Raw genomic sequence first — 54,206 nt, forward strand, 5'->3', positions numbered from 1 at the left:
TCCTTGCCCACACGGGACACCACCATGGCCGCAGCCACCGAGATCAGCAGCGAGGGAATCTGCGCCACCAGCGCGTCGCCCACGGCCAGCAGGATGTAGCTGTCCGCCGCCTGGCTCAGGGAGAGCCCGTGCTGCAGCATGCCCACCGCAAAGCCGCCAATGATGTTGAGGATCAGGATCAGGATGCCGGCGATGGCGTCGCCGCGCACGAACTTGGCGGCACCGTCCATGGAGCCGAAGAAGTTGGCTTCCTCACCCACTTCGGCGCGGCGGCGCTTGGCTTCCTTCTCGTCGATCAGGCCGGCGTTCAGGTCGGCGTCGATGGCCATCTGCTTGCCGGGCATGGCGTCCAGCGTGAAGCGCGCCGACACCTCGGCAATGCGCTCGGAACCCTTGGTGATCACCACGAAGTTGATCACCACCAGGATCACGAAGACGATGAAGCCGACCGCGAAGTTGCCACCGATCAGGAAATGGCCGAAGGCCTCGATCACCGCACCGGCCGCGCCCGGGCCGGTGTGGCCTTCGAGAAGCACCACCCGGGTGGAGGCCACGTTGAGCGAGAGACGCAGCAGCGTGGTGAGCAGCAGCACGGTGGGGAACACCGAGAAGTCGAGCGGACGCCGCATGTAGGCCGCCACCATCATCACCACCAGAGCCAGGGCGATGTTGAGCGTGAAGAAGGTGTCCAGCAGCCAGGTGGGCAGCGGCAGCACCATCATCGAGAGGATGGTGATGACCAGCATCGGGGCGGCCAGGCCACCGGCCCAGCCGGCGTTGCGCCGGAGCCATTGCTGCAAGGGTTGCAGGGCGTTCATTCAGTGTCCTTCTGTGCAGAGGATTTCTTGAAGTGCGGATCGAGTTCGGGCGGCACCTGCGGGGTGGGCATGTCGCCAGGCATGGCGCCCACGCCTTTCATGGCGGCCTTGAGCTGGTAGACGTAGGCCAGCACCTGCGCCACCGCGGTGTAGAGGGCCGAGGGGATCTCGTCGTCGATCTCGGCATGCGCGTACAGCGCGCGCGCCAGCATGGGTGACTGCAGCACGGGAATCTTGTGCTCGCGCGCGACGTCGCGGATCTTCATGGCGATGAGGTCGGCGCCCTTGGCGATCACGCGCGGCGCGTTCATGCTGGCGTCGTCGTAGCGGATGGCCACCGCGTAGTGGGTCGGGTTCATCACCACGAGGTCGGCCTTGGGCACGGCACCCACGCTGTTGCGCTGGGCCATCTCGCGCTGGCGGGCGCGGCGTTGCGACTTCACATGCGGATCGCCTTCGGCTTCCTTGTGTTCGCGCTTGACTTCCTCGTGCGACATGCGCAGGCGGTGGCCGTGCAGGAACTTCTGCGCGGGCACGTCGATGATGGCAAAGAAGACCACCACCAGGAGCAGCAGGCTCACGCCGAGCGTCATCCAGCTGCCCAGCTGGCCCAGCGCGGATTCGAGCGGCTGCATGACCAGGGTGCCGAAGAGTTCGACGTGGGCCGCGATGAACTGCCAGGCGACAACGCCGACCACAGCGGTGATGCCGGCGAGCTTGGCGGTGTCGACGAGTTGCTGTTTGGAGAACAGGCGGCCGATGCCGGCCAGGGGGTTGAGGCGATTGAGATCGGGGGTGATGGGCTTGGTGCTGAGGGTCCAGCTGCCGGAGGCGACCACCGCCGCCATGGCGATGGCGAGCACGAGCAGGCCCAGGGGCAGGTAGAGCATGAGCCCTTGCGAGAAGCCGTCGACAAGCCGCTGCAGGGCCAGTTCGGGCTGCTGCAGGGCCTGGTGGTCAAAGGTGAGCTGGTTGCGCAGGCTGGTGCGAAGCTGCTCGAAGCCCATGGGGGCGAAGGCCAGCAGCACCAGGGCACCGCCGCCGAGCACGGCCAGGTTGGACAGGTCCTTGGAGCGCGCAACCTGGCCGTCGTCGCGGGCCTTTTTCAGGCGCTGCGCGGAGGCGGGTAGGTTCTTGTCCTGACTGGAAGATTCCATGGCTCGGTTTCATGCGATCGATGAAACCGATTCTGGAAGTTGGGCGGGAAAACTAAAGGGGAATAAGACAGGGTGCGGGGGCTCTTTTCTCGCCTGCACCTCGCGTTGCTTGAGCACGCCGGTCGCTCTGTTCCGCGAATGTCCTCCGGCGGCTGGAGGCCGCCTCCCCCTTTATTTCGCTCCACAGAGCGACCGACGCGCTCAAGCTTGGGGAGGGGGCTGGCGTTCTTCGGCTTTTCAGAAGCCCAGGCTGGCAAGCAGATCGTCGACCTGCTTCTGATCGTTCACCACATCGGTGCGACCTTCCGGGTTGACCACCGGGCCTGCCAGCTCGATGGCGTGGTCCTGGCCAGGCTGGCCAGAAGGTGCGGATTGCAGCAGCAGGCTGAGCAATTGTTCTTCGATGGTGCCGGCCAGTTGCACCACGCGGGCGATCACCTGGCCCGTGAGGTCGTGGAAGTCCTGCGCCATCATGATGTCGGTCAGGCGGGCGTCGGTCTTCTCGCTGGTGGCCACCATCTCCTCGGACCATTCCAGCAGTTCCGGCATGGCCCGTGCCAGACCTGGCACGCGGGTGATGGTGCTGGCCAGCTGGCGACCGCGTTCGGCAATGAGGTTCTGCTCGGCCTTGGCCAGCTCCACGTGGTTGAGCACCTTCTCGGCGGCTTCACCCGTGAGGCGGGCAATGTACGAGAGGCGGCTCTGCGCGTCGGGCAACTGGTCGACCGTGCCCTTGAGCTTGTCGGTGTAGCCCAGTTCCTTCAGGGCTTCGTGCAGTTGTCGGGTGATGGAGCCGAGCTGCTGGAACATGGCGGGGCTGCCTGAGGCAGCTTCTTCTTCGCGTTCAATCATGGTGAGGTGCTCCTTCAAAGGCCGAGCTTCTTGAAGATGTTGGCGAGCTTGTCTTCCAGCGTGGCCTTGGTGAAGGGCTTGACGATGTAGCCGGCGGCGCCGTTCTGCGCGGCCATCACGATGTCTTCCTTGCGGGCTTCGGCCGTGACCATCAGCACCGGCAGGTGCTTGAGCTTCTCGTCCTTCTTGATCTCGGCCAGCAGCTCGAACCCGTTCATGTTCGGCATGTTGATGTCGGAGACGACGAAGTTGAACGCGCCGTTGCGCAACTTGTTGAGCGCGGCGACACCGTCCTCGGCCTCGTCGGCATCGGCATGGCCGATTTCCTTGAGCAGGTTGCGCACGATGCGGCGCATGGTGGAGAAGTCGTCAACGATCAGGAATTTCATCGGGCTGGTCATGGAGGCCTCCGTGGGAGGAAAGAAGCGGGGGAATCGGGACGGGCGTTTCAGACACCAGGCCGTGTGGGGGTTTTCGTCAGTTCGGCGGGAATCTGAAGCGCGGTGGTGGCCGTGGCCTCAGGCGGGACCGCCACGGCGGCCACCGGCTGGGGAGCGGGCGCTGGCGTCGGAGCCAAGGCAGGCGCCGGTGCAGGCGCCACCGCTGGCGTGGCGGGCGAGGTGCCCTGCAGCATGCGCTCCTCGGCCTCGCGCGTCATCACCACGATGCTGATGCGTCGGTTGATCGGGTCGGTGGGGGTCTCGGGACGCAGCAGGCGGCTGGAGGCCAGGCCTTCGACGCGGCGCAGCTTGTCGTCCGGCAGGCCGCCGGCCATGAGTTCGCGGCGCGAGGCGTTGGCGCGGTCGGCCGAGAGTTCCCAGTTGCTGTAGCCGCGCTCGCCGCTGCCATAGGGCGTGGCATCGGTGTGGCCCGCGAGTGCGATGCGGTTCTCCACGTCGCCCAGTGCGGTGCCGATCTCGCGCAGGATGTCGCGCATGTAGGGTTTCACCAGCGCCGAACCCGTGTCGAACATCGGCCGGTTCTGCTGGTCGACGATCTGGATGTGCAGACCGTCGGCCGTCTTCTCCAGCTGGATCTGCGAGCCATATTCAGACAGCTTGGGGTTGTTCTGGATCAGCGTGGAGATCTTGCGCTCCAGCGTGTCGAGTCGTGCGGCGTCCTGGCGCATCTGTTCGTTGCGCGCCATCTGCGCGCCCATCAGCTTGGCCGCGCGCTCCGAATCGCCGCTGTCCATCTGGCCGAAGGCCTTGCTCAGGTCGCGCCCGCCGCCGGGCAGGATGCTGCTGCTGTTGCCGGTGCCGGGCCCGCCCATGAGCGACACCTTGACCGGGTTGGCGAAATAGCTGGCGATTCCCTGCAGTTCGCCCTTGGCCGTGGAGCCCAGCAGCCACATGAGCAGGAAGAACGCCATCATGGCCGTCACGAAGTCGGCATACGCAATCTTCCATGCTCCCCCATGCGCCGCATGCCCACCCTTCTTGATGCGCTTGACGATGATGGGTTGAAGTTTTTTGCCGTCGCCAGCCATGATGTTCGTTCCCTGGAGGCCTTACTTCTTTTTCACATGCGTCTCGAGCTCGCTGAAGGTCGGTCGCACGTCGGCGAACAGGACCTTGCGACCGAACTCGATGGCGGTGAGTGGCGCGTAGCCCTGCATGCTCGAGAGCAGCGTGGTCTTCACGCACAGCAGTTCCTTGGCGCTCTCTTCCACCTTCTGGTCCATGAGGCCGCCGAGCGGCTCGAAGACGCCGTAGGCCAGCAGGATCCCGAGGAAGGTACCCACCAGCGCAGAACCGATCATGGCGCCGAGCACGGCGGGCGGCTGGCCGACCGAACCCATGGTGTTCACCACCCCGAGCACGGCCGCCACGATGCCGAAGGCGGGCAGACCACCGGCCAGACGACCGATGGCGGCCACCGGCGCGTGCGCTTCCTGGTGGTGCGTTTCGATCTCGGCATCCATCAGCGACTCGATCTCGTGCGCATTCAGGTTGCCCGAGACCATCATGCGCAGGTAGTCCGTGATGAACTCGACCACATGGTGATCGGCGGCGATGGTGGGGTATTTCTTGAACAGCGCGGACTCGTGCGGGTTCTCCACATCCTGCTCGATGGCCATCAGGCCTTCCTTGCGGGCTTTCTGCAGGATGTCGAACTGCAGCGCGAGCAGTTCCATGTAGCGCGCCTTGGTGTAACGGCTGCCCTTGAAGCAGGTGGCCAGGCCCTTGAACGAGGCCTTGACCACTTTCATCTGGTTGTTGATCAGAAACGCACCGAGGGCCGCGCCCAGGATGGTCGTCATCTCGAAGGGCAAGGCCTTGAGCACGACGCCGATGTTGCCCCCGTGCATGATGAACACGCCGAAGATGCACAGCATCGAGACCACGAAACCAATGATGACGAACATGTTCTTGAGCCTGGAAGAGGACGCGAACCCATCGGGCGCGCGTGACTTGGAGGGTTTCCTTTTCTATCGACCAACTCTAGGGGCGATTGAGCCGGTCCATAAACGCGAAATGGACCCACATCGGGGTCCATTTCAAGATTTGAAGCAGCTTGCCGTTCAGTGCAGGCGGAGACCGCCGTTGGCGCTGCCCTTGCCGGCACGTGCGGGCGGCTGGCACAGGCCGCAGGTGAAATGGCGGTTCTCGTAGGGCTCGGTCACGAAGTGGCCGCCGCAGCAGGAGCACTTGGTCAGCGTGAGCATGCCGTTGTCGACGAACTTCACCAGGCGCCAGGCGCGGGTGACGGAGAGCAGTGGCTCGATGGCGCTGGCCTGCATCTGCTCGCTGTAGAGACGGAAGGCCTTGATGACCGTGTCGATCTCTTCCAGTTCGCTCGTCTTGGAGAGGTATTCGTGGATGTTGAGGAACAGCGAGGCGTGGATGTTGGGCTGCCACGTCAGGAACCAGTCGGTGGAGAAAGGCAGCTGGCCCTTGGAAGGCGACTTGCCGGCCACTTCCTTGTACAGGCGCAGCAGGCGCTCGTAGGACAGGCTGGTTTCGTACTCCAGAACCTGCAGGCGCGCGCCGAGCTGAATCAGGGAAACCGCGCGCTCGATGTCACGCGATTCGTTGAGGATGCTCTTGCCTGCGGCCATGGTCGGCTCCTGGAAATGAATGAGAAGAGGAAATCAGTTGGCCGTGACGGCCATCGACTCGGCAAACCGGCCGGCCATCAGGATGCTGGCGTGCAGTTGCGTGGTGGTGCTGTTGTCCACCTTCTTCACGTTGTGGCTGGTGAGCAGGTTCCACACCAGGTCGTCGTCGACGCGGAAGCGGCAGAGCAGCATGTTGCTCGATGCGATCTTCAGCAGTTGGGCGGTGGACAGCATGCCCAGCAGGTCGGCGGCTTCCTCGGTCAGGCCCAGGCGATACAGGGCTTCGGCGCGGTCCTTGCGGATCAGGTTCTGCGCCAGCATCAGGTAGGTCAGATTGGCTTCGCGGATTTCGGCCAAGAGTTGTTCGCTGTCCATGTGGGGCTCCTTCGGTGGAATCTGCTTGCTGGCGGTGTGCCTGCGGTGTGCGTTTCCGATGTGTGTAATTGTGTCGACCGGTAAAGATTCTTGAATCGGTGAAACGCTGTAAGCGCTGTCAGGAGCGCACTGTGGCGATGTCAGCGCAATGCCTACACCTTTGGTTCTCACTTCCGGCCTATTCGTGACGCGCTCCACGAACCAGGGGCCGAAAGAGGCGAACTGGGCGACTCCCCCCGGCCTGTTCGGCGCAATGAAAAACAGGCGGGGCTAAAGAATCCCTGCATGTCACCGAAATTGAAACCAACGAACTTCTAAAACAGGTTCGTCGTCCGGCAAGTGCAAGTGGCGAGACGGTGACAGACCCCAGGGGGGTGCGCCGATGAGATACGCCCAGCTCCGGTCATGGCGGCCAGCCCTCTGGCTGGCGTTGAGATTGGCAGCAATGCCGGATTACTTTTTATCCACCTTTAGGAGTTAGTCATGACGACCATCAACACGAACGTTCAGTCCCTGAATGCCCAACGCAACCTGGCCACCTCGTCCGGTTCGCTCTCCACCTCCATGCAGCGCCTGTCTTCCGGCCTTCGCGTGAACAGCTCGAAGGACGACGCCGCTGGCCTGTCCATCGCCACCCGCATGGACGCTCAGGTCCGTGGCATGAACGTGGCCATCCGCAACTCGAACGACGCGATCTCTTTCGCACAGACGGCCGACGGCTCGCTGGGCAAGATCGGCGACGCACTGCAGCGCATGCGTGAACTGGCTGTGCAGGGCGCCAACGGCGTGAACCAGACCGGTGACCTGGCCAACCTCGACGCGGAATACCAGCAGCTCGTGGCCGAAGTGACCCGCCTGGGCACCTCCACCCGCTTCAACGGCGCCGCTGTCTTCGGCACCGCCATCACGTTCCAGGTGGGTGCGAACTCCACCGACACCATCGCCGTCGCCGCCGTGGCTGCGCCCACCATCGCCGGTGCCGTGGCCACCACCGCAGGTGCCACCGCCGCCATCGGCCTGATCGACACCGCCCTGGACACGGTCAACACGAACCGCGCCACGCTGGGTGCCGTGCAGAACCGTTTTGAATCGGTGGTGAGCAACCTGCGCATCGCTTCGGAAAACCAGGCAGCTGCCCGCGGCCGCATCATGGACGCCGACTTCGCCACGGAAACGTCGAACCTGTCGCGCGGCCAGATCCTGCAACAGGCCGGCACCGCCATGGTGGCCCAGGCCAACCAGCTGCCCCAGGGCGTGCTGGCCCTGCTGCGCTGATCGGTCCTTCCGATCCGCAAAACCGCCGCGAGCCTGCTCGCGGCGTCCCGGGCGGCGAAGCACACCGTTGCTTTCGCCGCCTCGGCCTTTGCGGGATGCACAGACCGCATGCAACCGCGTGCGGTGCGTCCATCCTGAGGAAGCGAACATGGCCACCATCTCATCTCCCGGCATCGGCAGCGGCCTCGATGTGCAGAACATCGTCTCGCAACTGGTCGCCATCGAAAAGGCGCCGCTCAAGCAGCTGGAGACCCAGGCCACGTCGTTCAAGACCAAGCTCTCGGTCTACGGCACCATCAAATCGCAGGTGTCGGCACTCGGCGACGCTGCGGCCAAGCTCTCCACCTCTGCGGGCTGGAACGCCGTCACCAGCACCTCGTCCAATCCTTCGGCCGTGAGCGTCACGGCCGCTGCCGGCGCTGCCGCCACCGGCCTCACGCTGGAAGTGCAGCAACTGGCCCGCGCGCAGTCCACCGCCTCCACCGCGGTTCCCACCGACAGCGCCATGGGCGGGGGCACCATGACCATCTCGCTGGGCACCTGGTCGGGCGGGGCCTTCACGGCCGGCACGGGCACGCCGGTGAACATCACCATCAACCCCGGGCAGGACACGCTCACGGCCATCGCCGCCCGCATCAACGAAGCCGGCGCCGGCGTGAGCGCCACCGTGCTGCGCGACGCCTCGGGCGAACGCCTGCTGATGCGCTCGTCCACCACCGGCGAGGCCAACGGCTTCCGCATCGAAGTCGCCGAGAGCGGTGGCGCCGGCCTGTCGCGCCTGGCCTACGATGGTTCGGGCGCCGGCATGACCCAGACCCGGGCCGCGCAGAACGCGCTGGCCACCATCAACGGGGTGGCGGTGGTCTCCGCCACCAACCGCATGACGGACACGCTGCCCGGCCTGACCGTGCAGCTCTCGCAGGTGACGACCGCGCCGGTGGAGATCGACGTGAGCATCGACCCCGAGGGCGCGCGCAAGAACATCCAGACTTTCATCGACGCCTACAACGCCCTGACCAAGACCCTGGCCGATGCCACCCGCTACGACCCCACGTCGAAATCGGCCGGCGCGCTCCAGGGCGATGGCACGGCTGTGGGCCTGCAGAACGCGCTGCGCAGCATGATGCGCTCGGTCACCGCCAGCAGCCCCTTCGAACGCCTGGCCGACGTCGGCATCGAAGCCAAGAGCGGTGGCGAGCTGAGCCTCAACGCCACGAAGTTCGACGCCGCCCTGACCACCAACTACGAAGGCCTTCGGCAGCTGTTCACGGTGGCCAACGCCAACCCGACCTCACAGGGCTTCGGCCTGAAGATCCGGACCTTTGCCCAGGGATTGATCGACTCCGACGGCGTGGTCAGCGCCCGTTCGGAAGCGATCCAGAACGCGCTCACGCGCAACGGCAAGGAGCAGGACAAGGTCAACGACCGCGCCGCGCGCGCCGAGGTGCGTCTGCTGGCCCAGTACAACGCCATGGACGCCAACGTGGGCAGGCTCAGCGGGCTCAATGCGTTCGTGACCCAGCAGATCGCGCTCTGGAACAAGAGCACGGCTTAACGCGGAACACCCCCCTGCGCCGCTTCGCGGCTTCCCCCCTCTCTGGCGCGCCTTCGGCGCTGGGAGGGGAGGACGACAGCTTGGGCCGGCGGAGCCGGACCCTTGCTGTCCCTGGACAGGGACACCTCATGCTGACGGGAATGAAACATGAACTTTTCGCCTCCATTTCATCGTCCGGAACCTACAGTCGTGCGGTCGGTTGCCGATACTGAAAGGTATCAAGCACAAGGAACCGACGCCATGTTCACCTCAGTCAGCACACGCGCTTCATCTGCCTACAAACGGGTTGCCGCCGAGACCGGCGTGCAGGGTGCCGACGCGCACCACCTGGTGGGCTTGCTGTTCGATGCCCTCGTGCAGTCGCTCAACCAGGCGCGCGGCGCCCTGGAGCGCGGCGAGATCGACGTCAAGGGCGCTTCGCTCGTGAAGGCGGTGCGCATCCTGGAAGAGGGCCTCAAGCCGGGCCTGAACCTGCGCGAAGGCGGCGAACTGGCGGGCAACCTGCACCGGCTCTACGACTACGGGATCCAGCGCCTGACCCAGGCCAACCTGCGCAACGACGGCGCGGCCATTGCCGAGGTGGTGGGCCTGATCGAACCGATCGCCCAGTCCTGGCAACAGATCCGGGGCGCCGTCCCCGCACGGGGAGCCTGATCATGGAACACGGATTGCTCGACTACTACAAGGCGATCGAGAACACGAGTCGCCAGATGCTGGAAGCCGCCCAGACCGAGAACTGGGATCAGGTGGTGCGCCTGGAAGGCGCCTGCGCCGTGCTGATCGCCCAGTTGCGCCACAAGTCGCGCAGCGCCGACCTGGCACCCGACGAACGCCGGGAGAAGGTCAAGATCATGCAGCGCATCCTGCGCACCGACGCCGAGATCCGCTGCCTGGCCGAACCGTGGCTGAACGACCTCGCTCAGATCTTCGACAAATCCAGCCCGGCCCCGATGCACTGAACGATGCCGCATCCGGCGCGAAGTGACTTTTCGAGGATGCCGCGGAACCGGCTTTGCCGGGCCGCAGGCATCGCCCCCTGGGGGGTGACGGCCGCAGGCCGGCGCGGGGGGAGCCTACACACTCATGTTCATGATGTCGGAATAGGCTTGGACCATCCTGTTCCTGACATGCAACGTGGCCTGGAAACCCACCTGGGCCTTCTGCATGGCCAGCATGGTTTCTTCCAGGCTCACCTTGGGGTTGCCCAGCTGAACCTGGGTCTGGAGGCGGGAAGCGTCTTCCTGCGCCGCGCTCACGCCCTTGAGTGCGGCCTTGAAGTTGTCGGCAAAGCCGGATTCCACGCCGCCGGCGGCACCGGGGCGCTTGAGAGCAGGCTGGCCAATGCCGGTCAGGGCCTGGCTGGCTACAGAGGCAATGCGCATGTCCATGGCGGACTCCTTCGACTTTGAATCAACGCCTTGATGCTAGGCGCCGCACCGCCTGCACAGCACGGGAATAGGGGCACAAAGCACCGCCTTTTCACGGCAATGGCCGGGGCATCGGGACCGAATAATCGACTGCAACAGGGTGTATCCCGCCCTGGAGTCGACCCCATTTCACCCGAGCACCGACCCCCATGAGCACCACCGCCGTTGCCGAACTGGACCTCCAGCCCGCGAACAACCGCAGCGCCTTCGGCGAGGGATTCGCCCGCATGGACGCGTCTCAGAAGCTCAAGCTGGGCATCGGCGCCATGGCCTTGCTGGCGCTGGCACTGGCCTTCTTCTTCATGGGCCGCCAGCCCGAGTGGCGCGTGCTCTACGCCAACCTGGGCGACAAGGACGGCGGCGCGGTGGTGGCGCAACTCTCCCAGATGAACGTGCCGTACAAGCACGCCGAGGGCGGCCAGGCCATCATGGTGCCGGCCGACAAGGTGCACGACACACGCCTGCGCCTGGCTTCACAAGGCCTGCCCAAGGGTTCGGTCACCGGCTTCGAGCTGATGGAGTCCAACCGCTTCGGCATGACGCAGTTCCAGGAGCGCCTGACCTTCCAGCGCGGCCTGGAAGGCGAGCTCACGCGTTCGATCCAGTCGCTCTCTTCCGTGCAGAGCGCCCGCATCCACCTGGCGCTGCCCAACCAGAACGGCTTTTTCCGCGAGCAGCAGAAGCCCAGCGCCTCGGTGCTGCTCACGCTCCACCCTGGCCGCACGCTCGACCGCGCGCAGGTGGCCGGCATCGTGCACCTGGTGGCTGCGAGCGTGCCGGAGATGAACCCCAAGGCGGTCAGCGTGGTGGACGACGCGGGCAACCTGCTCTCGTCCCCGCCCGACGCGCAGGCCCAGGGCGCCGATACGCAGAAGCTGCAGTACGTGCAGCAGCTCGAACAGCTCTACACGCGCCGCATCACCGAGATGCTGGAACCTCTGGTCGGCCGCAACAACGTGAAGGCCCAGGTGAGCGCCGAGGTGGATTTCTCGATGGTCGAATCCACCAGCGAACTGCACAAGCCCAACCAGGGCGCCGAACCCAGCGCGGTGCGCAGCCAGCAGACCGTGGAAGACGGAAGCGCTGCGGCCGCCCGCCCCTCCGGCGTGCCGGGCGCGGTGAGCAACCAGCCACCGGCCACCGGCACTTCGCCCATCAATGGCGCGGCCGCGCCCACCGGCGTGACCGGCCAGGGCACCGCACAACCCGGCTCGATGCGCCGCGAATCGGTGGTGAACTACGAGGTGGACAAAACGGTGAAGGTGGTGCGCGAGGCCAGTGGCCAGATCAAGCGCCTGAGCGCGGCCGTGGTCATCAACCACCGCACCAGCACCGACAAGGCCGGCAAGGAAACCAGCACGCCGATCCCCGCCGCCCAGCTCGAACAGATGACCGCGCTGGTGCGCGAGACCATCGGGTTCAACAAGGACCGTGGCGACTCGGTGAACGTGGTGAACGCCGCTTTCAACGTGGAGCGCCCGAGCAGCGAGGTGAGTGAGCCGGCGTGGTGGCAGCAGTCGGACAACCAGGACCTGCTGCGCAGCCTGGCCTGGCCGCTGGGCATGGTGGGCATGGGCCTGCTGGTGCTCATGGGGCTGGTGCGCCCCAGCCTGAAGCTGATCAAGACGCCGGTGGCCGCCCGCGCCAACACGCCGCTGCAACCGCTCAACGCCATGCTCAATGAAGCCCCGGAACGCCCGGGCCTGCCGATGCCGGGCGCCAGCAACGAACCCACGCCCGAGACGCTGCGCCTGGCCGATGCCAAGCGCCTCGCGCTGGAAAATCCTGCGGCAGTCGCCAACATCGTCAAAGGCTGGGTCAATGGCGAAGCGCCAGCCTGACCGTCCAACGCAGCACACCAACGGAACACGATCATGGAAGACACGGGCATCCAGGACGCGGCGATTTTTCTCATGTCGCTGGGCGAAGAGGAAGCGGCCGAGGTGTTCAAGCACCTCTCGCCCAAGGAAGTGCAGAAGCTGGGCGAAACCATCGCCAAGACCCGTGCGGTGTCGCACGATCGCGTCGACCAGGTGATGCAGAAGTTCGCCAGCGAGGCGTCTTCACAGAGCCTGCTGGTGTCCGACACCGACAACTACGTGCGCGCCGTGCTCAAGCGGGCCCTGGGCGACGACAAGGCCTCGCTGCTGATCGACCGCATCCTCCAGGGCGGTGACGTCTCGGGCATCGAGAGCCTGAAGTGGATGGACCCGCTGTCGATCGCCGAACTGCTGCGCAACGAACACCCGCAGATCGTCGCGGCCATCCTGGTGCACCTGGAGTCCGACCAGACCGCCGGGGTGCTGAAGAACTTCACCGAGCGCACACGCAACGAGGTGATGCTGCGCATCGCCACGCTCGAAGGCATCCAGCCCACCGCCCTCAAGGACCTCAACGAGGTGCTCTACAAGGTGCTGGCCGGCGGCGACAAGATCCGCAAGACCTCCATGGGTGGCGTCAAGACCGCCGCCGAGATCATCAACATGATGGGCACGCAGATCGAGAACTCGGTGATCGATTCGATCCGCGAGTTCGACCCTGATCTGGCCCAGAAGATCATGGACAAGATGTTCACCTTCGAGGACCTGCTCAAGCTCGACGGCAAGTCGATGCAGATGGTGCTCAAGGAAGTGGCCTCCGACTCGCTGGTCATTGCCCTCAAGGGCGCCACCCCCGAGCTGCGCGACCTGGTGCTCTCCAACATGTCCACCCGCGCCGCCGAAGCGCTGCGCGAAGACCTCGAGTCGCGTGGACCGGTGCGCCTGTCCGAGGTGGAAGGTCAGCAGAAGGAGATCCTGAAAGTGGTTCGTCGTTTGTCCGACGAAGGTCAAATTGTCATCAGCGGCGGAGGCGAAGATGAAGCCTTCGTCTAAACCCAATCCCCATTCGCGCTTCATTCCGCGCGAGGAGATCGACGGTGTGGCCGCGTGGCATTTCTCGGCCGTGGACGGCAGCGAGGAAACGGGCGCGGGCTCCGATCAGGAGGGCGTGACCACCGAGGTGCTGCAGCAGGCCCGCCAGCAGGCGCACGCCGAGGGTTTTGCGCGCGGGCACGACGCGGGCGCCCAGGAAGTGCGCGACGCGCTCGAGGCCACGCTGCGCAAGACAGCCGAAGAGACCGCCGTGCGCATGGCGCAGCTGCTGCGCAACACGCGCGACAACCTGAAGAAGAATGAAGACCAGATCTCGCGCCAGATCCTCGAGATCGCCTGCGACCTGGCGCGCCAGGTGGTGCGCCGCGAACTGCAGAGCGACACCAACCCGCTCAAGCCGGTGATCAGCGAAGCGCTGGCCCAGATGGTGGAGGACGGCCTGCCCGCCACCGTGCGCATGAACCCGGGTGACCTCACCCTGATGAAGGGTGCATTGCAGGAGACCCTGTCCAGCCCGGTGCCCGAGTTCGTGGCCGATGCCAGCGTGAGCCCGGGTGGCTGCGTGATTGAGTCGTCCACCATGGCGGTGGACGCCACCATCGAGAAACGCTGGGCCCGCGCCGTGGGCAATCTCGGTATGGACACATCCTGGAACCCGGAGAACGCCGATGTCTGACAGCGTTTTTGGCGCCGAGAGCCGCTGGGGACATTTCATGGACGACGTGCGCGCCAACGCCAAGGTGGACACGCCGCTGGAGGTGCGTGGCACGCTCACGCGTCTGGCTGGCCTGGTGCTGGAGGCGGTGGGTCTGAAGGTGCCGGTGGGATCGCAGTGCCTCATCAGCAACGGCCGCAAGGAACCGGTGCTGGCCGAGGTGGTGGGGTTTTCCAACGACCGGGCCTTCCTCATGCCCGCCGGCGACACACACGGCCTGGCCAGTGGCGCCAGCGTGACGCCGCTGGCGCCCTACCGCACGGTGCCGCGCGTGGGCCACGCCAACAAGCCGCCTTCCCCGGATGACCGGGGCACGCTGCGCCTGCCGCTGGGCCGCGGCCTGCTGGGCCGCGTGGTGGATTCCCACGGCAACCCGCTGGACCACCAGGGCCCGATCCTCAACGTGGACATCGAGCCGATGGACCGCGCCCCGCTCAATGCGATGGACCGCGCTCCGGTGCGCGAACCGCTGGACACCGGCGTGCGCGCCATCAACGCCCTGCTGACCGTGGGCCGTGGCCAGCGCATCGGGCTGTTTGCCGGCTCCGGCGTGGGCAAGAGCGTGCTGCTGGGCATGATGGCCCGCTACACCAAGGCCGACGTGATCGTGGTCGGCCTGATCGGCGAGCGCGGTCGCGAGGTGAAGGAATTCATCGAGGACATCCTGGGGGCCGACGGGCGCAAGCGCTCGGTGGTGGTGGCCGCGCCGGCCGATGCGCCGCCGCTGGTGCGCATGCAGGGCGCCGCCTACGCCACGGCGATCGCCGAGCGCTTCCGCGACGACGGACTGGATGTGCTGCTGCTCATGGATTCGCTCACCCGCTACGCCATGGCGCAGCGCGAGATTGCGCTGGCCATTGGCGAGCCGCCGGCCACCAAGGGCTACCCGCCTTCGTGCTTTGCCAAGCTGCCGCAGCTGGTGGAGCGCAGCGGCAACGGTCCCAACGGCGTGGGCTCGATCACCGCTTTCTACACCGTGCTCTCCGAGGGCGACGACCAGCAGGACCCGATTGCGGACGCGGCACGCGCCATCCTGGACGGCCACATCGTGCTCTCGCGCTCGCTGGCCGAATCCGGTCATTTCCCGGCCATCGACGTCGAGGCCTCGGCCTCGCGCGTGATGCACAACGTGGCCGGCTCGGTGCACCTCGAACTGGCGCGCCGTTTCCGCGGCCTGTATTCGCGCTACCTCAAGAGCCGCGACCTGATCCAGCTGGGCGCCTATGTGCCGGGCAGCGACCCCGAGACCGACCGCGCCATCGTGCTCTACCCGGCGCTGCAGCGTTTCCTGATGCAGGACATGCATGAGGCCGCCACGCTGCCCGACAGCCTGCAGCAGCTGCAGTCCGCCCTGCAGGACGACAAGCCGACGCCACAGCGGCCATCACGTGCACACCACAACCCGTATGAAGGAAAACAGGGATGACGACGATCCAGACGCTGAACAAGGTCGTGGAGCTGGCCGAGAAGCGCCGCGACGAAGCGATGGGCAACCTGGGCCGCATGCAGCGCGAGCTGCAGATCGCGCAGGACCAGATGGACCAGCTCAGCGCCTATGCGCAGGAATCCCAGGCGCGCTGGCAGGCGCGCAGCAGCGTCGGCGTGGACACGGCCCTGCTCATGCACCACCGCCAGTTCATGCAGAAGATCGACCACGCCATGGAATTCCAGCGCGGTGTGCTGGGTGAGCGCCAGGCCATGATCGAGCGCGGCCAGGAACAGGTGCACGCCGCCGAGCGGGACCTGGCCGGCCTGCGCAAGTTCACCGAGCGCAAGCAGCAGGCCATCACCCACCGCGCACAGCGCCAGGAACAGAAGCACACCGACGAAATGGCGCTGGCGATCCACCTGCGCCAGAGCCTGGCGCTGGCCCAGTCGCGCAACGGAGGGCACGCCCCATGAGCGCCAACGCCGTTTCCCGACCCGCCGAGCCGCAACGCCCTGCGCAGGCGTCCCCGCCCGGCAAGGCAGCCGGCGACAAGCCGGTGGAGTCCGACCTGTTCGCCAGCCTCCTGGGCCTGGTGAGCGACACGCACCCGGCGCCCGACGCCTCCGCAGCCGCGCTGGATGACACGCCTGCCGAGACGCCAGCGCCCGACGGGCAGGAACAGAATCCCCTGGCCGCCCTGCTGGCCTGGGCAGCGCCCGCCGCCGCAGCCTCCGCGGCAGGAGCGGCCTCGGACAAAGCCACGGCCAACCCACCCGCCGTATCCACGACCACGACCGCGGCCGCGGCCGATCCAGGTTGGCCGGCACGCGGCAGACCCGAAGACGTCGGCGTGGACATTTCGGGCATGACGCCGGTGGCGCAAGACGCCGGCGTCCCTGCAGAAGTGCTCCCCACGCCCGCGAACCCGGCCACCACCGCGGCCCGCCCGGCCTTTGCCACGGCGGCATCGCGCCCCGCTTTTGCCAGCCGCGCCGACGCATCGCAGCCATCTGCCGTGCCGGCCATGGTCTGGCAGCGTGGCGCGGTCTCCGGCACCGATGCCCTGCAACAGCAGTTCGCCAGCCAGTCGGCCCAGCACACGCAGGGCTTGCCGGCCATGCACGTGCGCAGCACCGTGGCGATGGACGAGCGCTTCACGCCCGCCGCTTCAGGCGCCTGGCAGGCCAGCACGCCGGCCGACGCCGGCATTGAATGGACGCTGCCCGGCACCGGCGGCCTGCGCGCGACCCCGTCGGACGCCGGCCCCTCGATCGGCGGCGCGGCCCTGTCCGACGGCGCCTCCCTGGGCGACAGCACCGGCGGTTCCACCGGCGATGCCCTGCCCGGCGACCAGGGTGGGCAGGCGCACGACGGCACGCCCGCCGAACGAGAAGCCGACGGCCCCACGGTGAGCCACTGGGGCACGCAACACCTGCGCCACGCCAGCCTGCGCGTGGGCGAATCCGGCGCGGACGCCATCGACATCCAGCTCTCCATGAAGGGCCAGGAAGTGCAGGTGGCCTTCCAGAGCGACAACGCCGAAGCCCGCGCCAGCCTGCGCGAGGGCGCCAGCGACGCGCTGGCCGAACTGCTGCAACGCAGCGGCATCCAGCTCGGTCATGTGTCGGTGGGCTCGCAAGGTCAACAGGGCGGCGGCAGCTCGCCACACACGCCCACGGTCAGCCGGGGTGACCTGGTGGGACGGGCCGAAACACCGCCCCCAGCGCCCGCCACACCCACTCCACGCGCCGACGGCAGCCAGCCGCTGGACCTGTTCGTCTAGGCACCTGTGAATCCCGGGATGGGCTTGGACAAGCTCCTGCCAGCCCGGTTAAAGACCACCTTTTCCGGCCCTTTTCCAGTGAATGCCCCAAGGGGCTGGGTCCAATAATTCCTTCAACCCCACACGCATTCCGCGTGTTGCCTGAAGGAAGAACATGTCCGCCGCTGCCGCCACCGCCACCGCCGCCGCTCCTGAAGCCCCGAAGAAGAAGAGCAAGAAGCTGCTCTTCATCATCGTCGGCGTGCTGGTGCTGGCGCTGGCCGGCGCGGGGGGTGCCCTGTTCATCCTCAAGAAGAACACCGCCGACGAACACGGCGACGAAGAGGCCGTGGCCGAGGAAAACCACAAGCCCAAGAGCCCGCCCACCTTCCTGCCGCTGGAGAACATGGTGGTCAACCTCGCCGATGCCGGCGGCAATCGGTTCGTGCAGCTCGGGCTGACCCTGCAGCTTCAAGATGCGGCGACCGAAACCGCCGTCAAGGCATTCCTCCCCAGCATCCGCAGCCAGATCCTGGTGCTGCTCTCGCAGCGCACCGCCGAGGAAATGCTGCAGGTGCAAGGCAAGGAAAAGCTCTCGGCCGACATCATCGCGGCGATCTCCAAAGAAATGGGCTACGCCGAGACCAAGAAAGGCGGCAAGTCCACGCCGAATCCGGTGCAGGCCGTGCTCTTCTCCAGCTTCATCGTTCAGTAAACAGGACGACACGCCATGGCCGATTCGTTTCTGTCCCAGGAAGAGATCGACGCCCTCCTCGAAGGCGTCACCGGCGAGAGCCAGAAGCTCGCCAAGGAAGAGGCGCCCACCGACGGCGTGCGCAACTACAACCTCTCCAGCCAGGAACGCATCGTGCGTGGGCGCATGCCCACCATGGAGATCGTCAACGAGCGCTTCTCGCGCAACCTGCGCCTGGGCCTGTTCAACTTCATCCGCCGCAGCCCCGAGATTTCGGTGGGCGCGGTGCAGGTGCAGAAATACAGCGCCTTCCTGCGCGAACTGGTGGTGCCGACCAACTTCAACATCATGGCCATCCGCCCCCTGCGCGGCAACGGCCTGGTGGTGTGCGAGCCCACGCTGCTCTTTGGCGTGATCGACAGCCTGTACGGCGGCAACGGCAAGTTCCACACGCGCATCGAAGGGCGCGATTTCTCGCCCACCGAGCAGCGCGTGATCAACCGCCTGGTGGACGTGGTGGCCGAGGAATACAAGAAGGCCTGGCGCGGCGTGTACCCGATCGAGCTGTCCTACCAGCGCTCGGAAATGCAGCCGCAGTTCGCCACCATCGCCACACCGAGCGAGATCGTGGTCTCCACCAGCTTCACGCTGGAGATCGGCGACATCTCGGGTTCGCTGCACATCTGCATTCCCTACGCCACGCTGGAGCCCATCCGCGACGTGCTGTATTCCAGCGTGCAGGGCGACGCCATCGAGGTCGACCGCCGCTGGGTCAAGCTGCTCAGCCATGAGATTCAGGCCGCCGAGGTGAGCATGGTCGCCGAACTCGCACAGACCGAGGCCACGGTGGAGCAACTGCTGGCCATGCAGATCGGCGACTTCATCGAGCTCGACCGGCTGCCCACGATCAAGGCCCATGTGGACGGCGTGCCGGTTTTCGAATGCCAGTACGGCACCCACAAGGGCAAATACGCACTGCGCGTGGAACGCAACCTGCGCGGCATCGACGCGAACTGGCTGGGAGATTCGTATGTCAACTGAGACCACCAACACCATGAACGACGCCGTCACCGACGACTGGGCCCAGGCCCTGGAAGAACAGGCCGGCTCGGCCGCCCCGCACGCCGATGGCGCGCCCGAGTTCGAGGCCAACGCGGTGCCCGTGGCCCCGGCCGGCGCGAGCAACCCGATGCAGGACATCCAGATGGTGCTGGACATCCCGGTGCAGCTCTCGGTGGAACTGGGCCGCACCCGCGTTCCGATCAAGTACATCCTGCAACTGGCACAGGGCTCCATCGTCGAACTCGATGCACTGGCCGGCGAACCCATGGACGTGTTGATCAATGGCTACCTGATCGCGCAGGGCGAGGTGGTGGTGGTGAACGACAAGTTCGGTATCCGCCTGACCGACATCGTGACGCCGTCCGAGCGCATGCGCCGCGTCTCGCGCACCTGATCCATCCATCGAGCCCGACATGCTGCAAAACGCGATTCCCGCGCTGCTTCTGCTCGCCCTCATGGTGGGCATTGCCTTCGCCCTGAAGTGGGCGCGCGGGCGCATTCCCGGCGTGGCCGGCCAGGGCAACGGCCCGGCGCTGCGCGTGCTCTCCAGCCTGTCGCTGGGTCCGCAGCAGCGCGTGGTGACCGTGCAGGTGGGCCAGGGCGATGAGCGTGTGTGCCTGGTGCTGGGCGTGGCGCCGGGTGGCGTGAGTGCGTTGCACCAGATGCCGATGCCAGCAGAGCCTGAAGTCCTGACACCGGGCCAGATGCCGCAGGCCACGGGTTTTGCCGCGCGTCTCGCCCAACTCACCAAGAAACCCGATGCGCGCTGAAACCACATTCCGCCTGCTCGGCGCCCTCGCCCTGCTCACGCTCGGCGCCAGCGCCTTCGCTCAAGGCGCGCCCGCCGCACCCACGGGCCCGTCGCTGCCTCTCATGGTCGGCCAGGGCGCGGGTGGCAACACCTACTCGGTGCCGATCCAGACGCTGCTGTTCTTCACCGCGCTGTCTTTCCTGCCGGCCGTGCTGCTGCTCATGACCGGCTTCACCCGCATCGTCATCGTGCTCTCGCTGCTGCGCCAGGCGCTGGGCACGCAGTCCGCGCCACCCAACCAGGTGATCGTCGGCCTGTCGCTGTTCCTCACGCTGTTCGTGATGGGCCCGACGCTGGACAAGGTCTACCAGGATGCCTACGACCCGTATTCGAAGAACGCCATCACGTTCGAACAGGCGCTGGAACGCGGCCAGGCACCCATGCGCGCCTTCATGCTCAAGCAGACGCGCCAGTCCGACTTCGAACTCTTTGCCAAGCTCGCCAAGCTGCCCAACGACGTGACCGCAGAAACCGCGCCGTTCCGCGTGCTGGTGCCGGCCTTTGTCACGAGCGAGCTCAAGACCGCATTCCAGATCGGCTTCATGATCTTCATCCCCTTCCTGGTGATCGACATGGTGGTGGCCAGCGTGCTGATGTCGCTGGGCATGATGATGCTGTCGCCGGTGCTGGTGGCACTGCCGTTCAAGCTCATGCTGTTCGTGCTCGCGGACGGCTGGAATCTGTTGATCGGCTCATTGGCCGCAAGCTTCGCCACATGAACATGGCCCCCACGCTCCACCGCTACGCGGGTCGCTGCCCCCCGAGGGGGCTGGACCGCCTTGGGAGCGGCCCCGCGGCGTCCCGCCCTCTCTTCGAAAAGGTTGTCTGATGGATCCCCAAGCCGCTCTCACGATGGGGCAGAACGCCCTCTTCCTGCTGCTCATGGTCGCCGCGCCGGTGCTCGCCACGGTGCTCGGCATTGGCCTGGTGGTGAGCCTGTTCCAGGCCATCACGCAGATCCACGAGGCCACGCTGTCCTTCGTGCCCAAGCTCATCGGCGCCATCGCGGTGTTTGCCATCGCCGGCCCGTGGATGATGACCACCATGGTCGAGTTCATCCGCAACACCATTTTGTCCATCCCCAACTACGCGATCTGATCGCGCAGCGCCACCGCCATGCCGACCTTCACCGAAGCGCAGGTCATGGCGCTGGTCTCGCCGGTGTTCTGGCCGTTCCTGCGCATCCTGGCGGTGTTCTCCAGCGCGCCGATCTTCTCGGCGCGTTCGGTGCCCATGCGAACGCGCGTGGCGCTGGCCTTCATCGTGGCGGTGTGCGCGCAGGCCGGCATGCCCGACCAGCCCATGGTGGCCCTCACCGACCCGGGCGCGTTCGCGGTGGTGATGCAGCAGGTGGTGGTGGGCATTGCCATTGGTCTGGCGGTTCGCATCGTCTTCGCGTCGGTCGAGCTGGCCGGCGAACTCATCGGCCTGCAGATGGGCTTGAACTTCGCGGGCTTCTTCGATCCGTCCACGAACTCGCAATCGAGCACGGTGGGCCGCTTCTTCGGCAACACCACCATGCTGCTGTTCGTCGTGCTCAACGGCCACCTCATGCTGATCGGCGCGGTGATCTCCAGCTTCGAGCTGTTCCCGGTGGGCGCCAGCGCGTTCGAGTCCATCAACCGCATGCGCCTGCACGAACTGGGCGCGGTGGTGTTCCGCTACGGTCTGTGGATTGCGCTGCCCATGATCGGCATGCTGCTGTTCATCAACATCGTGCTCGGCTTCGTCTCGCGCATCGCACCGCAGATGAACGCCTTCGCCATCGGCTTTCCGCTCACCTTGTCGGCCGGCCTGCTCGGCATTGCGTTCACCCTGCCCATGCTCGACGCACCGGTGGTGGCGCTCATGAAACTCGCCACCGAGATCTTCACCGGCGGTTGAGGCGCGCCGCGCCACGCCGCGCTCGCCTTCATTTCCAGCGCTGAAAAAGACTTTTTCGACTGCGGTCTGGTCAGACCAGCAGGGCCTGCATACAGTAGCGCCACTTCGCAGACTGGCCGGTACCTATCCGGCCAGCCGCGTCACAACCATCAAATGGAGACAACGTCATGGATCTGGACCTCAGAGGAAAACTCGCGCTCGTTTCGGGCTCCACACGCGGTATTGGCCTGGCCACCGCCACCGGCCTGGCACGCATGGGCGCCGAGGTCATCGTCAATGGCCGCGCCGCGCCTGCCGTGGCCGAAGCCGCCGCCAAGATCGAGGCCGCGGTGCCGGGTGCCAAGGTGCACCAGGCCGTCTCCGACCTGGGCACCGCCGAAGGCTGTGCGTCGATCATTGCGGCGCATCCGTCGGTGGACATCCTGGTCAACAACATGGGCATCTATGAGCCCAAGGCTTTCTTCGACATCCCCGACGAGGACTGGACGCGCATGTTCGAAGTGAACGTGATGAGCGGCGTGCGCCTCACGCGCCACTACCTCAAGGGCATGCTGGACGACAAGGACTGGGGCCGCGTGGTGTTCGTCTCCAGCGAGTCGGCCATCTACGTGCCCAAGGAAATGGTGCACTACGGTTTCTCCAAGGCGGCGCAGATGTACATCGCTCGCGGCGCGGCCGAGTCCACCAAGGGCACCAACGTCACCGTGAACTCGGTGCTGCCTGGACCCACCTGGGTGGAAATGGCGCCGGTGCGACTGGCCGCACGCGCCGCCAACATGGGCACCACCGCCGACGACCTGGCCGCCCGCACCTTCACCGAGCGCCGCCCGGCCTCGCTGCTGCAGCGCTACGCCTCGCCCGAGGAAATCGCCAACCTGATCTGCTATGTGGCCTCCAAGGCGTCCAGTGCCACCAACGGCGCGGCGCTTCGGGTGGACGGCGGCATCGTCACCAACCCGTTCTGATCCTTCAGCCCACGCCAGGAGCCTTGCCATGACGATCCACATGAAAGCCCCACTGGAAATCGGCATCAGCGTGAAGGACGTGGACCGCGCCGCCGAGTTCTACGAGAAAGCGCTGGGCATGCAACGCATCTCCGAAGCCACGCTGGCGCCCGACCGCGCGGCACTGGCCGGGTTCGGCCCGGTGGCCTTTCGCATGGTGCGCATGCAGACCAACTACGGCGAGCGCATCAAGCTGCTGCAGTCCACCCCCGGTCCCGAAGGCGACCCCGGCGCACAGACCATCCTGGGCCCGGCCGGCATCGCCTACCTGACCTTCGTGGTCGGCGACATCGAGGCCGCCATCGTTCGCCTGAAGGCGGCCGGCGCGCAACTGATGAGCGATGCGCCCGTGCAGACACGCCCGGGCACACGCCTGCTGTTCTTCCGCGATTGCGAAGGCAACCCGCTCGAACTCGTGCAGTACGACGACCTCGCCGCCTACCGCCCCGACGTCGTGCACTGAAGGTTTTCCCCTGTCCCTTGCAGACGGTCTGGCACAAGGCCGCTGCTTCCCAACCACCACCCTTGGAGACACCATGAACACACTGAACCGCCGCGTGGCCCTTGCCCTGCTGGTCGCCGCACCCCTTGCCCCTCTTGCCGCCCACGCCCAGGAATGGAAGCCCGATCGTGCGGTGACCATCGTGGTGCCCTTCCCGCCCGGCGGCACCGCCGACCAGGTGGCGCGTCTGGTGGCGGTGGAAATGGAGAAGTCGCTCGGCCAGCGCTTCGTGGTGACCAACCAGCCCGGTGCCACCGGCGCCATTGGTGCGCGCGCGGTGCGCGATGCGCCCAAGGACGGCTACACCTGGCTGGGCACCGCGCACCGGCTGGTGGGCACCTACGGCATCATGGGCGACGTGAAGGTCGGGCTCGACGAGTTCCACCAGTTCCTGGCCATCACCAACGTGCCCGTGATCAGCGTGGCCGCCAACTCGCCCTACAACGATTTCGGCGCCCTGCTCGCTGCGCTCAAGGACAAACCCGGCCAGCTCACAGTGGGCACCGCCGGCCCGGCCACCAGCGGCCACTTCGCCATGGAAGCGGTGGCACAGACCGTGAACATCAAGTACCGCCACGTCACCTACCAGGGTGGCGCTCCGGCGGTCCTGTCCACCGTGTCGGGCGAGACCATCATCAACGCCGAACTGGCCAGCGACCAGGCCGAGATGATCCGCGCCAAGCGTCTCAAGCCGCTGGCGGCCCTGAGCAACGCGCCGCTGGAGATCAAGGGCCACGGCTCCATTCCGTCGATCAAGCAGTGGATTCCCAACCTGCCGGCCGTGACCACGCAGTTCGGCATCCTGATTCCGAAGGGTGTGCCGCAGAACGTGGTGGACACCGTGACCAAGCTGTGGAACGAGAAGATGGCGAAGTCGCCCCAGCTTGCCACCTGGGCCGAAGAGCGCGGTGCGCTCATGACGGTGCTCGCCGGCAAGGCGGCGGAAGACGCGGTGAACCCCACCGTGGTGTCGTCGGCCTGGATGATGCATGCGGCTGGCCTCACGAAAGCCTCGCCGGAAACGATCGGCATCCCTCCCCTGGGCCGTTGAAGCACCACCGCAGGGCGCTTCGCGAATGAACCGCAAGGACATCGCCGCGGGCCTGCTGCTGCTGGCGATGGGCGCGTTTGCGCTCTTCGCCGGCCGCGGGCTGGCACTCACGAACTTCGACGCCATGGGCCCGGGCTATTTCCCGCGCGCGCTCTCGGCCATGTTGTGCGTGCTCGGCGCTTTGATCCTGGCCAATGGCCTGCGCAAGGGCCGCGCAGCCACGCCCGGCCTGGACGCCGATGCGGGCGGCACGCCGTGGCGCGCCATCGCGTGGATCAGCCTGGCGCTGCTGTGGTTCGGACTGACGGTTCGCGTGCTGGGCCTGGGCCCGGCGCTGGGCGGCGCGGTGCTGCTGGCGTGTGCCGCCAGCCCGCGCTCCAGCGTGCGGTCCAGCCTGTTGCTGGCCACCGGCATGGTGTTGTTCTCGTGGCTGGTGTTCGTCTATTTCCTGCGCATGCCGGTGCCAATGCTGGGTACCTGGCTAACCTGACATGGAACTCCTCGACAACCTCGCCCTGGGTTTTGCCACCAGCCTGAGCTGGCAGAACCTGCTGATCTGCTTCGTTGGTGTGCTGCTCGGCACGCTGGTGGGGGTGCTGCCCGGCATCGGGCCGGTCGCCACCATTTCCATGCTGCTGCCCATCACCTTCGTGATGCCACCGGTGGCCGCCCTCATCATGATGGCGGGCATCTACTACGGCACGCAGTACGGCGGCTCGACCACCGCCATCCTCATCAACATGCCGGGCGAAGCCTCGTCCATCGTCACCGCGCTCGACGGCCACCAGATGGCGCGGCAGGGCCGCGCCGGCACCGCACTGGCCACCGCTGCGCTGGGCTCTTTCTTCGCCGGCACCTGCGCCACGCTGCTGGTGGCGCTGCTCGCACCGCCGCTCACGGAACTGGCCCTCAAGGTGGGCTCGCCCGAATATTTCGCGCTGATGGTGCTGGGTCTCATTGCCTCGATCACGCTGGCACAGGGTTCGGTGCTGAAGGCCCTGGCCATGCTGGTGCTCGGGGTGCTGCTGGGCACCGTGGGGCAGGACCTGGACAGTGGCACCGAACGCTTCACCTTCGGCCTGCCGGAGCTCGCCGACGGCCTGGAATTCGTGGCCATGGCCATGGGACTCTTCGGCATCTGCGAGATCTTTCGCAACCTGGAGATCGGCCGCTCACGCAGCGCAGAGGTGAGCGCCGTGGGTGGCCTCATGCCCACGCGCGAAGACTTCCGGCAGATGGTCAAGCCCATGTTGCGCGGCACGGCGCTGGGTTCGGCGCTGGGCGTGCTGCCCGGGGGTGGCGCCATCCTCGCGTCGTTCGCGTCGTACTCGCTGGAGAAGAAGCTGGCTGCCCAGCCCCAGCGCTTCGGCAAGGGCGCGATCGAAGGCATTGCCGGCCCGGAATCGGCCAACAACGCCGCTGCCCAGACCTCGTTCATTCCCATGCTCACGCTGGGCATTCCCGCCAGCCCCGTGCTGGCGCTGATGATCGGCGCCCTCATCGTGCAGGGCATCACGCCCGGCCCCACGGTGATGCTGCAGCAGCCCTCGCTGTTCTGGGGGCTGATCTGCTCCATGTGGATCGGCAACGCCATGCTGCTGGTGCTGAACCTGCCGTTGGTGGGCATCTGGGTGCGGCTGCTCACGGTGCGCTACCACCTGCTCTATCCCATCATCGTGGGCTTCTGCTGCATCGGCGTGCTCAGCATCTCCAACAACGTCTTCCACGTGTACTCGCTGATCGGCTTCGGCCTCATCGGCTACCTGCTCATGCGCCTCGATTTCGAACCCGCACCGCTGCTGCTGGGCTTCGTCATCGGCCCGCTGCTGGAAGTGAATTTCCGTCGCTCACTGGTGCTCTCGGCCGGCGACCCGATCATCTTCATCGAGCGCCCGGCGACCGCGGTGATGCTGGCGCTGGCCGCGCTCGCGCTGATCGTGGCAGCCTTGCCCGCCATGCGCCGCCGGCGCGACCACACCTTCGTGGAGTGAGGCGCCACACCGGCCGGTGCGCGACCTTCAGAGCGCCGTGGGTGTTGCCGCGCGCATGGCTTCGACGAAGCGCCGCAGCCTCACCGGGTAGAAGCTGGCGTAGGGGTAGACCAGGTGCAGCGGCAGCGCCGGCGCCTGCCATTGCGGCGCCAGGTGCACGAGGCGACCTTGCGCAAGGTCGTCCCTGAGCATCCACGCCGACGCCACGCAGACGCCCAGACCCATCACGGCCGCATTGCGCAGCGCGTACAGGCTGTCGGTGCTCAGGCGGGGACGGATCGCAACCTGCCGCGTCTCACCGGAGACCGCGTGCGACAGCGTCACTTCGGTGCGGTAGTAGGTGCGCAGCGCCATCCAGGGCAGGCCCGCGAGTTCGTCGGGGTGTTCGGGCACCGGCTGTCCCTGCAGCACACCAGGCGCGGCCACCACGATGCGCGGCACATCCATCAGTTTGATCGACACCACCGACGGGTCGCGCACTTCGCCCACGCGCAAGGCGCAGTCGATGCCTTCGCCGATCAGGTCGCGTTCGTCGTCGCGCAGCAGCCAGTCGACGTTGACGCGAGGATTGCGCCGCAGGAATTCGGTGAGGGGTCGCACGAAATGCTCCTGGCCCAACGCGTGGGGCGCGAGCACGCGCAAGTGGCCCTGCGCCTCCTCGCCCACGCCGCGCACTTCGGATTCGAACGAGTCCCAGCTCTCCAGCAAAGTCTTGGCGCGCTCGAAGCAACGCTCGCCGTCTTGCGTGAGGCGCATGCCGCGCGTGGAGCGCTGCAGCAGCCGCACGCCCAGCGTGCGTTCCAGCGCCTGCAATCGCCGGCTCACGGTGGGCTGCGTGGTGCCCATCTGTGCGGCCGCACCCGAGAGGCTGCCCGCCTCGACGATGCGCACGAAGGTCTGCATGAGGTACAGGCGGTCGCCACTGGCGGTTTCATTCATGCGTCCATCGTATATGTGAAGTGCCAAAATCGGCTCTACCAGCAGCCAGAAGGCTGTGCCAGACTCGCGTCCAGACGAAAAACCTAGGGTTAACACCATGTCTTCCATGCCTGCCTCGAATACATTCACCCCGCCCGCTGCCGGTACCGGGCTCTCCAGCGGCCTCACCCTGCTGCTGGCCACGGGTGCGGGCCTCTCGGTGGCTTCGCTCTATTACAGCCAGCCCATGCTGGGCGTGATCGGGGCCGACATCCAGGCGAGCGATCAGGCGATCGGCCTGGTGCCCACGCTCACGCTGCTGGGTTACGCCGCCGGCATCCTGTTCACCGCGCCGCTGGGCGACCGGCACGACCGGCGCACGCTGATCCTCATCAAGGTGGTGCTGCTGGTGCTGGCGCTGCTGGCCGCGGCGTGGTCGCCTTCGGTGGTGCCGCTGCTGGCCGCCAGCCTGGCCATGGGCATTGCCGCCACGCTGGCGCAGGACATCGTGCCCGCGGCCGCCACGCTCGCGCCCGACGCACAGCGCGGCCGCCTGGTGGGCACGGTGATGACCGGCCTGTTGCTGGGCATCCTGCTCTCACGCGTGGTGAGCGGCTTCACCGCCGAGCACCTGGGCTGGCGCGCCATGTTCCTTTGTGCCGCGCTCGCCACCGCCGGGCTGGGCGTGGCGCTGTGGCGTTTCCTGCCGAGCTTCCGGCCCACCACGCAACTGCCCTACGGCGCACTGCTCGCGTCGCTCGGTGGCTTGTGGCGGCAACACGCTGCAGTGCGCCGCGCGGCGCTGGCGCAGGCCTCGCTGGCGGTGGGATTCAGCGCCGTGTGGTCCACGCTGGCACTGTGGCTGCACGGCGCGCCGTACCACCTGGGCAGCGCGGCGGCTGGCGCCTTCGGGCTGGCCGGTGCGGCTGGCGCGCTCGCCGCACCGGTGTTCGGCCGCCTGGCAGATCGGCACGGTGCACAGCGGACAACGTTGTATGCCGCGGGCATCGCCGCCGTGTCGTTCGCTTCCATGGCTCTGATCCCCTGGCTGCCGCTGCACCTGCAGCTGGTGTGGCTGGCGGTGGCGATCGTCGGCTTCGACCTGGGCTTCCAGGGCGCTCTCGTCTCTCACCAGACCATCATCTACGCCGCCGACCCGGCCGCGCGCAGCCGGCTCAATGCGCTGCTCTTCGTCGCCATGTTCGGCGGCATGGGGCTGGGCGCCGCCCTGGGCAGCACGCTCTACGCGCAAGCCGGCTGGATGGGCGTGACCGCGCTGGCCACCGGCGCGGGCCTGGTGGCACTGGCGATGCGCTGGCGCGCCGCGCGGGCCTGACCCGCGCCATGTCCCGTGCCGGTCAGACGCCGCCAGTGGGGTGCGTCGGATCCACCCACAACACCTGTTCGGGCTTCTCCACCGGCTCGATGTCCAGGTTCACCGCCACCGCCTGGCCGTCGCTGCGGCACAGCACGCATTCGAGCACCTCGGTCGGGCTGGCGTTGATCTCCTGGTGCGGCACGAACGGCGGCACGTAGATGAAATCACCCGGACCGGCTTCGGCGGTGAATTCGAGCTGCTCGCCCCAGCGCATGCGCGCGCGGCCGCGCACCACGTAGATCACGCTCTCCAGAGGCCCGTGGTGGTGCGCGCCGGTCTTCGCGTTGGCGTGGATGGTGACGGTGCCTGCCCAGAGCTTCTGCGCGCCCACACGCGCAAAATTGATGGCGGCCTTGCGGTCCATGCCGGGCGTGGAAGGCACGTTGCCATCGAGCTGGTTGCCGGGAATCACGCGCACGCCGTCGTGCTTCCAGGCGGCGTCATGCGGATGGTCGTGATCGTGGGTGTGCTGGGTCATGGTGCGACGTTCAATGCGGGATGGCACAGTGTGCCAGCCGATGTGCCCCGCATCACGGAAAATGGCACGTTCCCCCCGAAGCCGCCTGGAGATTCCCTTGCCCCTGCCCCCACCCCAAGCCCGCACCCCCATGCACACCCGACGGGTGGAATACCGCGGCTTCCGACGCGACGACGGCCTGTGGGACATCGAAGGCGAACTGCACGACAGCAAGCCACACGACATTGACCTGATGGCCGGCGAACACATCGCCGCTGGCGATCCCATTCACCACATGCGCCTGCGGGTGACCTTCGACGAAGCCATGGTGATCCGCGACATCGCGGTGGCCATGGACGCCTTTCCGCACGAACCCTGCCCGCAGGCCATGCCCCCGATGCGGGGCATGGTGGGCGAGGTGCTGGGCCGGGGCTGGCGCCACACCATCCAGCGCCACCTGGGCGGCGTGCAGGGCTGCACGCACCTGCGCGAACTGCTCTTCAACCTGGCCACCGCCGCGTTCCAGACGCGCACGGGGGTTTTCTCGCCCTCCGGCGACGGCAGACCACCGGCCCATCTGGGCCAGTGCGTGGGCTGGGACTTCAACGGCCCGGTGGTGGAGAAGGTGTATCCCATGTTCTTCCGCTGGCAGCCGCCCGCGCGCGACACCGCCGCTTGACACCACCCCACGCGCTCGCGTGAAATGCCGCCCGTGGATTCACCACAGGAGGCGGAGAACATGAAGAAGAGAAGCTGGATGCGAGCCCTGCTCGCCGGGTTGATGGCGCTCGTGCTGCTGGCGGCCACGGCCCTGGGCATCGGCGTGTTTCTTGCGGAACGCAAGATGCAGCGCTTCGTGGACGTGCCGGTGAAGCCGGTGCCGTTTCGCGACGACGCCGCCTCGCTGGAACGCGGCAAATACCTGTTTGCCTCGCGCGGCTGCGTGGACTGCCACGGCAGCGCCGGCACCGGTCGAACCTTTGCGGATGACGGTGGTCTGGTGATTGCAGGCCCCAACATCACCACCGGCCCTGGCGGCGTGGTGGCGGGCTACCAGCCAGTGGACTGGGTGCGCGCCATCCGGCACGGCGTCAGCCCCAAGGGCCGACCGCTCATGATCATGCCCAGCGAGGACTACAACCGCTTCACCGACGACGACCTCGCTTCGCTCGTCGCCTATGTGCGTGCGCTGCCGCCCGCCAGCGGCCAAGGCACCGTGCTCCAGCTGCCGCTGCCCGTGAAGGCCCTGTACGGTTTTGGCGCCATCAAGGACGCGGCCGCCCGCATTGACCACAGCCTGCCGCCGCAGCAACCGGTGCCCGAGGGCGTGACCATGGACCACGGCAAATACGTGGCCAACATGTGCATCGGCTGCCACCGCGAAGGCTTCGTCGGCGGCAAGATCCCCGGCGGCCCACCCGACTGGCCACCCGCGTCCAGGCTGGCGCCCGGTGAAGGCAGCGTGATGGGCCGTTACGCGGACGCTGAATCCATGATCACGATGTTTCGCAGCGGGAAACGGCCCGACGGCTCGGCCGTGCAGGTGATGCCCTTCGAGTCGCTGCGGGAGATGAGCGAGACCGATCTGCGGGCCTTGCACCTCTACTTGAAGTCGCTGCCGGGGGCGACCCGGTGAATGCAAACCTGGATGCCTTCTACGCAGCCCTGAAGGCGCTTTCCGCGTCGGACCTGGCGGCCTGCGTGACACCCGACTTCGTGCTGGACTGGCAGGGAACGCCGAGCATTCCCTGGGCGGGCACCTGGCACGGCGTCGATGGGCTCATGTCGTTCGTGAAGGAACTCAATGCCAGCGTCGAGGTTCTCGATGTTCAACGCCTCCACCAACTGCAAGACGCTTCCGTGACCGTGGTCGTGTTGCGCGGGCACTGGAGGATGAAGGCCACCGGTCAGGAAATCCGGGCAACGGCCTGCAATCTCTTCACCTTTGAAGGCAGCCGCATCCGGTCTTATGCGGTGCTGAACAACACCGCCGCTTTCGCTGAAGGCCTGGGCTAGACCTGCAACGAACCGCGAAAACCGCGGACCGCGTAGTACGACTGCGCGCCGTTGTGGTACGTGAACACCACGCCATAGCGGCGGTCGCAGAACAGGGCACCGCCGAGCTTTCTGATGTCTGGGGGCGTCTGGATCCAGCTTGAGGTTTTCGTGTCGAATTCGCCCAGGGCCTGAAGCGCGCGGTATTGCGCTTCCGTCAGCAACTCGATGCCCATGGACGCTGCCATGTCGACAGCGCTGTCTTGCGGCCTGTGCTCCTTGCGCGACTCCAAGCCTTCCCGGTCGTAACACACGCTTCGGCGGCCGGCCGGGCTTTCCGCTGAGCAATCGCAGAAGACGAAGGTGCCGGCCGCTGCGTCGTGCCCCACCACATCGGGTTCGCCCCCCGTGGCTTCCATCTTCTCGAGCGATGCCAGCGCGGCGGGCCTGGCCTTGAGGCGTTCCTGCACGGCGGACCATGCGAGGCCCGGATGGCGGTGCATGTTCGACTCGAAGCGGCTCTTGAGCGATTGGAGCAACGGGTCCTGGGTTTGCTGCTTCATGGGGGGCTCCTGAATGGCCTGGGCTAGGCGGAGCGTAACAGCCGCATTGAACGAAATACCAATAGGGGGTACTGGTATCGTCAACCCCAACGAGCCAGAGCGCCTCACGGAAATCAAGACCCCGTCGCTATACTGCGCCGGTCACGCGAAAAAGGCGTGATCGGGATTGGTCTCCCGTTTGTGCTCCCTGCAGCGAAAGCCGCAGGGTCTGTGTCCGCAGAGTCTGCGGCTTCTTCGCTCGTGCCTCCTTTATGGCGGCTCGGGCGGGGGGCCGCAAGGCCCGCCGGAATCCGCAGGGAGCACCCGGTAGACCAACCCGTTCGGGCCGCCGCCACCGTTGCACATCGCAGCGGTGGCGGCGGTGATGCAACCCCAAAACCTACAGGGAGCACCACATGGTCACGGCACCCATTCACCCCCGCATCCACCTGCTCGCCGCCAGGGCAGAGAGCCACGCGGCTTCCCTCTCCACCACGCTCAACGCCCTGGTCGAGCTGGAAAAGTTCGTGTCCATCGGACGCACCACCGAAGACGAAGACATGGCCCAACTGCGAACCAGCCTGGGCCGCCTCATGCGCGCACTTCACGAAGACATGCAGCGGCGGATCGGGCTGGTGGCGGACGCGACGGCGGAGTTGCGGGCGGTGGTGGAAGGGAATGGAATGGCCGGGGGGTGAGCGGCTTGGACGAAGAAATCTCCGTTCGCCAAATCGACTGGGTGTCTGGTTCAGACTGAACTGAGTCATTCGCAGGCAGAGGCTTGTGTGGCCGCTGCGTTCATCAGACGTTTGCTGGGAAGCGGCTCGTATGACGTCCAGCCTATCATCTATGCCGAGTTAGCTGAACCGCCGACATTCGTAGCCCGGCGCTAAAGTGCCGCAAGACCTTCGCCAAATCAAGGATTTTTCATGAGCGCATTGGTTCCAAAACCACCCATGCAACTGGTCGACCCGCAGGCACAAATTGTGGTCGACTTCCTTCGAAGCATGGGCCTACCCCACGACAACATCATTGCCGCCCAAGACCAGCGGTCGATCATTGGGCAGAACTTGCCAGCGTATATCGAAGGCCTTCCCAAAGAGGTCAAGCAGGACGCGCGGTATCTATCAAAGTTCGTGGTGGGCGCCGGCTTTGGCCTCTTCGACTACTCGCTGAACGCGATCTGGAATGAGGTCGTATTGGACCTTCATAAGAAGGCCATCGCCTATGGGTTGGAAATCTTCTACAACGCGGCGGTGGGCGGCAAAGCCCGCGAGTTCTACCAGACCGAAGACGATCTGCGCTCGATCAAGGATGCGGTGCTGCTCGACACGTGCAGAAAATTGGAGTTGATCAGCGAGACGACGCACAAGAAGCTCAAGCACATCCTCGACATGCGAAATGACATTGGCATCTCGCATCCAACGAATTACACAATCAACGCCTTTGAGCTGCTAGGTTGGCTCACCACATGCATCCAGGACGTTTTGAATGACCGGCCGACTCCCGCAGCACTGCAGGTACAAGCCTTCATCCAGAATCTGAAGCAGCACACACAGCCTTTGGATACAACAAACGTCGCGAACATAGCCCAGAAGATTAACGCGCTAGCATCTCATCACTGCGGGAACATCCTGCGCACGATGTTCGGTATCTACGTGGCGCCGGATACCGACCCACAGGTTCGAAAGAACATTTCCTTGCTCGCAGTTTCTGTCTGGGCCGCCAGCAGCGATGACGCCAAGTACGCGTTGGGCCTGACCTTAGAGGGCTATAACACCAACCTCTACCAGGACAAGTATGTCCTAGGCGAGCAGTTCTTCCAGTCGGTTAAAGGAAACGCGTTCAGATCAAATGCCGAACGCGGCATCATTGTCGATGGCCTTATCGACGAACTCTTGGCGAAACACAACGGTTGGGACAACTTTCACCACGAAGGACCAGCCGCTGACGCGGTGATGTCCTTTATCAATCATCAGCAAGATTTTCTGCCGAATTTCGCCTTCAAGCTGATCAAGGTATTCCTCTTGTGCCGGATCGGGCGAGGGATTCCCTATAACAGCGGCGTCTCGCCACGCGGGCGCGTTTACTACGACCGCCTGCTCACGTTGTTGGGCGATCAGTATGCTCCTATGGCCTTGGTTGCGCTGTCGCACTACGAGATACAGACCCAACTGGACAAGGAAATCTGTAGGCAACAGGCCGTCGCCGCACTGCAGGTATTGAAGACCACGGTCGTCAACGCTCGTCTAGTTGAAGCCATCGACTTCCTGCTTGCACACCTTTTCGCTAATGGCAAGGCAGTGTTTGACACGCGGTTCAAGGCATTGACCGCAGGCTACATTAACTGGACGTGAGGAATACTCAGCACAGCGTCATCACGCTGCGCGTGCGGCGCGCTCATTCCCGCCGACCGTTTCTTGGTACGGCAACTGGCGACTCCATGACCGATAGGCGGGCAGCAACGTAAGCTCAAGAGCAGTGGCCGAAGGTCAGGTATCGCCGCAGAGCCTTAGTTCGAACTCCGAGGGCCGCTCCATATTAAGCGCGGTCATTTGGCGCCTCCGGTCGAAAGACAACTGCCGGCCTTGATCTGTCATGCGTAATCTATGGGAGTTGCTGCTTGGAGGCTATTGACTGGTGAGGAAAGCCGCAAAATTTGATCGGCAGGTCGGGGATGTAGCTTCGATTGTCGTGGCCCACTGAAGGCTAGAGGCGCATGATTCTGAGATTGAGATCCGCTTGGGCTAGCTTGTCAAAGTCCTTGTCGCAAGTCACCAACGTCAGATCGTGTGTCAGGGCCATCGCGGCGATCCAGATGTCGTTCTCTGTGATTTGCAGCGTGTTGGCCGGCCAATCATCGCTCCAGCGCTCCGGGGGCACCCCCTTGAGTTTGCCTTGCGCGGCCTTGCGCGGGGCGACCTTCCAGGCCCATCTTGAGCGCAGCTGACCTTGTTCAATGGCGACATGGCGAGTCACTTCCAAAGGCTCTGAGAGCGCGCCTGCGGCCTGAATACGCCCGCGCACTGCATCCGTGGCGGTCTGGTTGGGCTTGGGCGAGCGCCTTTCGTACATGTTCAGGCCGAACTGCATCTCCGCCAACGAGATCACACAGATGAAGAGCCGCTGTTCTTGTCCGGCGAGCTGATCCTTGAAGGCGATGGCCTTGGCATGCAGCGAATCGTCTTGGTTCAACAAGGCCGACAGAGCACTGGTATCGAGAAGGAACATAGATCGTCCTTCACACCAGGTCGAAAACGTCAGCCACACTCTTTGGCAACGGTTCCATCAGTGTGCGCCAAGCAGCCCTGATCTCAGCGTTGCTCATGGCCAACCGCTTGTGCAACGAAATTGCAGCATCGTCGCTCGCTGTGCCTGGGTAGCCCCCGAAGGTCATACGACTGGGCCGTTGGCCGTCGCCCATGAAACGCAACAACTCGCGCTCCAGCCTGGGTGGGAGGTCATACGCCCTCAGAACGAGCGCATCAATCTCCATGAGGAGGTCTTGCGCTGATTTGGGGCGCGAGGAAAACAAGGGCCCATCGTCACCCTCGCAAGCCGACAGGTATTCGCCGATCAAACTCTCCACCTCACGCGAAATACGCGCCGAAGGCAGCGGCAGTTTCTGCAGCGTCTCCTTGCGCAGATGCTTTTGCTCGTCGTGTGCAAAGCTGAAAGCATTTGCCACAGGCGAATTCAAGATCGCGCACAGTTCGAGCAGACTCAGCGATGGTTCCTGCGATTCCCGCAACCAAATTCCGTAGAACTGCTGCGACACCAGCAATCCATCCGTATCCACGGTAGCAGCCAGGCGCCATGGACCACGAGACGTCCGGATCGCGTTGGCAATGAGCTTTGGGGATTCCCAAGGGTAGTTGATCGCCCCTCCGCGCAAGTTCGATGCACGGGCATCCAGATAGACCGCCTGCTTGACCTCGAACTGTGCAAGCGACTCGCCTGAACGATGCAAGCCACGCTGGAAACCCGGCGCGGCCTTGCGCCGGCTGGCCTCGCTCTGGTCCGTTGCCCATTCCAGTCCGCGATGCATTTCGACCACGCTGCCGAGCACCGGCGATCCGGCAAGGTAGTCCCATACGCGCCGGAGCGGTCGCAGAGCCACTAGTCCCGGCGACTCGCGGGGATCCACCTGGACCATATCGCTGCTGGATGTCTGCAAGGTCTGGGTAAAACGCGGCCAGTCGGCACGCCGCACGACACTCTTGCGAAGAGTGGTTTCGTCGCGTGCGTCTTCGTCGCGCCGGCATTGGGCGATCAGGATCTCCGCGCCGATCGAGGCGTGACGAAACACGCCTTCTGGCAACTGCATCACCTCGACGTCGCCATATATCTCGCAGATGCGCCGAATGTGCTCCCGGTAGACTTTGTGCGAAGAAAACCCGCTGGGCATCACAACGCCCAAGAACGACGGTGGCGTCTTCACGATGGCGTCCAGCAGCACCACGGGCTTGTGGACGGATAAACCGGAGAGCGGCTCGTCGAAATCTTCAAACGGCGGGTTGCACAGCAGCACATCGCATTGGCTGACGCGTTCGGCTAGGCGACCGGGTTGGAACAAGTCCTCGCGCGTGATGCGCCAGCCGTTGTGATTCGGATAGTCGGCCAGGATCAGTGCTAGCCGGGCAATCTCGCAAGCGAACGGATCGATCTCGCTGGCCACGAAGTGGCTCACGAGATGCTCATGCACCTTGGCCACGGACCAGGATTGCGGAAAAAGTTCCTTGAACCGCCGCAGGGCTGCCGTCAGGAAGACACAGGCGCCTGCGAAGGGCTCATAGACGCGTAGCTGCGCGGCCGCATTGCCCTCCGGCAGTCGCAACGATCGGATCACATAGTCTGCGGCGCTGTACGGTGTGCTGTGCGTGCCGAAAGCCTTGCGGGTTTCCGGCGTGATGAGCGTGCTCTCGTAGACGAACGCCAAATCGTCCGCCGCAACATTGCGCACGTACAAGCCTTCGCGCAAGGCCAGCCATGCAGCGGCGAGCTGCGTCACGCGAGTCTTGGTCCATTGAAGCCGCTGCGCGGGCAGCGAGTACAGCGACTCCACGGTGGCCACGACCTGGCGCGGATCGTCCGCATCGACGGATGCCACCCGGGTGTCTTCCCTGTCGATCAGTATCTTGCCTGCCAGCAGTCGGAAAACCAGCGGGAACAGCACCTCGTAATGCGCCTGTAGCGAAAGCTGGCCCGTGGCGACTTTCTCTCCATTGAAATGGGAGAGGAACTGCGTCAGCATGTCGTCCAGCGCCAACTGCGTATTCGCCTGGATGGCGTACAAGGTGCGTGGATCGAATAACAGCCCTGTGTTCTGGGCATCATCGCGAACTTGGAGCGCTTTGAGGTGGCGGATGGAGCCAGGGCCGAACTTCGCCCTGTCCGTCAGCAGCGTCTGCCACTCAGATGCGGGCGTGCTGCCAAGCTGGGTGGCTCCGCTGGGCGTGTAGGTCCACATCGAAGCCTCGTCGCCCTCGATGACGACGAGGAATGGCGCCCCTAGGCTGCGCGTGGCCTCCGCAGCTTCGCGCGCGGTTTCGTTCACAGCAGTGCGAACCACACCTAGCGCTGCAGTGCGGTACGAGGCGGGCCCGTCCCAAAATGCGGCGGCGTCTACCTCGCGCACCGGTCGCGCGGGGAGGTCCACTGCCGCGAATCGAAATCCTTGGAAGACGTCCGCAGCGCGGTAGCCAAGGTGGGTCAAGGAAGTCCTGAGAACTTGTGCGTTGTAGCTCACAGCGTCCTCCTTGACTGTTCAACGTTTCCTACCGTGGCAGGAGTCTGAGCGGTCGCCGGAACAGGCTCTGCCGCAACCGTCGCAGAACCGATTGCCTGAGGCCCGAAACCCAATTCGCGCTGGCCCCAATTGAGCTGCGCACGCCCGGGCAATAGATACTCGTCCACTGCCTGGAAAATCGGAGCCAGCGGAACCAGCAGCCCTTCTCCGACACTCTCCGTGGCCTCCACATATCGGACCTCGGGCGGTTCAAACGACAGCAACAAGCGGGCGGTGGCCGAAACCGGCCTTGGGCCAGACAGCACAGAGCGCACGGCATCCGAAAAACCCGCCACCATGCCTCGCTGCAGACCATACCGGGATTCCAATTGGGAGCACGCCCGCACCACCAGCAGATCCTGCGCGGTGTACTGCTTCGCCACCCGCACTTGCGTGTTGCGGCTGGCATAGGCCGGCATGGCATCCAGCAAACCACGCATCTGATCGCGTGTGTATCCACTGATGGCCAACAGGTCAGAAATGGTTAAAGATCGACTACTCATCTCTGCCTCCTTCGCGCAATACTGTGTATTCTATGCGCAGAACTGAGCGTTGAGAGCGCAGAATTGCGTATTTGACGTTCACGATTTGGCACTTTGGCCTCACAGCTCGACATGAACTTGTGAAGCAAGTATTCGATGAATGGACCGATAAACCGTACCGGTGAGTGAGAGAAATACGTACCGCTCGGAAGCATTCCTGGCTCGCCGCGGTCCGAGGGCGACTGATCTCGCATAGCTGCTGCCTGGAAATTGAAGCTATGCCGAACGACTGCTTTATGCGGCTGAGGGTGAGTACAGTCCCGGGTGGTTCACGGTCGGGAATCGCTGCACAAGCGACCTTCAAGCGGCATTGACCAGTCTTCAAACCAGACCGCGACTCATCATCTGACCAACCGTCTCGTCACCCGAGATCCTTACCCCACCCCCGCCCACACACCATCAAGCGACCGCCTCGCTCAACACCCTTAGCAGATCCTCCTGATCGACGGGCTTGTGAAGGACGGCGCGGAATCCGGCTTCACCCAGCTCTGCACCGTCTTCGGCAGAGATCTGACCGCTCATGAGCACCACCGGCGGGGGTGAATTGGTGGATGCGATGCGGCGAGCCAGCTGGAGCCCGTTCAGTTTCGGCATCGACAGATCGGTCAGGACCGCGTCCCATTTCCCGCCCTCGGACTGGAAGTGTTCCCACGCCTCTTCACCGTCGCGGGTGCGGGTGACCACCCAGCCTTGCCGCTCCAGCAGCGCGCTCCAGGCATCACGGACCAGCGCGTCGTCCTCGGCATAGAGCAGCCTTTTCTTCGGGCCCTGCGTCACGGCGAAACCGTGCGTCCTCAGATTCCAGACCGCTTCTCCCTTGGCGGGCATGACCAGCGTGAAACAGGCTCCCTGCCCCGGTGTGCTGCTGACGCCCACGCCGCCTGAATGACGGGCCATGATGCCGTGCACCACCGACAACCCCAGGCCGGTGCCCTTGCCGATCGCCTTGGTCGTGAAGAACGGGTCAAAGATGCGATCCAGATGCTCCGGCGCGATGCCCGGGCCCTCGTCGCTCACGCTGAGCGTGATGTACCGGCCCCGCGGCAACTGACCCAACATCGCGCAGCCGGCTCCGCTGGCCAATTCGGTGGACTCTTTCGATTCCAGCACGAGCGAGATCGCGCCTTTGCCGTCCATGGCGTCGCAGGCATTGATCAGCAGATTGACGATCACCTGCTTCATCTGCGTCGAATCGGCCTCGATCCAGTCGTCCTCGATCCGACAATCCACCTCCAGCGTGCAGCGGCCCATGAGGCCGAAACCCACCAGGGTGCGCGCCTCGTCGATGATGGCGCTCAGGCGCAGGCGCTCCAGGCGCGGCGTCGACTGGCGGCTGAACGCCAGCAGTTGCTTCATGAGTCCCGAGCCGTGCTGAATGGACTTCAAGGCTTGCTCGAGCGACGAGGCGCTGGGGTGGCCAGTGGCAAGATCCTCCTGGGCCAGCCGCACCCAACCCGAAATGGCGGCCAGCGAATTGTTGAAATCGTGGGCGATGCCGCTCGTGAAGCGACCCAGCGCCTCGGTCTTCTGGCTCTGCGCGAGTTGCAGGTGCAGCGCCTCCTGACGCTCATGCGCCTGCCTTTGCTGTGCGGCATCCTCCCGGTTCCGGTCGAGGAGCCGATTGATGCCCCTGGCCAGATCCGCCAGTTCGTCGTCCCCCCCGACCGAGAGCTTGCCGTCGCTGTCGATGCCCGCGCGGGTGACTTCCGACAATTCGACATGCACGCGCTGCAAGCGCCGAAGGACAAGGTGATTGAGCAGGAGCACCAGAAGGGTTCCCACCACGAGGCCCGCCAAAGCCACCTGCAGGGCCGCCACCAGCGCCAGGGAGCGGCCTGCCTGATGCAGGTGCCTTTCCAGCTCGAGCACCAGAAAAGCCACTGGCCTTCCCTCGTGATCGAGCACGGGTGCCCTGGATTCGGTCCGGGTGTGATCGACAGGCAGGACACCGCCTGCCAGACTGGCGGGCGCGGCGTCCGTGAAGCTCAGGCGAACGGGATGCATCAGGATGTCGCTGAAACGCGCCAGCTCCTTCGCGTCGAATCGCCGGACCATCGCCAGCGCACCGTGGGGGGCGCTGCCCGGCTCGAACTGGCTGCGCACGGCGGCAATCGACACCAGGTACAGGTTTCCGTCCATGCGCCGGTAGGTGCGCATCACCGTCTGGCTGGTTCGATCCGAAAGCACCGACACCGCCAGGCTGCGCACCATCTGCGAGATGCTTTCGGAGACCGGCTGCAACGACGGATCTTCGGTGAGCTCAGCACCAGCGATGGGTCGACCGAGCACATCGAGCACCAGTACGTGGTCGATGCCGAGGTACTTCAGGTTGTCGGTGCCGAAATTCTCCGAGAAGTAGTCTGGCTTCGAGCCCTTCGCGAACTCCACCGTGTCGGTCCAGTAGGCGTAGTCCATGAGCGTGGCGCTCAGGCCCTGGAGCTGCTGATTGAGCAGCCGGCCGGCGCGCTCGCCTTCCACCTTGAACTGATCGCGTTCCAGTTCTTCGAAGGATGCCGTGATCGAGTGGCGCGAGACCAGCACCGAAGCGAGCGTGAGAACGCCGATGGTCGAGACGACCAGCAGCCAGGCCTTGTACTGAAGTTTCATGGTGGTTGGATCATCGGCAAGCTGCAGACGCTTTCGGTCGGCCTCGGGCCACACACCGTGCGTTATTTGTCTTTATCGGCACAGCCAGACAGAAGATGACCCGGGAACTCACCCATGCAGACAGCGACCCGGCAGTTCACCGCATGGGCACTGGCGTCTGCCAGCGCGCGAACACCGACGCTCACTCCACCAACGCCCCGTACACCAGCCCCCGCATCACCGACCGGTAGTGAATCCGCTGGTTCGGGGCCTGCGCCATGAAGATGGCGAACAGTTCCTGTGCGGGGTCGACAAAGAAGTGGGTGCCGCCGATGCCGCTCCAGTGGTAGGTGCCCAGCGAGCCGGGCACGGGCGCCACGCCGGCTTCGGTGCGCACGGCAAAGCCCAGGCCGAAGCCGTGGCCGGGGGGCAGCAGGGGGTTGTTGGCGTGGTCAATGGCGCTGCCCAAGTGGTCGGCGGTCATCCAGGCCAGCGTGCAGGGTGACAGCAGGCGCTGACCATCGAGTTCGCCGCCGTTGCAGAGGCATTGCAGGAAGCGCGCGTAGTCGTGCAGCGTGGACATGAGTCCGCCGCCGCCCATCTCCAGCGCGGGTACCTCGCGCGGGTCGTGCATGGGCATCTGCGTGCCACCGTCGGGGTCGTGTTCGAACGCTTCGGCAATGCGGTGGTGCTGTTCGGGGGGCACGAAGAAAGCCGTGTCGTTCATGCCCAGGGGTTGCAGGATGGCTTCGCGCAGGAAGGCGCCCAGCGGCTGGCCTGTGATGACCTCGATCACGCGGCCCAGCACGTCGGTGGCGCGGCTGTAGGCCCAGGTGGTGCCGGGATGGTGGGCCAGCGGCAGCGCGGCCAGTCGCTCGCACAGTTCGGCGTTGGTTTGCTGCCGGTCGCCCAGGCCGGCCTGCGAATAGAGCTGGTTGACATGCCCGTTGCCGGTGAATTCGTACGTGAGGCCGGCGGTGTGTCGCAGCAGATCCTGCACGGTGCTGGGCCGCGCGGCGGGCACCAGATCGATGCCCTGCAGCGTGGACACGGCGACCTGCTGGTGCAGGAAGCCAGGCACGTACTTGCCCACCGGGTCGCCCAGCAGCAGGCGGCCCTGCTCCACCAGCATCAGGGCGGCCAACGAGACGATGGGCTTGGTCATGGAATAGATGCGGAAGATCGCGTCGGTGCCCATGGGGACGTTGCGCGCCGGGTCGAGCAGACCCACGGCGGCATCCAGCACCACGCGGCCGCGCCGCGATACCAGCACCGACGCGCCGGGCAGGCGGCCGCTGTCCACGTCGCGCTGCAGCGCCTGCACGATGCCCTGCGTGCGTTCGGGGCTCATCCCCACGTCGGCCGGCGTGGCCGTTTTCAAACCCTGCATGGTCTCAGCCTCCGAATCGTTGGCGAGCGAGCGCGGCACCCTTGGCCAGGGCCTCGAGCTTGGCCACCGCCACCTCGCGGTCCATGGGCGCGAGGCCGCAGTTGGTGCAGGCGATCAGGCGGTTTTTCGGCACGTATTTCAGCGCCAGCGCAATGGTGTCGGCCACCTGCTCGGGTGTTTCCACCACCGCGCTCGCCACATCGATCACGCCCACCATCACGTCCTTGCCATCGAGCAGCGCCATCAGGTCGGGCGGCACGTGCGAATGGAAGCACTCCAGGCTCACTTGCTGGATGCGGCTTTTCGCGAGCGCGGGAAACACCTGCTCGTACTGACGCCATTCCTCACCCAGCGTCTGCTTCCAGTCGACGTTGGCCTGGATGCCGTAGCCGTAGCAGATGTGGACCGCCGTGGTGCAGGTGAGCCCCTGCGCCGCACGCTCCAGCGCAGCCACACCCCAATCGGCAGCGTCCTGCATGTAGACGTTGAAGGCCGGCTCGTCGAACTGCACGATGTCCACGCCATCGGCCTGCAGCGCCAGCGCTTCCTGGTTCAGCAGCTCGGCGAAGGCAAAGGCCATCTTCACCCTGCCTTCGGCATTTCCACCATAGAAGCGGTCGGCCACCGTGTCCACGATCGTCATGGGGCCGGGCAGCGTGAACTTGAGCTTCTTCCTTGTGTGCGCGCGGGCCAGTTGCGCCTCGAACGCGTGCACACGGCCCTTCAGGCGCAGCGGCGCCACCACCTGCGGCACTATGGCGTCGTAGCGGTTGTTGCGGATGCCCATCTTCACCTTGTTGGCGAAATCGATGCCTTCGACCTGTTCCAGGAAGCCGTGCACGAAATGCTGGCGCGCCTGTTCGCCGTCGCCGATCACGTCCAGCCCCGCGTCCTCCTGCGCCTTGATCCACAGCAGCGTGGCGTCTGCCTTGGCCTGCTGCAGTTCGGGGCCGGCGGACTTCCATTGCGGCCAGAGTTTTTCGGTCTCGGCCAGCCAGGCCGGTTTGGGCAGGCTGCCTGCGGTGGCGGTTTCGAACATGGCGTCTCCAGTCGTTGTTTCAGGGCATTGTTTACCGGGGGAGCACCGGCGCCTTCAGGCCAGCACCCTCGGCACGGCCGCCACCAGCATGGCCACGCCCGAGAGACTGAGCAAGCTGAGCACCAGGCGCCGAAAGGCCAGATCGCTCAGGCCCACGTACACCCGCGCGCCGATCAGCGAAGGCACCAGCAGCGCCACCGCCACCATCGGCAACAGCGGCCACATGTCACGCGTCACCAGGCCGCTGGCCACGTAGCCCGCCATGGTGAAGGCGAGCGCCGCGAGGTTGAAGTTCTGGATGATGGCGCGCTGCTCGTCCTTGGCCATGCCGCGCAAGGTGCACCACAGCGTGGGCACCACGCCGGTGAATCCGCCGATGCCGCCCATGAAACCGCCCACCGCGCCGGCCACGCCATCGGCCACGCGGCCGCCACCGGAGACCTTGGGCAGTCGGGACGAGAACAGCATGATCGGGCAGCACACCACCAGCACACCGCCCAGCGCGAGCTTGAACAGATCCGCATCCAGGTGCGGCAACACCGCGATGCCCAGTGGGACACCCACCGCCCCGCCCGCCAGGAACGGCGCGAGCGCCGCCAGGTGGAAGCGACGCCGGCTCGACACCGCGGCCACCACCTGACCCGTGAGCGAGCCGAACACCGCCATCACGGCGGCCACGCTCGGCTCGATGCCCCAGACCCAGAACGACATGGCCACCATGCCGAAAGCGAAGCCGGAAAGCCCCTGCACAAAGCCCGCCACGGCAGCCCCGGCGACGAGCAGCCAGAGCTCCGCCGTCATGCCGTTTTATTGGGAAAAGGGGCCATTGTGGGAGTTTGCCAGCCAAAGGCGCACAATACGCGGGTGCACGTCGGCTTTCGGCGGCACAGTTTCGGTGATCGGTCAGTTTCGCGCGCCACGGCGCACTTTCGGGTTTGTTGTGCTTACGGGACCACCATCGCTTTTGTTTCTATGTTTTTGAGGAGTCCCCCATGGGCAACAAACTTTACGTCGGCAATCTGCCGTACACCGTCCGCGACGAAGACCTGCAACAGTCCTTCAGCGAATACGGCTCGGTCTCGAGCGCCAAGGTCATGATGGAGCGCGACACCGGCCGCTCCAAGGGCTTTGGTTTCGTCGAGATGGGCAGCGATGCCGAAGCACAAGCTGCCATCAGCGGCATGAACGGCCAGTCACTCGGCGGCCGCAGCGTCACCGTGAACGAAGCCCGTCCGATGGAGGCACGTCCTCCCCGCTCCGGCGGTTACGGCGGTGGCGATCGTTCCGGCGGTGGCGGCTACGGCGGTGGCGGTGGCGGCCGCGGCGGCTACTGAGCATGACAGGCCAGCCATCGGGCTGGCCCGTTGAAGCCTGAAAGGCCTCGAAACTTCGGTTTCGAGGCCTTTTTTCTTACTGCGAGTTGCTTGTCGTTGCCAGGCTTCACGCGGCCGACACGCTTTGTCACAGAAGCGCGTGGAATCGCGACTAGATTTGATTCGACGAATCCAACAGGAGAGAGCAGATGGACAAATCAATGATCAAGGGCATCGCCGTGGGCGGCCTGGCCATGGTGGTTCTGGGCGCCAGCGGCGTCACGGGCTACAAGACACTCATGCAGCCCAAGGAGGCTGAAGTGGTGGCGGTGAAGGAAGTCATGGAAACGGTGGTGACGCCGCGCCAGCTGTGTGAAAACGTGCAGGTGCAGCGCCAGGCCCCGGTGAAAGACCAGAACCGGCTGGCCGGCACCGCCATTGGCGGCATTGCGGGCGGCTTGCTGGGCAGCGCCATCGGCAACGGCAGCGGCAACACAGTGGCCACCGTGGCTGGCGCTGTTGCCGGAGGTTATGCCGGTAACCAGGTGCAAAAGAACATGCAGCAGAAAGACACGGTCACGTCCGTGGAACAGCGCTGCCGCACCGTCAACGACAAGTCGCAGAAGCTCAAGGGCTACGACGTGACCTACCGCCTTGATGGCAAGGACGGCACGGTGCGCACCAGCTTCAAGCCCGGCGCCACCCTGCCGGTGAAGGATGGCCAGGTGGTGACGACCCCGCCCGAGCCAGCCACCGCAGCGAAGTCCTGACCCCCGACCTTCACCGCTCCGCGATGTAGTGCGACATCTTCGCGCTCTCGCCTTCGGCCAGGTAGGCCCGCACCTCGGTTTCGATCGTGCGGTCTGCCACCGTGGCTCGGGCGCGCTGGTGGAGGTAGTCGGCCCACGATTCAACGATGAAGCGCTCCACGTAGCGTGAGGGTTCACCGAGGTCGCGGTAGACGCGCCAGAAGGTGGCGCCATCCCGCCGACGCGGCGCTTTCATCTGGCTGATGGCGTCGAGGAACGCGCGGTCTTCGTTGGGGCGGATGCGGTAGCCCACTTCCACCGCCACGGGGCCGGCCTCGGGCGCGGGCTCGGCTTCCACGAACAGTTCATCCCACGGCGTGCCCTGGGTGACGTCCTGGTCGCCGCCCACCCGCAATGGAAAGGGGCGCACCAGCAGCAGGCCCGCGGCCATGAGCGCACTGGCGGCCAGCAGCGCGCTGGTGAGGCCGGCAATGTCGGACACCGCCCCCCAGAAGGCCGAGCCCATGGCGAAGGCGCCGAGCGCGGCGACGATGTGCATGGCCACCGCACGCGAACGAACCCAGGGCGGTGCACTGCCTTGCGTGGCAGCGTTCAGGGTCGACATGGCCGACATCCACGCCCCGCCGCCGACCGCCATGGCGAGATAGACCACGGCCGGCACCCGCACCAGCGCGGCAATGAGCATGACCAGCGCAAACACCACGCAGGCGGCGGCGACGATGCGGTCCAGGCTGAAGCGTGCGCGCATGCGCCCGATCATCAGGCCCGAGATGACGGCCCCGGTGCCCAGGCAGCCCATGAGCAGGCCGAAGCCTTCGGCGCCCGTGCCCAGCTGGCGCTGCGCGATCACGGGCAACAGCGCCCACAGCGCCGAACCCGCCGCGCTGTAGGCCATCACGCGCACCAGCTGGGCCAGGATGATGCGCGAGTGCCAGGCGAAGCGCAGCCCGCTGAGCGTGCCGCCCCACAGCCGTTCGGGCGGCAGGTTCGACGGCGGGTGCGCGCGCGGCGGCCAGCGGCGGATGGACTCCCACATCACCAGCGTGGTGAACACCGTGATGGAGAACACCCAGCCCGCGCCCGCCCAGGCAAACAGCAGGCCGGCCAGCGTGGGACCGATGGCGCGCGCGGCGTTGTAGGCGATGCTGATGGCCGTGATGGCCAGGGGCCATTCGGCGCGCGGCACCGGGTCGATCACCGACGAATTCCATGCCGGTGTGAGCACCGCCGTGCAGCAGCCGCACACGAACACGAGGAACAGCACCGAGGCGGGGCCGCCATGGCCGCTGAGCACCAGCAACGCCAGCACCGCGCACGCTCCCACCTGCGCCAGCAGCGCACCGGAGATCAGGCGCTTGCGGTCGGTGGTGTCGGCCAGCACGCCGGCGGGCAAGGCCAGCAGGAACATGGGCATGAACACGGCGGTCTGCACCAGCGCGGCCAGGAACGACGAGCCGGTGAGTTCGATCATCAGCCACGCCGCCGCCATGGACTGCATGCCGCTGCCGATGAAGAACACCGCACCACACAGCCACAGCCCGCGAAAGGCGGGTTGCCTGAGCGGGCTCCAGATGGAAGTGGACATTCAGCGCACGCTCACGCTAGACAATGCCGTTGCGGATCGCATAGACGGTGAGTTCGGCGTTGTTCGCCAGGTGCAGCTTCTCCAGCACACGGGCCCGGTACACGCTCACGGTCTTGGGGCTGAGCATCAGTTCCTCGGCGATGTCGGAGAGCTTCTTGCCCGAGGCGATCTTCTGCAGCGTCTGCAGCTCGCGTTCGGAGAGGGTGGCGTGCAGCTCTTCACTCTCCGGGGCGCTCAAGGTGTCCACCAGCATCTGCGCCACTTCAGGTGTCACGTACTTGCGGCCCTGCTGCACGGTGCGGATGGCACCCACCAGTTCGGCCGGTTCACCGGCCTTGTTCACGTAGCCGCGTGCACCGGCGCGCAGGCAGCGGATGGCGTACTGGTCTTCCGGGTACATGGAGACCACCAGCGTCTTCACGTTGGATCCCTCTTCCTTCAGGGCGCCCAGCACCTCCAGACCACCGCGCCCGGGCATGTTGAGGTCGAGCATCAGCACGTCGCATTCCACCTTGCGCATGAGGTCGCGCAATTCGGGGTAGCTGCCGGCTTCGCCGACCACCTGGATGTCGGTGGCCTCGGAAATCGTGTCCCGGATGCCGCGCCTCACCACGGCATGGTCGTCACACAAAATCACCTTGATCATGAGGTTCCTCGTCGGCAGGGGCCGCGTTGTCCGGGTTCGTGGGAAGGGTCAGGGGCACCGAGAGGATCACCGCGGTGCCCTTGGGTGACGAGCTCACGTCGAGCCAGCCACCCACCTTGGCGGCGCGTTCGCGCAAGCCCAGCAGCCCGAAAGAATTGGCCTTGCGCAGCGCCTGCGCATCCAGGCCCCGCCCGTTGTCGGTCACTTCCAGCGTGAGCACGCCTTCGCGGTCGCTCAGGTCGATCTCCACCGTGCTGGCCTGCGCGTGCTTGGTGATGTTGGTCAGCGCTTCCTGCGCGGTGCGGTAGGCCACCAGTTGCACTTCGCGCGGCACATCCAGCTGCTCGGAAGAGCGCCGCACCGCCACACGAAGGCCGGTGCGTCGCTCGAAGCCCGAGGCCAGCCACTGCACCGCCGCCACCAGACCCTGGTCGAGGATGGGGGGGCGCAGGTTCATCATGATGCGCTGGCTCGCGCCCAGGGCGTGCTGCAGCATCTCCAGCGCCGAACCCACGTGGCGGCGCATCTCTTCGTCGCCGGCGCGGCGCCCGACCCATGCCAGGTCAAGCTTGACGGCCGCCAGCGCGCCGCCGATGTCGTCGTGGATCTCGCGCGCGATGTCGGCGCGCTCCTGCTCGATGCCCGTCTGCAGGTGTTCGGCCAGCTCGGCCAGGCGCTGGCGCGACTCGGCCAGCTCGGCATCGGCCAGCGCCCTGGCCTGGCGGGTTTCGCGCACCTCGATGGCGCGCTGGATCACGTGGGACAGCCGGTGCATGCTGTCCTTGAGCAAGTAATCGCTCACCCCGCGGTGCATGGCGTCCACCGCCGCGGTCTCCCCGATGGCACCGGACAGGATGACGAAGGGAACGTCGAGCTGGAGCTCCTGCAGCACGTCCCAGGCGTCCATGCCGGTGAATCCGGGCAGGTGGTAGTCGGCCAGGACGATGTCGTACTGGCCCGAGAGCAGTTCCCGACGGAAGTCATCGACCGTGTCGACCAGCGTCACGTCGCTGGCGAGCTGGCTGCGCTGCAGGGCGAACTTCACCAGGGCGTGGTCCACCCGGGAGTCTTCCAGATGCAGGATGCGGACCGGGCGTTTTTGCGTTGTCTCAGGCAGGGCGCTCATGGTCTGGATGGGTGGGACTGCACGCCGCGCGTGTCCCCCGGGGGACGTCGACACGGGAAATTGGTGCTGAATTCGGGCCGTTATCTGTCGATACACCGAGGAACAGATCTCGAAAATTGTAATACCCACCCCCCTAAACAGCCCACGGCGCCTCCCATGACCCAACAGACGATGTCGCACCCACTTCCGACAGTCTCGCTGCCGGTGCACCTGGTCGCGGGCCTGCAGGACGCCCTGCTCATGGCCATGACCGACCTGCAGCGCCTCGAAGGCCTGCTCGACCACGCCACGTCCAACCTGCTCGAACGCTTCGGTTCGGCCAACCGCACGCTGGGCCAGATCGACGGCGCTCAGGCCACGGAACTGGCGCCCGTGCGAGAAGCGCTGCACCAGGCCGTGACCGAACTGCAGTTCCACGACATGGCCACCCAGCTCATCGTGCACACCGGCAAGGTGCTGCAGAGCTGCGCCTGGCGCCTGGCCGAAGAAGCCATGGAACCGGAAGAAGACGAACAGCCCATGGAACTCGATCCCATGCCCGAGCGACCCAGCCCGGTCACGCAGAGCGAGATGGATGCCGGCTCCGTCGAACTGTTCTGAAACACAGCCCCCCTCATGACCCAGCGATTCAAGTCGACCCGGAAACGGTCGATGACTGACCCAACACGGAGTACGCCATGCGATCGATTCTTGCCGTAGATGACTCGGCTTCCATGCGAAAAATGGTGGCCTTCACCCTGACCGGGGCCGGCTTTCACGTGGTGGAAGCGGTGGACGGCCAGGACGCCTTCGAGAAGGCGCAGACCCACAGCATCGACCTGGTGCTGACCGACCAGAACATGCCCAACCTCGACGGCCTGGGCCTCACGCGCAAGCTGCGCGAGCAGGTCAAGTTCAAGACCATCCCCATCCTGATCCTCACCACCGAGTCGAGCGACCAGATGAAGCAGGCCGGCCGCAGCGCGGGCGCCACGGGCTGGCTGGTCAAGCCGTTCGATCCGGGTCGCCTCATCGAAGTCATTCAGAAGGTGATCCGGTGACCCCCCGCGCTGCCAAGGAGTGCCCACATGGGTGAGATGATGAATGAAGGCCAACACGTCGGGAACGACATCGACCTGAGCCAGTTCTACGAGATCTTCTTCGAAGAGGCTGGTGAGAACCTGGACCAGATGGAGCAGATGCTGCTCGCGCTGGACGTGGAGAAGGCCGATGACGAAGAGCTCAATGCGATCTTCCGCTGCGCCCATTCCATCAAGGGCGGCGCCGCCACCTTCGGCTTTGCCGACGTGGCCGAACTCACGCACCAGATGGAATCGCTGCTGGACAAGCTGCGCCGCCACGAACTGCAACCCACCAGCGCCATGGTGGACGTGCTGCTGGAATCGTCCGATGCCTTGCGCGGCCTGCTCGCCGGCCACCAGGGCCGGGGCGTGACGCCGCCGGCCACGGGCGACCTCGTACACCGCATCAGCGTGCTCGCGCACGGCGATGCGTCGCACCCGATGCCGGCACCGGCCCCGGTGGTGGCGGTCGCCGCCGCACCGGTCGTCGCTGCGCCAGCACCCGCACCCGTGCGTCCCGCCGCCAAGGCGGAGCGCGTGCTCGAGATCCACATCGGACCGCTGGAGAACCCGGCACAGGCCGACGGCATCGCCGAGCTGTTCCGCGACATTCCCGGCCTGGGCACGGTGGAAGCCCTGCCCTGCGACCTGAGCACGCACCGGGCCTGGCGCGCCACCACCTCGGCCAGCGACGCCGACCTCATGGACCTGTTCACCTTCCACGTGGGCAAGGACGACATCCGCATCGTCGAGCAGGCCGCGCCCGTGGCCGCCGCTGCGGCGGTGATCGACGAAGACAACCTCACCGGCACCGGCCACCCCAACCCGACCACCGAAGGCCGCGACTACGGCTTCTTCGAAGGCGCGCCGGGCGTGCCGGCGCGCGCCGCCGACAGCGCGGGCGCACCGCGCGCCGCCGCAAAACCCGAGGCACGGGCCGCCGCGGGCGCCGGCCTGGAGTCGAGCACGCTGCGCGTTTCCGTGAGCAAGGTCGACCAGCTCATCAACCTGGTGGGCGAACTCGTCATCACCCAGGCCATGCTGGCCCAGAAGAGCCGCGAGCTCGACGACAGCGCCAACCAGCCCCTGCTGGCCGGCCTGGCCGACCTGGACCGCAACACCCGCGACCTGCAGGAAGCGGTGATGTCGATCCGCATGATCCCGATGTCGGTGGTGTTCAACCGCTTCCCGCGCATGCTGCGCGACCTGGCCAGCAAGCTGGGCAAGAAGGTCGAGCTCGTCACGCAGGGCGAATCCACCGAACTCGACAAGGGCCTGGTGGAGAAGATCACCGACCCCCTGACCCACCTGATCCGCAACAGCTGCGACCACGGCATCGAGATGCCGGAGGACCGCCGCGCCAAGGGCAAGACCGAGCACGGCACCATCACGCTTTCAGCCACCCACGAGGGCGGCTCGATCCTGATCGAGGTGCGCGACGACGGCAAGGGCCTCTCGCGCGAGAAGCTCTTGAAGAAAGCGCGCGAGAAGGGCATCGAGGCACCCGATTCGATGACCGACAACGAGGTCTGGAACCTGATCTTTGCGCCCGGCTTCTCCACCGCCGATGAAGTCACCGACGTCTCCGGCCGGGGCGTGGGCATGGACGTGGTGAAGAAGAACATCACCGCGCTCAACGGCACGGTGGAGATCGATTCTGCCGAAGGCTTCGGCATGCGCGTCTCGGTGCGCCTGCCGCTCACGCTGGCGATCATGGACGGCATGTCGGTGCGCGTCAGCGACGAGGTGTACATCCTGCCGCTGTCCAGTGTGGTCGAGTCCTTCCTGGTCAAGCCCACCGACATCAACACGCTGGCGCAGGGCGCGCAGGTGGTGAAGGTGCGCGAGGAATACATGCCGGTGATCGAACTCGAACGCGTGTTCGATGTGCCGCGCTTCGAGCACAACGGCGCCAGCCCCATCATGGTGGTGGTGGAGGCCGACGGCTCGCGCGTGGCCCTCATGGTCGACGAACTGCTGGGCCAGCAACAGGTGGTCATCAAGAACCTGGAGTCGAACTACCGCAAGGTGCCCAACATCTCGGGCGCCACGATCCTGGGCGACGGCAAGGTCGCGCTCATCCTCGACACCTCCGGCCTGGTGCGCCGTTCGCGCCACTGAAATCCTTCCACGCCAGCGGCACGGTTCATCACCCCCCGCCGCAAGCCCACCATGCTGCTACAGACCTCACCCCCCCGACGTTCGCCGGTAGCGACACCACGGGCATCCGCAGCACAGGACGGCCCCCTGGCCGAAGGCCGCGAGTTCATCTGGTCCGACGCGGACTTCACCCGCATCAAGGCGCTGATCTACAAGAAGGCCGGCATCAGCCTGCACGATGGCAAGCACGCCATGGTGTACAGCCGCGTCTCGCGGCGGCTGCGCGAGACCGGCCACGAGAGCTTCAAGACGTACCTGGACTGGCTGGAACAGCACGACGGCAGCGAGTGGCAGGAGTTCATCAACGCGCTCACCACCAACCTCACGGCGTTCTTCCGCGAGCAGCACCATTTCGGCATCCTGGCCGAACTGATGGGCGCATCGCGCTCGCAGCCCTGGCGCATCTGGTGCTCGGCCGCCTCCACTGGCGAGGAGCCTTACTCCATCGCCATGACGGCCACCGAAGCCCTGGGCCCGGGAGGCACCTTCCAGATCGTCAACAGCGACATCGACACCCAGGTGCTCGCCACGGCGCAGCGCGGCGTCTACAAGGCCGATGGCGTCAAGGGACTGAGCCCCGAACGGCTGCAACGTTTCTTCATGCGCGGCAAAGGCAGCAACGCCGGCCTGATGCGCGTGAAGCCCGAACTGCAGAAGCCCATGACGTTCCAGACCGTCAACCTGATCCAGGACCTGCCGTTTCGCGAACCCTTCGACGTGGTGTTCTGCCGCAACGTGATGATCTATTTCGATGCCACCACACAGCGCCAGGTGCTGGAGCGCATCCACCGCGTGATGAAGCCCGGCGGCATGCTGTTCGTGGGACATGCCGAGAATTTCAGCGACGCGCGCAACCTCTTCGCACTCAGGGGAAAAACTGTCTATGAGCGCCTCTGACACCCTGCTGGCGCCTCGCGGAGCCCCCGCGCGTTCGCGCCTGGACCAGCTCAAGGCCCGTCCGCCCAAACCGGGGGAAGCCAGCTTCTTCTACCAGGACCACCACTTCCACCACGACGCCGTGAAGGTGTTGCCCGGTGAGTACTACGTGACCGCCGACGACATCATGGTCATGACCGTGCTGGGCTCGTGCATTGCCGCCTGCATCTGGGACCCGCGCGTGCGCGTGGGTGGCATGAACCACTTCATGCTGCCCGAAGGCGGCGGCGACACCAGCGGGCGCTACGGCTCCTACGCCATGGAACTGCTGATCAACGAGATGATGAAGCTCGGCGCACGGCGCGAGCACATGCAGGCCAAGGTGTTCGGCGGTGGCCAGGTCATGCACAGCTTCACCACGATGAACGTGGGTGAACGCAACACGGCCTTCGTGCTGGAGTACCTGCAGACCGAGCGCATCGCCGTCATTTCCAAGGACGTGCTCGACATCCACCCGCGCAAGGTGTGCTACTTCCCCGCCAGCGGCAAGGCCATGGTGAAACGGCTGGCGCATTCGCACCCGGACACCCTGGAAACCCAGGAGCGCAAGGGCAGCGCAGCCGTGGTGGCGAAATCCAACTCGGGTGGGTCGGTGGATCTGTTCTGAGCGCAGGGAGAAAACAAGATGGCCAATAAGATCAAGGTGGTGGTGGTGGACGACTCGGCGCTGGTGCGAAGCCTGCTCACCGAGATCATCAACCGCCAGAACGACATGGCATGCATCGGCGCCGCCGCCGACCCGCTGGTGGCGCGCGAGATGATCCGCGAGCTCAATCCGGACGTGATCACGCTCGACGTGGAGATGCCGCGCATGGACGGCCTGGAATTCCTCTCGCGCCTCATGCGCCTGCGCCCCATGCCGGTGGTGATGGTCTCCACCCTCACCGAACAGGGCGCCGAGATCACGCTGCGCGCGCTGGAAATGGGCGCGGTGGACTTCGTGGCCAAGCCGCGCATCGGCGTGAGCAGCGGCCTTCAGGAACTGGCCGGTGACATCGTCGACAAGATCCGGGTGGCGGCCAGCGCCCATGTAAAGCGCCTGCCGTCCGCACCCGCCGCGGGTGCCGCCGCTGCCAGCAGCGCGCCGCAGGCCCCCCGTGCCGCGTTGCCGCGCGTCTCCACCGAAAAGATCATCTGCATCGGCGCCTCCACCGGTGGCACCGAGGCCATTCGCGAGGTGCTGGTGCCGCTGCCGGCGGACTCGCCGGCCATCGTGATCACGCAGCACATGCCACCCGGCTTCACCACCAGCTTCGCGCACCGGCTCGACACGCTGTGCCGCATCCGCGTGCAGGAAGCCCGCGACGGGGACCGCATCCTGCCCGGCCACGCCTACATCGCGCCCGGTGGCCACCACCTGCGCATCGACCGCAACGGCTCCAACTACGTGGCCGTGGTGGAGGACACCGAGCCGGTGAACCGCCACCGGCCTTCGGTGGAAGTGCTGTTCAAGTCCGCTGCGCGCGTGATCGGCCCCAACGCGCTGGGCATCATGCTCACCGGCATGGGCGCCGATGGCGCCGCCGCCATGCGCGAGATGAAGGACGCCGGCAGCTACAACTATGTGCAGGACGAAGCCAGCTGCGTCGTCTTCGGCATGCCGCGCATGGCCATCCAGCATGGCGCTGCGCACGAAGTGCTTCCCCTTTCCCAGATCGCCCCGGCCCTGCTGGCGC

General features: G+C 65.8%; 58 protein-coding genes (2 of these 58 cut by a window edge). 36 read left to right on the forward strand and 22 right to left on the reverse strand.

The features are described 5' to 3' along the window. From flhA to flhD, 8 genes are all read right to left on the reverse strand, one after another. Positions 1–818 carry the 5' end (the start) of a flagellar biosynthesis protein FlhA gene (flhA, locus tag ACTIEY_RS04365; protein WP_439517862.1) on the reverse strand. It extends 1,261 nt beyond the left edge of the window, so only the first 818 of its 2,079 coding nucleotides appear in the window; its start codon is at positions 816–818; its stop codon lies beyond the left edge, outside the window. After that, positions 815–1,975, reverse strand: a complete 1,161-nt coding sequence (locus ACTIEY_RS04370) for an EscU/YscU/HrcU family type III secretion system export apparatus switch protein (RefSeq protein WP_439517863.1) — start codon at positions 1,973–1,975, stop codon at positions 815–817. Before ACTIEY_RS04370 ends, flhA begins: the two co-directional genes overlap by 4 nt. A gap of 237 nt (positions 1,976–2,212) precedes the next feature. Continuing rightward, entirely contained in the window at positions 2,213–2,827 is a 615-nt protein-coding gene (locus ACTIEY_RS04375; protein ID WP_439517864.1) for a protein phosphatase CheZ, read from the reverse strand. A 14-nt stretch (positions 2,828–2,841) separates the two neighbouring features. Further along, positions 2,842–3,228: a chemotaxis response regulator CheY gene (gene cheY, locus ACTIEY_RS04380; protein WP_439517865.1), complete on the reverse strand. Its 387-nt coding sequence runs from the start codon at positions 3,226–3,228 to the stop codon at positions 2,842–2,844. Positions 3,229–3,275: 47 nt separating this feature from the next. Continuing rightward, entirely contained in the window at positions 3,276–4,316 is a 1,041-nt protein-coding gene (gene motB / locus ACTIEY_RS04385; protein ID WP_439517866.1) for a flagellar motor protein MotB, read from the reverse strand. Between the two features lie 21 nt (positions 4,317–4,337). Next, positions 4,338–5,195 (reverse strand): flagellar motor stator protein MotA, encoded by an 858-nt coding sequence (gene motA / locus ACTIEY_RS04390; RefSeq protein WP_439517867.1) that lies wholly within the window; start codon positions 5,193–5,195, stop codon positions 4,338–4,340. Between the two features lie 156 nt (positions 5,196–5,351). Further along, the gene (gene flhC / locus ACTIEY_RS04395) at positions 5,352–5,888 is read right to left on the reverse strand and encodes a flagellar transcriptional regulator FlhC (RefSeq protein WP_439517868.1); all 537 of its coding nucleotides are present in this window, start codon (positions 5,886–5,888) and stop codon (positions 5,352–5,354) included. A 33-nt stretch (positions 5,889–5,921) separates the two neighbouring features. After that, positions 5,922–6,263: a flagellar transcriptional regulator FlhD gene (flhD, locus tag ACTIEY_RS04400; RefSeq protein ID WP_439517869.1), complete on the reverse strand. Its 342-nt coding sequence runs from the start codon at positions 6,261–6,263 to the stop codon at positions 5,922–5,924. A 483-nt stretch (positions 6,264–6,746) separates the two neighbouring features. Between flhD and ACTIEY_RS04405 the strand changes: the two genes are divergently transcribed. From ACTIEY_RS04405 to ACTIEY_RS04420, 4 genes are all read left to right on the forward strand, one after another. Continuing rightward, a complete protein-coding gene (locus tag ACTIEY_RS04405) occupies positions 6,747–7,538 on the forward strand; it encodes a flagellin N-terminal helical domain-containing protein (RefSeq protein WP_439517870.1) in 792 nt (263 codons plus the stop codon). Between the two features lie 148 nt (positions 7,539–7,686). Then, a complete protein-coding gene (gene fliD / locus ACTIEY_RS04410) occupies positions 7,687–9,093 on the forward strand; it encodes a flagellar filament capping protein FliD (RefSeq protein WP_439517871.1) in 1,407 nt (468 codons plus the stop codon). A 240-nt stretch (positions 9,094–9,333) separates the two neighbouring features. Further along, the gene (fliS, locus tag ACTIEY_RS04415; protein ID WP_439517872.1) at positions 9,334–9,747 is read left to right on the forward strand and encodes a flagellar export chaperone FliS; all 414 of its coding nucleotides are present in this window, start codon (positions 9,334–9,336) and stop codon (positions 9,745–9,747) included. A gap of 2 nt (positions 9,748–9,749) precedes the next feature. Continuing rightward, a complete protein-coding gene (locus ACTIEY_RS04420; RefSeq protein ID WP_439517873.1) occupies positions 9,750–10,052 on the forward strand; it encodes a flagellar protein FliT in 303 nt (100 codons plus the stop codon). Positions 10,053–10,166: 114 nt separating this feature from the next. Here ACTIEY_RS04420 and fliE read toward each other — a convergent pair whose 3' ends face one another. Next, the gene (gene fliE / locus ACTIEY_RS04425) at positions 10,167–10,481 is read right to left on the reverse strand and encodes a flagellar hook-basal body complex protein FliE (RefSeq protein ID WP_439517874.1); all 315 of its coding nucleotides are present in this window, start codon (positions 10,479–10,481) and stop codon (positions 10,167–10,169) included. A gap of 188 nt (positions 10,482–10,669) precedes the next feature. Here fliE and fliF point away from each other — a divergent pair, with 188 nt between their 5' ends. From fliF to ACTIEY_RS04515, 18 genes are all read left to right on the forward strand, one after another. Continuing rightward, positions 10,670–12,361, forward strand: coding sequence for a flagellar basal-body MS-ring/collar protein FliF (gene fliF, locus ACTIEY_RS04430; RefSeq protein WP_439517875.1), 1,692 nt, complete (start codon positions 10,670–10,672; stop codon positions 12,359–12,361). 33 nt (positions 12,362–12,394) lie between these two features. Continuing rightward, positions 12,395–13,393: a flagellar motor switch protein FliG gene (gene fliG, locus ACTIEY_RS04435; RefSeq protein WP_439517876.1), complete on the forward strand. Its 999-nt coding sequence runs from the start codon at positions 12,395–12,397 to the stop codon at positions 13,391–13,393. Beyond that, complete coding sequence (locus ACTIEY_RS04440) at positions 13,377–14,069, forward strand: FliH/SctL family protein (RefSeq protein WP_439517877.1); 693 nt, start codon at positions 13,377–13,379, stop codon at positions 14,067–14,069. The genes fliG and ACTIEY_RS04440 overlap by 17 nt, the downstream gene beginning before the upstream one ends. Continuing rightward, the gene (gene fliI / locus ACTIEY_RS04445; RefSeq protein ID WP_439517878.1) at positions 14,062–15,534 is read left to right on the forward strand and encodes a flagellar protein export ATPase FliI; all 1,473 of its coding nucleotides are present in this window, start codon (positions 14,062–14,064) and stop codon (positions 15,532–15,534) included. Before ACTIEY_RS04440 ends, fliI begins: the two co-directional genes overlap by 8 nt. Continuing rightward, positions 15,531–16,010: a flagellar export protein FliJ gene (fliJ, locus tag ACTIEY_RS04450; protein ID WP_439517879.1), complete on the forward strand. Its 480-nt coding sequence runs from the start codon at positions 15,531–15,533 to the stop codon at positions 16,008–16,010. Before fliI ends, fliJ begins: the two co-directional genes overlap by 4 nt. Beyond that, positions 16,007–17,320, forward strand: coding sequence for a flagellar hook-length control protein FliK (locus ACTIEY_RS04455; protein ID WP_439517880.1), 1,314 nt, complete (start codon positions 16,007–16,009; stop codon positions 17,318–17,320). Before fliJ ends, ACTIEY_RS04455 begins: the two co-directional genes overlap by 4 nt. A gap of 154 nt (positions 17,321–17,474) precedes the next feature. Then, positions 17,475–18,014 carry a flagellar basal body-associated FliL family protein gene (locus ACTIEY_RS04460; protein WP_439517881.1) on the forward strand — a complete coding sequence of 180 codons (540 nt, stop codon included), beginning with the start codon at positions 17,475–17,477 and terminating at the stop codon, positions 18,012–18,014. A 15-nt stretch (positions 18,015–18,029) separates the two neighbouring features. Continuing rightward, a complete protein-coding gene (fliM, locus tag ACTIEY_RS04465) occupies positions 18,030–19,034 on the forward strand; it encodes a flagellar motor switch protein FliM (protein ID WP_439517882.1) in 1,005 nt (334 codons plus the stop codon). Further along, positions 19,024–19,449 carry a flagellar motor switch protein FliN gene (fliN, locus tag ACTIEY_RS04470; RefSeq protein WP_439517883.1) on the forward strand — a complete coding sequence of 142 codons (426 nt, stop codon included), beginning with the start codon at positions 19,024–19,026 and terminating at the stop codon, positions 19,447–19,449. The genes fliM and fliN overlap by 11 nt, the downstream gene beginning before the upstream one ends. 19 nt (positions 19,450–19,468) lie before the next feature. After that, a complete protein-coding gene (locus ACTIEY_RS04475) occupies positions 19,469–19,825 on the forward strand; it encodes a flagellar biosynthetic protein FliO (protein ID WP_439517884.1) in 357 nt (118 codons plus the stop codon). Then, positions 19,815–20,585: a flagellar type III secretion system pore protein FliP gene (fliP, locus tag ACTIEY_RS04480; RefSeq protein WP_439517885.1), complete on the forward strand. Its 771-nt coding sequence runs from the start codon at positions 19,815–19,817 to the stop codon at positions 20,583–20,585. Before ACTIEY_RS04475 ends, fliP begins: the two co-directional genes overlap by 11 nt. Before the next feature lie 109 nt (positions 20,586–20,694). Continuing rightward, positions 20,695–20,964 (forward strand): flagellar biosynthesis protein FliQ, encoded by a 270-nt coding sequence (gene fliQ / locus ACTIEY_RS04485; protein WP_428289273.1) that lies wholly within the window; start codon positions 20,695–20,697, stop codon positions 20,962–20,964. Between the two features lie 18 nt (positions 20,965–20,982). Continuing rightward, complete coding sequence (fliR, locus tag ACTIEY_RS04490) at positions 20,983–21,750, forward strand: flagellar biosynthetic protein FliR (RefSeq protein WP_439517886.1); 768 nt, start codon at positions 20,983–20,985, stop codon at positions 21,748–21,750. A gap of 167 nt (positions 21,751–21,917) precedes the next feature. Then, a complete protein-coding gene (locus ACTIEY_RS04495) occupies positions 21,918–22,715 on the forward strand; it encodes an SDR family NAD(P)-dependent oxidoreductase (RefSeq protein ID WP_439517887.1) in 798 nt (265 codons plus the stop codon). 28 nt (positions 22,716–22,743) lie between these two features. Beyond that, on the forward strand, positions 22,744–23,217 hold the full coding sequence (locus tag ACTIEY_RS04500) for a VOC family protein (protein ID WP_439517888.1): 474 nt from the start codon (positions 22,744–22,746) through the stop codon (positions 23,215–23,217). Positions 23,218–23,290: 73 nt separating this feature from the next. Beyond that, positions 23,291–24,307: a Bug family tripartite tricarboxylate transporter substrate binding protein gene (locus ACTIEY_RS04505; RefSeq protein ID WP_439517889.1), complete on the forward strand. Its 1,017-nt coding sequence runs from the start codon at positions 23,291–23,293 to the stop codon at positions 24,305–24,307. Between the two features lie 25 nt (positions 24,308–24,332). After that, positions 24,333–24,797: a tripartite tricarboxylate transporter TctB family protein gene (locus tag ACTIEY_RS04510; RefSeq protein WP_439517890.1), complete on the forward strand. Its 465-nt coding sequence runs from the start codon at positions 24,333–24,335 to the stop codon at positions 24,795–24,797. 1 nt (position 24,798) lies between these two features. Beyond that, positions 24,799–26,298: a tripartite tricarboxylate transporter permease gene (locus ACTIEY_RS04515; protein WP_439517891.1), complete on the forward strand. Its 1,500-nt coding sequence runs from the start codon at positions 24,799–24,801 to the stop codon at positions 26,296–26,298. 27 nt (positions 26,299–26,325) lie between these two features. Here ACTIEY_RS04515 and ACTIEY_RS04520 read toward each other — a convergent pair whose 3' ends face one another. Beyond that, positions 26,326–27,237, reverse strand: a complete 912-nt coding sequence (locus tag ACTIEY_RS04520) for a LysR family transcriptional regulator (RefSeq protein WP_439517892.1) — start codon at positions 27,235–27,237, stop codon at positions 26,326–26,328. A 106-nt stretch (positions 27,238–27,343) separates the two neighbouring features. Here ACTIEY_RS04520 and ACTIEY_RS04525 point away from each other — a divergent pair, with 106 nt between their 5' ends. Continuing rightward, on the forward strand, positions 27,344–28,552 hold the full coding sequence (locus tag ACTIEY_RS04525) for an MFS transporter (protein ID WP_439518276.1): 1,209 nt from the start codon (positions 27,344–27,346) through the stop codon (positions 28,550–28,552). A gap of 22 nt (positions 28,553–28,574) precedes the next feature. On the opposite strand, the gene ACTIEY_RS04530 is transcribed toward ACTIEY_RS04525, so the two are convergent. Further along, positions 28,575–29,072, reverse strand: a complete 498-nt coding sequence (locus ACTIEY_RS04530; protein WP_439517893.1) for a cupin domain-containing protein — start codon at positions 29,070–29,072, stop codon at positions 28,575–28,577. 130 nt (positions 29,073–29,202) lie between these two features. Between ACTIEY_RS04530 and ACTIEY_RS04535 the strand changes: the two genes are divergently transcribed. Genes ACTIEY_RS04535 through ACTIEY_RS04545 form a run of 3 tightly spaced genes read left to right on the forward strand, consistent with a single transcriptional unit; the run spans position 29,203 to position 31,067 of the window. Further along, on the forward strand, positions 29,203–29,730 hold the full coding sequence (locus ACTIEY_RS04535) for a DUF2889 domain-containing protein (protein WP_439517894.1): 528 nt from the start codon (positions 29,203–29,205) through the stop codon (positions 29,728–29,730). A 60-nt stretch (positions 29,731–29,790) separates the two neighbouring features. Then, positions 29,791–30,687, forward strand: coding sequence for a c-type cytochrome (locus ACTIEY_RS04540; RefSeq protein WP_439517895.1), 897 nt, complete (start codon positions 29,791–29,793; stop codon positions 30,685–30,687). Further along, a complete protein-coding gene (locus tag ACTIEY_RS04545) occupies positions 30,684–31,067 on the forward strand; it encodes a nuclear transport factor 2 family protein (protein ID WP_439517896.1) in 384 nt (127 codons plus the stop codon). Before ACTIEY_RS04540 ends, ACTIEY_RS04545 begins: the two co-directional genes overlap by 4 nt. Here the strand turns inward: ACTIEY_RS04545 and ACTIEY_RS04550 are convergent. Continuing rightward, the gene (locus ACTIEY_RS04550) at positions 31,064–31,609 is read right to left on the reverse strand and encodes a DUF4256 domain-containing protein (RefSeq protein WP_439517897.1); all 546 of its coding nucleotides are present in this window, start codon (positions 31,607–31,609) and stop codon (positions 31,064–31,066) included. The genes ACTIEY_RS04545 and ACTIEY_RS04550 overlap by 4 nt on opposite strands. 395 nt (positions 31,610–32,004) lie before the next feature. Between ACTIEY_RS04550 and ACTIEY_RS04555 the strand changes: the two genes are divergently transcribed. Then, on the forward strand, positions 32,005–32,286 hold the full coding sequence (locus tag ACTIEY_RS04555) for a hypothetical protein (RefSeq protein ID WP_439517898.1): 282 nt from the start codon (positions 32,005–32,007) through the stop codon (positions 32,284–32,286). A gap of 231 nt (positions 32,287–32,517) precedes the next feature. Continuing rightward, the gene (locus tag ACTIEY_RS04560; protein WP_439517899.1) at positions 32,518–33,945 is read left to right on the forward strand and encodes a hypothetical protein; all 1,428 of its coding nucleotides are present in this window, start codon (positions 32,518–32,520) and stop codon (positions 33,943–33,945) included. 352 nt (positions 33,946–34,297) lie between these two features. On the opposite strand, the gene ACTIEY_RS04565 is transcribed toward ACTIEY_RS04560, so the two are convergent. The 7 genes from ACTIEY_RS04565 to ACTIEY_RS04595 form a co-directional block, all read right to left on the reverse strand. Then, on the reverse strand, positions 34,298–34,819 hold the full coding sequence (locus ACTIEY_RS04565) for a PIN domain-containing protein (protein WP_439517900.1): 522 nt from the start codon (positions 34,817–34,819) through the stop codon (positions 34,298–34,300). 10 nt (positions 34,820–34,829) lie between these two features. Continuing rightward, entirely contained in the window at positions 34,830–37,337 is a 2,508-nt protein-coding gene (locus tag ACTIEY_RS04570) for a TaqI-like C-terminal specificity domain-containing protein (RefSeq protein ID WP_439517901.1), read from the reverse strand. Further along, positions 37,334–37,879 (reverse strand): hypothetical protein, encoded by a 546-nt coding sequence (locus ACTIEY_RS04575; protein ID WP_439517902.1) that lies wholly within the window; start codon positions 37,877–37,879, stop codon positions 37,334–37,336. Before ACTIEY_RS04575 ends, ACTIEY_RS04570 begins: the two co-directional genes overlap by 4 nt. A gap of 438 nt (positions 37,880–38,317) precedes the next feature. Then, a complete protein-coding gene (locus ACTIEY_RS04580) occupies positions 38,318–40,525 on the reverse strand; it encodes an ATP-binding protein (RefSeq protein ID WP_439517903.1) in 2,208 nt (735 codons plus the stop codon). Between the two features lie 181 nt (positions 40,526–40,706). Next, on the reverse strand, positions 40,707–41,894 hold the full coding sequence (locus ACTIEY_RS04585; protein WP_439517904.1) for a serine hydrolase domain-containing protein: 1,188 nt from the start codon (positions 41,892–41,894) through the stop codon (positions 40,707–40,709). Positions 41,895–41,898: 4 nt separating this feature from the next. After that, positions 41,899–42,933, reverse strand: coding sequence for a methionine synthase (locus ACTIEY_RS04590; protein ID WP_439517905.1), 1,035 nt, complete (start codon positions 42,931–42,933; stop codon positions 41,899–41,901). 54 nt (positions 42,934–42,987) lie between these two features. Then, complete coding sequence (locus tag ACTIEY_RS04595; RefSeq protein ID WP_439517906.1) at positions 42,988–43,734, reverse strand: sulfite exporter TauE/SafE family protein; 747 nt, start codon at positions 43,732–43,734, stop codon at positions 42,988–42,990. A gap of 191 nt (positions 43,735–43,925) precedes the next feature. Here ACTIEY_RS04595 and ACTIEY_RS04600 point away from each other — a divergent pair, with 191 nt between their 5' ends. Both ACTIEY_RS04600 and ACTIEY_RS04605 read left to right on the forward strand, forming a co-directional pair. Further along, positions 43,926–44,267, forward strand: a complete 342-nt coding sequence (locus ACTIEY_RS04600; protein WP_439517907.1) for an RNA recognition motif domain-containing protein — start codon at positions 43,926–43,928, stop codon at positions 44,265–44,267. Positions 44,268–44,455: 188 nt separating this feature from the next. Continuing rightward, positions 44,456–45,016: a glycine zipper 2TM domain-containing protein gene (locus ACTIEY_RS04605; protein WP_439517908.1), complete on the forward strand. Its 561-nt coding sequence runs from the start codon at positions 44,456–44,458 to the stop codon at positions 45,014–45,016. A 10-nt stretch (positions 45,017–45,026) separates the two neighbouring features. On the opposite strand, the gene ACTIEY_RS04610 is transcribed toward ACTIEY_RS04605, so the two are convergent. From ACTIEY_RS04610 to ACTIEY_RS04620, 3 genes are read right to left on the reverse strand one after another with little or no spacing between them, the layout of a single operon-like run. Continuing rightward, positions 45,027–46,601 (reverse strand): MFS transporter, encoded by a 1,575-nt coding sequence (locus tag ACTIEY_RS04610; protein WP_439517909.1) that lies wholly within the window; start codon positions 46,599–46,601, stop codon positions 45,027–45,029. 16 nt (positions 46,602–46,617) lie between these two features. Continuing rightward, positions 46,618–47,247, reverse strand: a complete 630-nt coding sequence (locus ACTIEY_RS04615; RefSeq protein WP_439517910.1) for a response regulator — start codon at positions 47,245–47,247, stop codon at positions 46,618–46,620. Further along, positions 47,225–48,373 carry an ATP-binding protein gene (locus ACTIEY_RS04620; RefSeq protein WP_439517911.1) on the reverse strand — a complete coding sequence of 383 codons (1,149 nt, stop codon included), beginning with the start codon at positions 48,371–48,373 and terminating at the stop codon, positions 47,225–47,227. The genes ACTIEY_RS04615 and ACTIEY_RS04620 overlap by 23 nt, the downstream gene beginning before the upstream one ends. Positions 48,374–48,529: 156 nt before the next feature. On the opposite strand from ACTIEY_RS04620, the gene ACTIEY_RS04625 reads away from it, so the two are divergent. The 6 genes from ACTIEY_RS04625 to ACTIEY_RS04650 all read left to right on the forward strand — a co-directional run. Continuing rightward, complete coding sequence (locus ACTIEY_RS04625; RefSeq protein ID WP_439517912.1) at positions 48,530–48,973, forward strand: hypothetical protein; 444 nt, start codon at positions 48,530–48,532, stop codon at positions 48,971–48,973. A 77-nt stretch (positions 48,974–49,050) separates the two neighbouring features. Then, on the forward strand, positions 49,051–49,413 hold the full coding sequence (locus tag ACTIEY_RS04630) for a response regulator (protein WP_439517913.1): 363 nt from the start codon (positions 49,051–49,053) through the stop codon (positions 49,411–49,413). Positions 49,414–49,440: 27 nt separating this feature from the next. Beyond that, on the forward strand, positions 49,441–51,555 hold the full coding sequence (locus ACTIEY_RS04635; RefSeq protein WP_439517914.1) for a chemotaxis protein CheA: 2,115 nt from the start codon (positions 49,441–49,443) through the stop codon (positions 51,553–51,555). A 51-nt stretch (positions 51,556–51,606) separates the two neighbouring features. After that, positions 51,607–52,491, forward strand: coding sequence for a CheR family methyltransferase (locus ACTIEY_RS04640; protein WP_439517915.1), 885 nt, complete (start codon positions 51,607–51,609; stop codon positions 52,489–52,491). Next, complete coding sequence (gene cheD, locus ACTIEY_RS04645; protein WP_439517916.1) at positions 52,478–53,137, forward strand: chemoreceptor glutamine deamidase CheD; 660 nt, start codon at positions 52,478–52,480, stop codon at positions 53,135–53,137. The genes ACTIEY_RS04640 and cheD overlap by 14 nt, the downstream gene beginning before the upstream one ends. An 18-nt stretch (positions 53,138–53,155) precedes the next feature. Continuing rightward, positions 53,156–54,206, forward strand: the 5' portion of a protein-coding gene (locus ACTIEY_RS04650; RefSeq protein WP_439517917.1) for a protein-glutamate methylesterase/protein-glutamine glutaminase. The gene runs 41 nt beyond the window's last position; the window shows 1,051 of its 1,092 coding nt (coding positions 1–1,051); the start codon lies at positions 53,156–53,158; its stop codon lies beyond the right edge, outside the window.

The sequence above is a fragment of the Hydrogenophaga sp. genome (assembly GCF_051858985.1).
Lineage (GTDB): Bacteria > Pseudomonadota > Gammaproteobacteria > Burkholderiales > Burkholderiaceae_C > Hydrogenophaga.

What these genes read in the sequence shown, in the direction of transcription:
- ACTIEY_RS04595 (WP_439517906.1), bottom strand. Translation starts at nt 43,734, where the DNA reads ATGACGGCGGAGCTCTGGCTGCTCGTCGCCGGGGCTGCCGTGGCGGGC.
- ACTIEY_RS04475 (WP_439517884.1), top strand. Translation starts at nt 19,469, where the DNA reads ATGCTGCAAAACGCGATTCCCGCGCTGCTTCTGCTCGCCCTCATGGTG.
- ACTIEY_RS04575 (WP_439517902.1), bottom strand. Translation starts at nt 37,879, where the DNA reads ATGAGTAGTCGATCTTTAACCATTTCTGACCTGTTGGCCATCAGTGGA.
- ACTIEY_RS04370 (WP_439517863.1), bottom strand. Translation starts at nt 1,975, where the DNA reads ATGGAATCTTCCAGTCAGGACAAGAACCTACCCGCCTCCGCGCAGCGC.
- ACTIEY_RS04590 (WP_439517905.1), bottom strand. Translation starts at nt 42,933, where the DNA reads ATGTTCGAAACCGCCACCGCAGGCAGCCTGCCCAAACCGGCCTGGCTG.
- fliM (WP_439517882.1), top strand. Translation starts at nt 18,030, where the DNA reads ATGGCCGATTCGTTTCTGTCCCAGGAAGAGATCGACGCCCTCCTCGAA.
- ACTIEY_RS04535 (WP_439517894.1), top strand. Translation starts at nt 29,203, where the DNA reads ATGCACACCCGACGGGTGGAATACCGCGGCTTCCGACGCGACGACGGC.
- ACTIEY_RS04460 (WP_439517881.1), top strand. Translation starts at nt 17,475, where the DNA reads ATGTCCGCCGCTGCCGCCACCGCCACCGCCGCCGCTCCTGAAGCCCCG.
- ACTIEY_RS04640 (WP_439517915.1), top strand. Translation starts at nt 51,607, where the DNA reads ATGCTGCTACAGACCTCACCCCCCCGACGTTCGCCGGTAGCGACACCA.
- ACTIEY_RS04635 (WP_439517914.1), top strand. Translation starts at nt 49,441, where the DNA reads ATGGGTGAGATGATGAATGAAGGCCAACACGTCGGGAACGACATCGAC.
- ACTIEY_RS04405 (WP_439517870.1), top strand. Translation starts at nt 6,747, where the DNA reads ATGACGACCATCAACACGAACGTTCAGTCCCTGAATGCCCAACGCAAC.
- fliG (WP_439517876.1), top strand. Translation starts at nt 12,395, where the DNA reads ATGGAAGACACGGGCATCCAGGACGCGGCGATTTTTCTCATGTCGCTG.
- ACTIEY_RS04600 (WP_439517907.1), top strand. Translation starts at nt 43,926, where the DNA reads ATGGGCAACAAACTTTACGTCGGCAATCTGCCGTACACCGTCCGCGAC.
- ACTIEY_RS04510 (WP_439517890.1), top strand. Translation starts at nt 24,333, where the DNA reads ATGAACCGCAAGGACATCGCCGCGGGCCTGCTGCTGCTGGCGATGGGC.
- fliS (WP_439517872.1), top strand. Translation starts at nt 9,334, where the DNA reads ATGTTCACCTCAGTCAGCACACGCGCTTCATCTGCCTACAAACGGGTT.
- ACTIEY_RS04515 (WP_439517891.1), top strand. Translation starts at nt 24,799, where the DNA reads ATGGAACTCCTCGACAACCTCGCCCTGGGTTTTGCCACCAGCCTGAGC.
- ACTIEY_RS04605 (WP_439517908.1), top strand. Translation starts at nt 44,456, where the DNA reads ATGGACAAATCAATGATCAAGGGCATCGCCGTGGGCGGCCTGGCCATG.
- flhD (WP_439517869.1), bottom strand. Translation starts at nt 6,263, where the DNA reads ATGGACAGCGAACAACTCTTGGCCGAAATCCGCGAAGCCAATCTGACC.
- ACTIEY_RS04560 (WP_439517899.1), top strand. Translation starts at nt 32,518, where the DNA reads ATGAGCGCATTGGTTCCAAAACCACCCATGCAACTGGTCGACCCGCAG.
- ACTIEY_RS04420 (WP_439517873.1), top strand. Translation starts at nt 9,750, where the DNA reads ATGGAACACGGATTGCTCGACTACTACAAGGCGATCGAGAACACGAGT.
- cheD (WP_439517916.1), top strand. Translation starts at nt 52,478, where the DNA reads ATGAGCGCCTCTGACACCCTGCTGGCGCCTCGCGGAGCCCCCGCGCGT.
- motA (WP_439517867.1), bottom strand. Translation starts at nt 5,195, where the DNA reads ATGTTCGTCATCATTGGTTTCGTGGTCTCGATGCTGTGCATCTTCGGC.
- ACTIEY_RS04525 (WP_439518276.1), top strand. Translation starts at nt 27,344, where the DNA reads ATGCCTGCCTCGAATACATTCACCCCGCCCGCTGCCGGTACCGGGCTC.
- fliI (WP_439517878.1), top strand. Translation starts at nt 14,062, where the DNA reads ATGTCTGACAGCGTTTTTGGCGCCGAGAGCCGCTGGGGACATTTCATG.
- fliP (WP_439517885.1), top strand. Translation starts at nt 19,815, where the DNA reads ATGCGCGCTGAAACCACATTCCGCCTGCTCGGCGCCCTCGCCCTGCTC.
- ACTIEY_RS04555 (WP_439517898.1), top strand. Translation starts at nt 32,005, where the DNA reads ATGGTCACGGCACCCATTCACCCCCGCATCCACCTGCTCGCCGCCAGG.
- ACTIEY_RS04505 (WP_439517889.1), top strand. Translation starts at nt 23,291, where the DNA reads ATGAACACACTGAACCGCCGCGTGGCCCTTGCCCTGCTGGTCGCCGCA.
- fliN (WP_439517883.1), top strand. Translation starts at nt 19,024, where the DNA reads ATGTCAACTGAGACCACCAACACCATGAACGACGCCGTCACCGACGAC.
- ACTIEY_RS04455 (WP_439517880.1), top strand. Translation starts at nt 16,007, where the DNA reads ATGAGCGCCAACGCCGTTTCCCGACCCGCCGAGCCGCAACGCCCTGCG.
- ACTIEY_RS04580 (WP_439517903.1), bottom strand. Translation starts at nt 40,525, where the DNA reads ATGAAACTTCAGTACAAGGCCTGGCTGCTGGTCGTCTCGACCATCGGC.
- cheY (WP_439517865.1), bottom strand. Translation starts at nt 3,228, where the DNA reads ATGACCAGCCCGATGAAATTCCTGATCGTTGACGACTTCTCCACCATG.
- ACTIEY_RS04540 (WP_439517895.1), top strand. Translation starts at nt 29,791, where the DNA reads ATGAAGAAGAGAAGCTGGATGCGAGCCCTGCTCGCCGGGTTGATGGCG.
- ACTIEY_RS04615 (WP_439517910.1), bottom strand. Translation starts at nt 47,247, where the DNA reads ATGATCAAGGTGATTTTGTGTGACGACCATGCCGTGGTGAGGCGCGGC.
- fliF (WP_439517875.1), top strand. Translation starts at nt 10,670, where the DNA reads ATGAGCACCACCGCCGTTGCCGAACTGGACCTCCAGCCCGCGAACAAC.
- fliJ (WP_439517879.1), top strand. Translation starts at nt 15,531, where the DNA reads ATGACGACGATCCAGACGCTGAACAAGGTCGTGGAGCTGGCCGAGAAG.
- ACTIEY_RS04625 (WP_439517912.1), top strand. Translation starts at nt 48,530, where the DNA reads ATGACCCAACAGACGATGTCGCACCCACTTCCGACAGTCTCGCTGCCG.
- flhC (WP_439517868.1), bottom strand. Translation starts at nt 5,888, where the DNA reads ATGGCCGCAGGCAAGAGCATCCTCAACGAATCGCGTGACATCGAGCGC.
- ACTIEY_RS04610 (WP_439517909.1), bottom strand. Translation starts at nt 46,601, where the DNA reads ATGTCCACTTCCATCTGGAGCCCGCTCAGGCAACCCGCCTTTCGCGGG.
- ACTIEY_RS04530 (WP_439517893.1), bottom strand. Translation starts at nt 29,072, where the DNA reads ATGACCCAGCACACCCACGATCACGACCATCCGCATGACGCCGCCTGG.
- motB (WP_439517866.1), bottom strand. Translation starts at nt 4,316, where the DNA reads ATGGCTGGCGACGGCAAAAAACTTCAACCCATCATCGTCAAGCGCATC.
- ACTIEY_RS04520 (WP_439517892.1), bottom strand. Translation starts at nt 27,237, where the DNA reads ATGAATGAAACCGCCAGTGGCGACCGCCTGTACCTCATGCAGACCTTC.
- ACTIEY_RS04495 (WP_439517887.1), top strand. Translation starts at nt 21,918, where the DNA reads ATGGATCTGGACCTCAGAGGAAAACTCGCGCTCGTTTCGGGCTCCACA.
- ACTIEY_RS04565 (WP_439517900.1), bottom strand. Translation starts at nt 34,819, where the DNA reads ATGTTCCTTCTCGATACCAGTGCTCTGTCGGCCTTGTTGAACCAAGAC.
- ACTIEY_RS04585 (WP_439517904.1), bottom strand. Translation starts at nt 41,894, where the DNA reads ATGCAGGGTTTGAAAACGGCCACGCCGGCCGACGTGGGGATGAGCCCC.
- fliQ (WP_428289273.1), top strand. Translation starts at nt 20,695, where the DNA reads ATGGATCCCCAAGCCGCTCTCACGATGGGGCAGAACGCCCTCTTCCTG.
- fliD (WP_439517871.1), top strand. Translation starts at nt 7,687, where the DNA reads ATGGCCACCATCTCATCTCCCGGCATCGGCAGCGGCCTCGATGTGCAG.
- ACTIEY_RS04375 (WP_439517864.1), bottom strand. Translation starts at nt 2,827, where the DNA reads ATGATTGAACGCGAAGAAGAAGCTGCCTCAGGCAGCCCCGCCATGTTC.
- ACTIEY_RS04550 (WP_439517897.1), bottom strand. Translation starts at nt 31,609, where the DNA reads ATGAAGCAGCAAACCCAGGACCCGTTGCTCCAATCGCTCAAGAGCCGC.
- ACTIEY_RS04620 (WP_439517911.1), bottom strand. Translation starts at nt 48,373, where the DNA reads ATGAGCGCCCTGCCTGAGACAACGCAAAAACGCCCGGTCCGCATCCTG.
- fliE (WP_439517874.1), bottom strand. Translation starts at nt 10,481, where the DNA reads ATGGACATGCGCATTGCCTCTGTAGCCAGCCAGGCCCTGACCGGCATT.
- ACTIEY_RS04440 (WP_439517877.1), top strand. Translation starts at nt 13,377, where the DNA reads ATGAAGCCTTCGTCTAAACCCAATCCCCATTCGCGCTTCATTCCGCGC.
- fliR (WP_439517886.1), top strand. Translation starts at nt 20,983, where the DNA reads ATGCCGACCTTCACCGAAGCGCAGGTCATGGCGCTGGTCTCGCCGGTG.
- ACTIEY_RS04500 (WP_439517888.1), top strand. Translation starts at nt 22,744, where the DNA reads ATGACGATCCACATGAAAGCCCCACTGGAAATCGGCATCAGCGTGAAG.
- ACTIEY_RS04630 (WP_439517913.1), top strand. Translation starts at nt 49,051, where the DNA reads ATGCGATCGATTCTTGCCGTAGATGACTCGGCTTCCATGCGAAAAATG.